At 64.7% G+C, this 55,434-nt stretch carries 55 protein-coding genes and 1 tRNA gene (2 of these 56 running past the window's edge); 18 read left to right on the forward strand and 38 right to left on the reverse strand.

Annotation, left to right across the window (positions count from 1 at the left end; genetic code table 11):
- A protein-coding gene (locus tag NU688_RS26540; protein ID WP_257863861.1) for a hypothetical protein crosses the window boundary here: on the forward strand, nt 1-223 show its 3' portion. Its footprint begins 14 nt before the window's first position; only the last 223 of its 237 coding nucleotides appear in the window; the start codon falls outside the window, past its left edge; it ends in the stop codon at nt 221-223.
- Nucleotides 224-238: 15 nt separating this feature from the next.
- Here NU688_RS26540 and oxlT read toward each other — a convergent pair whose 3' ends face one another.
- Nucleotides 239-1,570 carry an oxalate/formate MFS antiporter gene (oxlT, locus tag NU688_RS26545; protein WP_257863862.1) on the reverse strand — a complete coding sequence of 444 codons (1,332 nt, stop codon included), beginning with the start codon at nt 1,568-1,570 and terminating at the stop codon, nt 239-241.
- A 581-nt stretch (nt 1,571-2,151) separates the two neighbouring features.
- Here oxlT and NU688_RS26550 point away from each other — a divergent pair.
- Entirely contained in the window at nt 2,152-2,328 is a 177-nt protein-coding gene (locus NU688_RS26550; RefSeq protein WP_257863863.1) for a hypothetical protein, read from the forward strand.
- Between the two features lie 53 nt (nt 2,329-2,381).
- Here the strand turns inward: NU688_RS26550 and NU688_RS26555 are convergent, their stop codons facing one another.
- The 11 genes from NU688_RS26555 to oxc all read right to left on the reverse strand — a co-directional run bounded on the left by NU688_RS26555 (nt 2,382) and on the right by oxc (nt 14,232).
- Nucleotides 2,382-3,326, reverse strand: a complete 945-nt coding sequence (locus NU688_RS26555; RefSeq protein ID WP_257863864.1) for a LysR family transcriptional regulator — start codon at nt 3,324-3,326, stop codon at nt 2,382-2,384.
- Nucleotides 3,327-3,394: 68 nt separating this feature from the next.
- Complete coding sequence (pyk, locus tag NU688_RS26560) at nt 3,395-4,816, reverse strand: pyruvate kinase (RefSeq protein ID WP_257863865.1); 1,422 nt, start codon at nt 4,814-4,816, stop codon at nt 3,395-3,397.
- A 19-nt stretch (nt 4,817-4,835) separates the two neighbouring features.
- Entirely contained in the window at nt 4,836-5,846 is a 1,011-nt protein-coding gene (locus tag NU688_RS26565) for a 2-dehydropantoate 2-reductase (RefSeq protein ID WP_257863866.1), read from the reverse strand.
- A 61-nt stretch (nt 5,847-5,907) separates the two neighbouring features.
- The gene (locus tag NU688_RS26570) at nt 5,908-6,678 is read right to left on the reverse strand and encodes a fumarylacetoacetate hydrolase family protein (RefSeq protein WP_257863867.1); all 771 of its coding nucleotides are present in this window, start codon (nt 6,676-6,678) and stop codon (nt 5,908-5,910) included.
- A 54-nt stretch (nt 6,679-6,732) separates the two neighbouring features.
- Nucleotides 6,733-7,632, reverse strand: coding sequence for a succinate--CoA ligase subunit alpha (gene sucD, locus NU688_RS26575; RefSeq protein WP_257863868.1), 900 nt, complete (start codon nt 7,630-7,632; stop codon nt 6,733-6,735).
- 1 nt (nt 7,633) lies between these two features.
- On the reverse strand, nt 7,634-8,806 hold the full coding sequence (gene sucC / locus NU688_RS26580) for an ADP-forming succinate--CoA ligase subunit beta (RefSeq protein WP_257863869.1): 1,173 nt from the start codon (nt 8,804-8,806) through the stop codon (nt 7,634-7,636).
- 5 nt (nt 8,807-8,811) lie between these two features.
- The gene (locus NU688_RS26585) at nt 8,812-9,144 is read right to left on the reverse strand and encodes a hypothetical protein (RefSeq protein WP_308340328.1); all 333 of its coding nucleotides are present in this window, start codon (nt 9,142-9,144) and stop codon (nt 8,812-8,814) included.
- 225 nt (nt 9,145-9,369) lie between these two features.
- The gene (gene frc / locus NU688_RS26590) at nt 9,370-10,617 is read right to left on the reverse strand and encodes a formyl-CoA transferase (RefSeq protein WP_206175485.1); all 1,248 of its coding nucleotides are present in this window, start codon (nt 10,615-10,617) and stop codon (nt 9,370-9,372) included.
- A gap of 24 nt (nt 10,618-10,641) precedes the next feature.
- Nucleotides 10,642-11,076: a PAS domain-containing protein gene (locus NU688_RS26595; protein ID WP_257863870.1), complete on the reverse strand. Its 435-nt coding sequence runs from the start codon at nt 11,074-11,076 to the stop codon at nt 10,642-10,644.
- Between the two features lie 37 nt (nt 11,077-11,113).
- Nucleotides 11,114-12,370, reverse strand: coding sequence for a formyl-CoA transferase (gene frc / locus NU688_RS26600; protein WP_257863871.1), 1,257 nt, complete (start codon nt 12,368-12,370; stop codon nt 11,114-11,116).
- Nucleotides 12,371-12,408: 38 nt separating this feature from the next.
- Nucleotides 12,409-14,232, reverse strand: a complete 1,824-nt coding sequence (oxc, locus tag NU688_RS26605) for an oxalyl-CoA decarboxylase (protein WP_257863872.1) — start codon at nt 14,230-14,232, stop codon at nt 12,409-12,411.
- 152 nt (nt 14,233-14,384) lie between these two features.
- Between oxc and NU688_RS26610 the strand changes: the two genes are divergently transcribed.
- Entirely contained in the window at nt 14,385-14,993 is a 609-nt protein-coding gene (locus NU688_RS26610) for a Crp/Fnr family transcriptional regulator (RefSeq protein ID WP_093442594.1), read from the forward strand.
- A 50-nt stretch (nt 14,994-15,043) separates the two neighbouring features.
- Here NU688_RS26610 and NU688_RS26615 read toward each other — a convergent pair whose 3' ends face one another.
- The 4 genes from NU688_RS26615 to NU688_RS26630 all read right to left on the reverse strand — a co-directional run bounded on the left by NU688_RS26615 (nt 15,044) and on the right by NU688_RS26630 (nt 19,144).
- Nucleotides 15,044-15,880 (reverse strand): cytidylate kinase family protein, encoded by an 837-nt coding sequence (locus NU688_RS26615; RefSeq protein WP_257863873.1) that lies wholly within the window; start codon nt 15,878-15,880, stop codon nt 15,044-15,046.
- Between the two features lie 28 nt (nt 15,881-15,908).
- Nucleotides 15,909-17,441, reverse strand: coding sequence for a tripartite tricarboxylate transporter permease (locus NU688_RS26620; protein ID WP_257863874.1), 1,533 nt, complete (start codon nt 17,439-17,441; stop codon nt 15,909-15,911).
- 19 nt (nt 17,442-17,460) lie between these two features.
- Nucleotides 17,461-17,982, reverse strand: a complete 522-nt coding sequence (locus NU688_RS26625; RefSeq protein ID WP_257863875.1) for a tripartite tricarboxylate transporter TctB family protein — start codon at nt 17,980-17,982, stop codon at nt 17,461-17,463.
- A gap of 130 nt (nt 17,983-18,112) precedes the next feature.
- Nucleotides 18,113-19,144, reverse strand: a complete 1,032-nt coding sequence (locus NU688_RS26630; RefSeq protein WP_374684689.1) for a Bug family tripartite tricarboxylate transporter substrate binding protein — start codon at nt 19,142-19,144, stop codon at nt 18,113-18,115.
- A 254-nt stretch (nt 19,145-19,398) separates the two neighbouring features.
- Here NU688_RS26630 and NU688_RS26635 point away from each other — a divergent pair.
- Nucleotides 19,399-19,473 (forward strand) — tRNA-Arg (locus NU688_RS26635).
- Nucleotides 19,474-19,729: 256 nt separating this feature from the next.
- Here the strand turns inward: NU688_RS26635 and NU688_RS26640 are convergent.
- Entirely contained in the window at nt 19,730-19,945 is a 216-nt protein-coding gene (locus NU688_RS26640) for a hypothetical protein (RefSeq protein ID WP_257863876.1), read from the reverse strand.
- 519 nt (nt 19,946-20,464) lie between these two features.
- Here NU688_RS26640 and NU688_RS26645 point away from each other — a divergent pair.
- The 3 genes from NU688_RS26645 to NU688_RS26655 all read left to right on the forward strand — a co-directional run bounded on the left by NU688_RS26645 (nt 20,465) and on the right by NU688_RS26655 (nt 23,448).
- A complete protein-coding gene (locus tag NU688_RS26645) occupies nt 20,465-21,175 on the forward strand; it encodes a hypothetical protein (protein ID WP_257863877.1) in 711 nt (236 codons plus the stop codon).
- A 391-nt stretch (nt 21,176-21,566) separates the two neighbouring features.
- A complete protein-coding gene (locus tag NU688_RS26650) occupies nt 21,567-22,424 on the forward strand; it encodes a hypothetical protein (protein WP_257863878.1) in 858 nt (285 codons plus the stop codon).
- A 685-nt stretch (nt 22,425-23,109) separates the two neighbouring features.
- Entirely contained in the window at nt 23,110-23,448 is a 339-nt protein-coding gene (locus tag NU688_RS26655) for a hypothetical protein (protein ID WP_257863879.1), read from the forward strand.
- A 93-nt stretch (nt 23,449-23,541) separates the two neighbouring features.
- On the opposite strand, the gene NU688_RS26660 is transcribed toward NU688_RS26655, so the two are convergent.
- The 4 genes from NU688_RS26660 to NU688_RS26675 form a co-directional block, all read right to left on the reverse strand.
- The gene (locus tag NU688_RS26660) at nt 23,542-23,802 is read right to left on the reverse strand and encodes a hypothetical protein (protein ID WP_257863880.1); all 261 of its coding nucleotides are present in this window, start codon (nt 23,800-23,802) and stop codon (nt 23,542-23,544) included.
- 79 nt (nt 23,803-23,881) lie between these two features.
- Nucleotides 23,882-24,085 carry a hypothetical protein gene (locus NU688_RS26665; protein WP_257863881.1) on the reverse strand — a complete coding sequence of 68 codons (204 nt, stop codon included), beginning with the start codon at nt 24,083-24,085 and terminating at the stop codon, nt 23,882-23,884.
- Between the two features lie 132 nt (nt 24,086-24,217).
- The gene (locus NU688_RS26670) at nt 24,218-24,739 is read right to left on the reverse strand and encodes an STM3941 family protein (protein WP_257863882.1); all 522 of its coding nucleotides are present in this window, start codon (nt 24,737-24,739) and stop codon (nt 24,218-24,220) included.
- A gap of 59 nt (nt 24,740-24,798) precedes the next feature.
- Nucleotides 24,799-25,224 (reverse strand): helix-turn-helix domain-containing protein, encoded by a 426-nt coding sequence (locus NU688_RS26675; RefSeq protein WP_257863883.1) that lies wholly within the window; start codon nt 25,222-25,224, stop codon nt 24,799-24,801.
- Between the two features lie 75 nt (nt 25,225-25,299).
- On the opposite strand from NU688_RS26675, the gene NU688_RS26680 reads away from it, so the two are divergent.
- From NU688_RS26680 to NU688_RS26690, 3 genes are all read left to right on the forward strand, one after another.
- Nucleotides 25,300-25,710 carry a nuclear transport factor 2 family protein gene (locus tag NU688_RS26680; RefSeq protein ID WP_257863884.1) on the forward strand — a complete coding sequence of 137 codons (411 nt, stop codon included), beginning with the start codon at nt 25,300-25,302 and terminating at the stop codon, nt 25,708-25,710.
- Between the two features lie 142 nt (nt 25,711-25,852).
- Nucleotides 25,853-26,224, forward strand: a complete 372-nt coding sequence (locus tag NU688_RS26685; protein WP_257863885.1) for a hypothetical protein — start codon at nt 25,853-25,855, stop codon at nt 26,222-26,224.
- A 50-nt stretch (nt 26,225-26,274) separates the two neighbouring features.
- The gene (locus tag NU688_RS26690; protein WP_257863886.1) at nt 26,275-26,967 is read left to right on the forward strand and encodes a site-2 protease family protein; all 693 of its coding nucleotides are present in this window, start codon (nt 26,275-26,277) and stop codon (nt 26,965-26,967) included.
- 262 nt (nt 26,968-27,229) lie between these two features.
- Here the strand turns inward: NU688_RS26690 and NU688_RS26695 are convergent, their stop codons facing one another.
- The 6 genes from NU688_RS26695 to NU688_RS26720 all read right to left on the reverse strand — a co-directional run bounded on the left by NU688_RS26695 (nt 27,230) and on the right by NU688_RS26720 (nt 31,927).
- Nucleotides 27,230-27,976, reverse strand: a complete 747-nt coding sequence (locus tag NU688_RS26695; RefSeq protein WP_257863887.1) for a 1-acyl-sn-glycerol-3-phosphate acyltransferase — start codon at nt 27,974-27,976, stop codon at nt 27,230-27,232.
- Between the two features lie 20 nt (nt 27,977-27,996).
- Entirely contained in the window at nt 27,997-29,280 is a 1,284-nt protein-coding gene (locus NU688_RS26700; RefSeq protein WP_257863888.1) for a dihydroorotase, read from the reverse strand.
- 139 nt (nt 29,281-29,419) lie between these two features.
- The gene (locus NU688_RS26705) at nt 29,420-30,382 is read right to left on the reverse strand and encodes an aspartate carbamoyltransferase catalytic subunit (protein WP_257863889.1); all 963 of its coding nucleotides are present in this window, start codon (nt 30,380-30,382) and stop codon (nt 29,420-29,422) included.
- Nucleotides 30,382-30,879 (reverse strand): bifunctional pyr operon transcriptional regulator/uracil phosphoribosyltransferase PyrR, encoded by a 498-nt coding sequence (pyrR, locus tag NU688_RS26710; RefSeq protein WP_257863890.1) that lies wholly within the window; start codon nt 30,877-30,879, stop codon nt 30,382-30,384. The genes NU688_RS26705 and pyrR overlap by 1 nt, the downstream gene beginning before the upstream one ends.
- Entirely contained in the window at nt 30,876-31,331 is a 456-nt protein-coding gene (gene ruvX / locus NU688_RS26715) for a Holliday junction resolvase RuvX (RefSeq protein WP_374684690.1), read from the reverse strand. Before ruvX ends, pyrR begins: the two co-directional genes overlap by 4 nt.
- The gene (locus tag NU688_RS26720; protein ID WP_257863892.1) at nt 31,328-31,927 is read right to left on the reverse strand and encodes a YqgE/AlgH family protein; all 600 of its coding nucleotides are present in this window, start codon (nt 31,925-31,927) and stop codon (nt 31,328-31,330) included. The genes ruvX and NU688_RS26720 overlap by 4 nt, the downstream gene beginning before the upstream one ends.
- Here NU688_RS26720 and NU688_RS26725 point away from each other — a divergent pair, their 5' ends adjacent.
- On the forward strand, nt 31,928-33,427 hold the full coding sequence (locus NU688_RS26725) for a deoxyribodipyrimidine photo-lyase (protein ID WP_257863893.1): 1,500 nt from the start codon (nt 31,928-31,930) through the stop codon (nt 33,425-33,427). It begins immediately after the preceding gene.
- Nucleotides 33,428-33,471: 44 nt separating this feature from the next.
- Here the strand turns inward: NU688_RS26725 and NU688_RS26730 are convergent, their stop codons facing one another.
- From NU688_RS26730 to NU688_RS26755, 6 genes are all read right to left on the reverse strand, one after another.
- Complete coding sequence (locus NU688_RS26730; protein ID WP_257863894.1) at nt 33,472-39,471, reverse strand: Hpt domain-containing protein; 6,000 nt, start codon at nt 39,469-39,471, stop codon at nt 33,472-33,474.
- A 34-nt stretch (nt 39,472-39,505) separates the two neighbouring features.
- Nucleotides 39,506-41,824: a methyl-accepting chemotaxis protein gene (locus NU688_RS26735; RefSeq protein ID WP_257863895.1), complete on the reverse strand. Its 2,319-nt coding sequence runs from the start codon at nt 41,822-41,824 to the stop codon at nt 39,506-39,508.
- A gap of 42 nt (nt 41,825-41,866) precedes the next feature.
- Entirely contained in the window at nt 41,867-42,400 is a 534-nt protein-coding gene (locus tag NU688_RS26740) for a chemotaxis protein CheW (protein WP_206175595.1), read from the reverse strand.
- Nucleotides 42,401-42,419: 19 nt separating this feature from the next.
- Nucleotides 42,420-42,785 carry a PleD family two-component system response regulator gene (locus tag NU688_RS26745; RefSeq protein ID WP_042581921.1) on the reverse strand — a complete coding sequence of 122 codons (366 nt, stop codon included), beginning with the start codon at nt 42,783-42,785 and terminating at the stop codon, nt 42,420-42,422.
- Complete coding sequence (locus NU688_RS26750; protein WP_093442538.1) at nt 42,785-43,183, reverse strand: PleD family two-component system response regulator; 399 nt, start codon at nt 43,181-43,183, stop codon at nt 42,785-42,787. The genes NU688_RS26745 and NU688_RS26750 overlap by 1 nt, the downstream gene beginning before the upstream one ends.
- Before the next feature lie 80 nt (nt 43,184-43,263).
- Nucleotides 43,264-43,434, reverse strand: a complete 171-nt coding sequence (locus NU688_RS26755) for a rubredoxin (protein ID WP_007838397.1) — start codon at nt 43,432-43,434, stop codon at nt 43,264-43,266.
- A gap of 111 nt (nt 43,435-43,545) precedes the next feature.
- Between NU688_RS26755 and NU688_RS26760 the strand changes: the two genes are divergently transcribed.
- Genes NU688_RS26760 through NU688_RS26770 form a run of 3 tightly spaced genes read left to right on the forward strand, consistent with a single transcriptional unit; the run spans nt 43,546 to nt 46,275 of the window.
- Nucleotides 43,546-44,508: a hydroxymethylpyrimidine/phosphomethylpyrimidine kinase gene (locus NU688_RS26760; protein ID WP_257863896.1), complete on the forward strand. Its 963-nt coding sequence runs from the start codon at nt 43,546-43,548 to the stop codon at nt 44,506-44,508.
- A gap of 3 nt (nt 44,509-44,511) precedes the next feature.
- Nucleotides 44,512-45,792: a glutamate-1-semialdehyde 2,1-aminomutase gene (gene hemL, locus NU688_RS26765; protein WP_257863897.1), complete on the forward strand. Its 1,281-nt coding sequence runs from the start codon at nt 44,512-44,514 to the stop codon at nt 45,790-45,792.
- Between the two features lie 3 nt (nt 45,793-45,795).
- Entirely contained in the window at nt 45,796-46,275 is a 480-nt protein-coding gene (locus NU688_RS26770; RefSeq protein WP_257863898.1) for a hypothetical protein, read from the forward strand.
- Nucleotides 46,276-46,299: 24 nt separating this feature from the next.
- Here NU688_RS26770 and purH read toward each other — a convergent pair whose 3' ends face one another.
- The 3 genes from purH to dusB are packed head-to-tail and all read right to left on the reverse strand — an operon-like array spanning nt 46,300 to nt 49,237.
- Nucleotides 46,300-47,907 carry a bifunctional phosphoribosylaminoimidazolecarboxamide formyltransferase/IMP cyclohydrolase gene (gene purH, locus NU688_RS26775; protein WP_257863899.1) on the reverse strand — a complete coding sequence of 536 codons (1,608 nt, stop codon included), beginning with the start codon at nt 47,905-47,907 and terminating at the stop codon, nt 46,300-46,302.
- A 15-nt stretch (nt 47,908-47,922) separates the two neighbouring features.
- Entirely contained in the window at nt 47,923-48,159 is a 237-nt protein-coding gene (locus tag NU688_RS26780; protein WP_007838304.1) for a Fis family transcriptional regulator, read from the reverse strand.
- A gap of 19 nt (nt 48,160-48,178) precedes the next feature.
- A complete protein-coding gene (gene dusB, locus NU688_RS26785) occupies nt 48,179-49,237 on the reverse strand; it encodes a tRNA dihydrouridine synthase DusB (protein ID WP_257863900.1) in 1,059 nt (352 codons plus the stop codon).
- 174 nt (nt 49,238-49,411) lie between these two features.
- Between dusB and NU688_RS26790 the strand changes: the two genes are divergently transcribed.
- Entirely contained in the window at nt 49,412-49,882 is a 471-nt protein-coding gene (locus NU688_RS26790) for a YqaA family protein (RefSeq protein WP_257863901.1), read from the forward strand.
- 7 nt (nt 49,883-49,889) lie between these two features.
- Here NU688_RS26790 and NU688_RS26795 read toward each other — a convergent pair whose 3' ends face one another.
- Nucleotides 49,890-50,564 carry a glutathione S-transferase gene (locus NU688_RS26795; protein ID WP_257863902.1) on the reverse strand — a complete coding sequence of 225 codons (675 nt, stop codon included), beginning with the start codon at nt 50,562-50,564 and terminating at the stop codon, nt 49,890-49,892.
- Between the two features lie 132 nt (nt 50,565-50,696).
- On the opposite strand from NU688_RS26795, the gene NU688_RS26800 reads away from it, so the two are divergent.
- Nucleotides 50,697-51,680 carry a S1C family serine protease gene (locus NU688_RS26800; RefSeq protein WP_257863903.1) on the forward strand — a complete coding sequence of 328 codons (984 nt, stop codon included), beginning with the start codon at nt 50,697-50,699 and terminating at the stop codon, nt 51,678-51,680.
- Nucleotides 51,681-51,801: 121 nt separating this feature from the next.
- Here NU688_RS26800 and ychF read toward each other — a convergent pair whose 3' ends face one another.
- A complete protein-coding gene (ychF, locus tag NU688_RS26805) occupies nt 51,802-52,893 on the reverse strand; it encodes a redox-regulated ATPase YchF (RefSeq protein ID WP_257863904.1) in 1,092 nt (363 codons plus the stop codon).
- A gap of 260 nt (nt 52,894-53,153) precedes the next feature.
- On the opposite strand from ychF, the gene NU688_RS26810 reads away from it, so the two are divergent.
- Together NU688_RS26810 and NU688_RS26815 are read left to right on the forward strand one after the other, a co-directional pair.
- Nucleotides 53,154-54,107 (forward strand): sugar ABC transporter substrate-binding protein, encoded by a 954-nt coding sequence (locus NU688_RS26810; protein ID WP_257863905.1) that lies wholly within the window; start codon nt 53,154-53,156, stop codon nt 54,105-54,107.
- 19 nt (nt 54,108-54,126) lie between these two features.
- On the forward strand, nt 54,127-55,434 hold the 5' portion of the coding sequence (locus NU688_RS26815; protein ID WP_257863906.1) for a sugar ABC transporter ATP-binding protein. Its footprint extends 324 nt past the window's final position; the window shows 1,308 of its 1,632 coding nt (coding positions 1-1,308); the start codon lies at nt 54,127-54,129; its stop codon lies beyond the right edge, outside the window.

Here is a 55,434-nt window from a genome sequence, read left to right on the forward strand (position 1 = left end):
CCAGTCACTCGGTGCGAACGTATCCGGTCGCTTTGCCGACGCGTTCAAAGTGCTCATCGACGAGGCCTGCATGCTCGCCGAAGCCTTGCTGAGTCCGCGCAGGATCATCGAGGACGTCGAGCAGATGCGCGCCTTGCAGGTCGCGGCGGACACCCTCGAAGCCACCGACCCGTGGCGGGCCGATGTGCTGCGCTCGCGCGCCTCGCGCATCGGCCTTCGCTGATGAAGAGCGATGGGATCAGGACGCCAGACGGCTCTTCTCGATGTGCTTGCGGCGCATCGGGCGCAACACGAACCAGGCCATCAGCGCGGCCGCGGCATTGACCGCGCTCGCGACGATGAACACCGCATGCCAGCTGCCGGTGGATGCGGCAAGCACGCTGGAGAGCGGCACCAGCAGCGAGGCCGTTCCCTTCGCGGTGTAGAGCATGCCGGCGTTCGATGCGGCGTACTTGGAGCCGAAGGTGTCGGCGCAAGTGGATGGGAACAGGCTGTAGATCTCGCCCCAGGCGAAGAACACCATGCCGGTCAGCAGCACGAAGAGGATCGGGTTCTGGCCGTAGTGGTACAGCGCCAGGATGCCGACCGCTTCGAGCGCGAACGCGATGAACATCGTCTGCTCGCGACCGATCTTGTCGGAGACCCAGCCGAAGAAGGGTCGCGTCAGGCCGTTGAGCACGCGGTCGATGGCCAGCGCGAAGGTCAGTGCGGGCAATACCAGTCCCATGATGTTGACCGGCACATCCATGATCTTGAAATCCTGCGCGATGGGCGCGAGCTGCGCGGTGGCCATGAGGCCGCCGGCCGCCACCATCACGAACATCGCGTACATCACCCAGAAGATGGGCGATCGCAGCACCTCCGACGGCGCGTAGTCGCGTTGCGACTGCTGCACGTTGCGGCTGCTCGATGCCGCCTTCACGTGGTCGGGTGCGCGGGTGAGCAACCAGGCCAGGGCGAAGACGATGATGCCCTGACCGATCCCAAAATAGAGAAACGCAGACTCGTAGCCGCTGGTCTTGATCATCACGGAGATCGGGATGATCGTGAGCGCCGAGCCGGCGCCGAAGCCTGCGGCGGTCATGCCCGCTGCGAGGCCCCGGCGATCGGGGAACCACTTGAGCGCATTGCCCACGCAGGTGCCGTACACCGCACCTGCGCCGATACCGCCGACGGCCGCTGCGAAGTAAAGCATCGGCAGCGAAGCGGCGAACGAATTCAGCACCCAGCCGAGGCCGCAGAGCACGCCGCCCACGAGCACCACGGGGCGCGGGCCGAAGCGGTCGACGAGGTAGCCCTCGATTGGCACGAGCCAGGTTTCGGTGAGCACGAAGATCGTGAAGGCCACCTGGATCGCGGCGCGGCTCCAGCCGTGTTTTTCAGCGATGGGGTTGACGAAGAGGGTCCAGCCGTACTGGAGGTTCGCGATCATCGCCATGCAGACGATGCCGATCAGCAACTGTCCCCATCGGTACGCCTCGGATCGTTGGGCGGTGACACCGTGGGTGGAATCCGATGGTGGATATATCGCGGGGTTGGAACCCGCAATCGTGGTTGTTGGCCGAGTCATGGCGTTGTCCTTAATGTTTTGATGAGTCCGACGGTCTCGGGAAAAACGACGCAATCAGTCGAGTGAAAAAGAGAACTGAATCACTTGTTTTTGCGCGTGGATGACTGTCGGACGGCACGACTCAAAAACTCTTGACCGCAGTCAAGTTCACACGAATCGCGAGTTGTTGGGACCCCCGTGATATCCCTAGCAATCGAACATCTGCATGCGCTTGTGTTGCTTGTTTTTTGGCGCCGCTTTTTCGGGGCTGCACTCGCGCCGACGGTGGGCGCTTTCAGAGCAGTGGTTGATCGGCTGTTCGCACAGAGCGCGTCCGAGTGCGCAGGGCATCGGGTGCTCCCCGCAGCGAAATCGAGGAGGAGCCGAAGGCGGGGGGACATTCGCGGAGGGGAGTACCCGGTGGCCTGCGCACCCGCCCCGAACAACGGCGTACTTCGCGTGCTTGCAACCCACATCCATCAGGAGAAAAATTGACCTAGGTCAAGAAACGCGAAATCAGCGTTTGCGATCGTCTAGGGTAAACCCTAAAATTGCGGGTAATCCCTTCAGTCTTTTTGATTCAAATCTTCAGGAGCATTTCCATGAGCAACACCACCCTCGACTCCCGCGCGATCCGCAACGCATCGCCCTCCACCGCCACCAACGACGAAGCCCTGCGCGACCTGGTCGCCGCGATGCCCATCGTGATCATGTACAAGGCAGCCCGCGCCGCACTCGTGCAACACCGCAAGAACGTCCGCAGCGCACTGACCAACTAACTGATCGTGCCCCGCCCCAGAGACAAAGAGCGCTTCATGCGCTCTTTTGTTTTTCAGGGTTGCTGTTGTGATGGCAGCGGTTTGAACGGCACGATCTGCGAGATCAGCGACGCGCCATCGCTCAGCAGAAAGTCCTTGAAGGCCTGCGCCACCGGCGGCAGGCGCTTGGTGCGGCGATGCACCACGTACCAGTTGAGCATCAGCGGAAAACCTTCCACGTCGAGCACGCAGAGGCTCCCGGCCTTCAACTCCTGGCTGATGGTGTGGGCCGAGACAAAACTCACGCCCATGCCCGCGATCACCGCCTGCTTGATCGTCTCGGTGCTGCGGATCTCCATCGCGATGTTGATGTGCTCCAGCTCGCGCCCGAAGCCGTCTTCCATCGAGTGCCAGGTGTCCGATGCCTTCTCGCGCACCACGAACGGCTCGCGCATCAAACGCTTCAGCGGAATGCCCGGCACGCCCACCAGTGGATGCGTCGGCGACGCCACGATCACGTAGGGGTGCGGAGCAAAGGCCTGGTTCGCGGTGTCCAGATCGGTGGGCGGCCGCACCATGATCGCGAGGTCCGTCAGGTTCTCCGCGATGTGGGTCAGCAGGCCCTCGCGGTTGTGCACGGTGAAGTTCAGCGTCACGCCGCGATGGCGGCTCGCGAACTCCACCAGGAGGCGCGGAAAGAAGTAGTCGCCCGCGCTGATGACACCCACGTTGAGCTTGCCGCCCGAGACGCCCTTGAACTGCATCATCGCGTTCTCGGCCGCTTCGAACTGCTGGATGATCGCGCGGCTGATCTGCAACAGCTCGGCGCCCGCGGGCGTGAGGAAGATCTTCTTGCCGAACTGCTCGAACAGCACATTGCCCGCATGCTCCTCGAGCTTGGCGACCTGTGTGGAAACCGCGGGCTGCGTGAGGTGAAGCTCCTCCGCCGCTCTCGAAAAACTCAAGAGCCGCGCGACCGCCTCGAAGACCTTCAACTGGCGCAGGGTCGCATGCTTCATCGGGAGGGAAAGTGGGGCTGCAATCGAAAGGCCATCGTAGCGCGCGAGCCCCTCTCAGCCACCGGGCATCAACCCGGAATTCGTGCGACGTGCAACAGGTTCGTCGTGCCCGACAAACCGAAGGGCAACCCCGCCACCACCACCACGTCGTCGCCCGCTTTCGCGAAGCCTTCGGCCTGCGCGGTGCGGCAGGCGCAGTCGATCATCTCGGCCACGTCGTGCACGTCGTCCACGAGCGCCGCATGCACGCCCCACACCATCGCCATGCGGCGCGCGGCCGCCACGTCGGGCGTGAGACTCAGGATCGGCACCGCGGGCCGCTCGCGCGCGGCGCGCAGGCTGGTGAAGCCCGAGGAGGTGTAGGTCACGGTGGCGGCCGGCGCAAGCAGCGCGGCCACCTGGCGCATCGAGGCGCACACGGCATCGGCCGTGGTCGACAGCGCCGCATCGTGCGTGGCGTCGATGCCGGTGCGGTACGACGGGTCGGCCTCCACGCGCGCGACGATGCGGTCCATCATGCCGACCGCTTCGAGCGGGTACTTTCCCGAGGCCGATTCGGCCGAGAGCATCACCGCATCGACACCGTCGTAGATGGCGGTCGCCACGTCGGACACTTCGGCGCGCGTGGGCACAGGCGCCGCGATCATCGATTCGAGCATCTGCGTGGCCACCACCACCGGCTTGCCGTGTTGGCGGCAGGCACGCACGATGCGGCGCTGCAGCTCGGGCACCTGCTCGGGCGGCAACTCCACGCCGAGATCGCCGCGCGCGACCATGATGCCGTCGGCCAGCGCGACGATGCCGTCCAGGTGCTCGATGGCGGCGGGCTTCTCGAGCTTGGCCATGATCCAGGCGCGCTTGCCGATGATCTCGCGCGCCTCGGTGATGTCTTCAGGTCTTTGCACGAACGAGAGCGCCACCCAGTCCACGCCCATCGAGAGCCCGAAGTCCAGGTCGTCGCGGTCCTTCGGCGTGAGCGGCGAAATCGGCAGCAGCACGCTGGGCACGTTGACGCCCTTGCGGTCCGAGATCGGCCCGCCGACGATGACGGTGGTCTCCGCGAAATCGGCGCCGTGGCTTTCCACGCGCAGGCGCAGCTTGCCGTCGTCCAGCAGCAGATCGGTTCCTGCCTGCAGCGCCGCGAAGATTTCCGGATGCGGCAGCGGCGCGCGGCGATGAGTGCCGTTCGTCTTCGTGTCCATGTCGAGACGGAAGCGCGCGCCCGCTTCGAGCAACGTGCGTCCGCCCTCGAAGGTGCCCAGCCGCAGCTTCGGCCCTTGCAGGTCGAGCAGCACGCCGATGGGCCGGCCGAACTCTTTTTCGAGCCGGCGGATGGCCTCCAGCCGGCGCGCATGGTCGTGCTGTGAGCCGTGGCTGAAGTTCAGCCGGAAGACATCAACGCCACGCTCGAACAGCGCGCGAATGGCTTGCTCGTCGGGCGTAGCCGGGCCGAGCGTGGCGACGATCTTTGCGCTGCGTGTGCGTCTCATGGGGTGTTGTTCTTTCTTGTCATGCGATCTCGCGGAGGCGAACTTGACCGCGCTGGTCCTCCATCGTGCGCGCCAATAGTTTCACCAGCGTGTACACGGTGTCGATGTGCGGCGTCGATGTGTCGGTGAGCCGGGCCAGCTCGACCACCGCGCCCACCAGCGCATCGATCTCGGGTGCACGGCCGGCTTCGACGTCCTGCAGCATCGAGGTCTTGTGCTTGCCGACCTTCTCGGCGCCGGCGATGCGTTTTTCCAGCGTCACGCGGAACTCGATGCCCAGCTTGTGCGCCACGGCCTGGGCCTCGCGCATCATTGCGGCGGCGAGGTCGCGCGACGGCGGGTATTGGCAGATGTCGACCAGCGTCGAATGCGAGAGGCTGCTGATCGGGTTGAAGGTGAGGTTGCCCCACAGCTTGAGCCAGATCTCCGCACGGATGTTGTCCAGCACCGGCGCCTTGAAGCCCGCGCCGGTGAAGCAGGCCGAGACGCGGTTCACGCGCTCGCTAGAAGAACCGTCGAGCTCGCCGACCGGGAAGCGATCGCCCTCGATGTGCTTCACCACGCCCGGCGCGATGAGCTCCGACGCGGGATACACCACGCAGCCGATCACCCGCTCGGCCGGCACCTTCGCGCCCACCAGCCCCGTCGGGTCGACGCTGCGCACCGGCGTGCCCGCGAGTGCACCGCCGTGGTTGTGGAAGTACCAGTACGGAATGCCGTTCTGCATCGTCACGACCATGGTCTCGGGGCCGAAGAGCTTGGGCACGTCGTTCGCCACGGCCTCGACCTGGTGCGCCTTCATCGCGAGGATGACGATGTCCTGCGGGCCGGCCTCGTCGTAGCTGTCGGTGGCCTTCACGTTGCGCGCCACCTGCTCTTCGCCTTCGGCCGAGATCAGCTTGAAGCCGTTCGCCTTGATGGCCGCAAGGTTCGCGCCGCGCACGATGAACGTCACGTCCTCCCCGGCCAGCGCGAGTTTCGCGCCGACCAGGCCGCCGATGGCGCCTGCGCCGATGACTGCTATCTTCATGTCGATCCCCAGTAGTTTTGAATGCGTTGCGCGAGGCCGGAAAGCTGCCTTGTTCGCCGTTTCAACCGAAGCGGTTGGAGAGCTTGCCGATGCCTTCGATGCCGATCTCGACCTGGCTGCCCGGCTTCATCGAGCCGACGCCCACCGAGGTGCCGCACAGGATCACGTCGCCGGGGTTCAGCGTCATGTCCTGCGAGATCAGGCTGACCAGCTGCTGCACGGAAAACCGCATGTCGCTGATCGGATAGTTCTGGCGCTCCTCGCCGTTGAGCACTGTGGTCACGACGAGCGTTGCCGGGTCCAGGCCCGTGGCCACCACGGGGCCCATGGGGCAGAAGGTGTCGAAGCCCTTGGCGCGCACCCACTGGGCGAAAGATGCATCGCGGTTCAGGATGTCGGCCACGGTCACGTCGTTGGCGCAGGTGTAGCCGAACACGTGGTCGAGCGCGTCGGCTTCGGCCACGGCGGTGGCGGTCTTGCCGATGACGATGCCCAGCTCGCCTTCGAACACCACCTTGCCCTCACAAAGCGGTTTGCGGATCGCATCGCCGTGCGCCGCGAAGGAGTTGGGCGCCTTCAGCAGATACAGCGGCTCCGCGGGAACCGGCAGGCTCAGCTTGGCGCCGAGCGCGTGGAAGTTGTTCCACAGCGCGATCACCTTCGTGGGCTCGCTGGGCGTGAGCAGCTTCAGGCCCGCGAGCACGAACACGCGGCCCGTGGGCTCGGAGCGGCCGTACATGTCGCCCTGGTGCTCGTGCACCGCATCGCCCTCGACGGTGCCGAAGGTGGTCTTGCCGGCGTCTTCAAAGCGGACCCATTGCTGCTGTTTCATTTGTTGTGTGCTTTCTTGAAATCTGCGAGGCCGTTCGATGGATCGATGGCTCGATCAGTCGAACGGGAGGTAGTCAGGGATGACAAGCGATGCGAGCAGCTTCCCCATCTCCGCCGGATTGCTCGTCACGTGGATGCCGCACTCCTTCATCACCGCGAGCTTTTCCTGCGCGGTGCCGCGCCCGCCGGAGACGATGGCGCCCGCGTGGCCCATGCGCTTGCCGGGCGGTGCGGTGGCGCCTGCTATGAAGCCGACCACGGGCTTGCGCATGTGGTCCTTGATCCAGCGCGCGCAAATCTCTTCTTCGTTGCCGCCGATCTCGCCGACCATGATCACGGCGTCGGTGCGCGGGTCGTCGTTGAACATCTTGAGCACATCGATGTGCTTGAGTCCGCCGACCGGATCGCCGCCGATGCCCACCACCGTCGACTGCCCGATGCCGAAGCGCGCCAACTGGCTCGCGGCCTCATAGGTCAGCGTGCCCGAGCGCGACACCACGCCGATGCGCCCGCGCTGGTGGATGTGCCCCGGCATGATCCCGATCTTGATTTCGTCGGGCGTGATGAGCCCCGGGCAGTTCGGCCCGAGCAAGAGCGTCTTGCTGCCCTCCATGCGGTGGCGCGTGCGAATCATGTCGCGCACCGGGATGCCCTCGGTGATGCAGATGACCAGCTCCATTCCCGCATCGACCGCCTCGTCGATCGCGGCCGCTGCGAACGGCGGCGGCACGTAGATGACCGACACGGTGGCGCCGGTTTCGGCCTTCGCGTCCTTCACCGTGCCGAAGACCGGAATGCCGTCGAAGGACTTGCCCGCCTTGTTCGGGTTCACGCCCGCGACGAAGCACTTCTGGCCGTTGCCGTAGTCGCGGCACATCGCGGTGTGGAACTGGCCGGTCTTGCCGGTGATGCCTTGCGTGATGACGCGGGTGTGCTTGTTGATGAGGATCGACATTTCAGTGGTTCCTCCGCCGCGCCGCGGCCACGGCCTGTTGGGCGGCATCCGCCATGTCGTCGGCCGTGATGATCGGCAGGCCCGATTGCGCGAGGATGGTCCGACCCAGGCTCTCGTTCGTGCCCTTCATGCGCACGACCAGCGGCACGGACAGCTCGACCTCGCGCGCGGCCGCAATGACGCCCCGCGCAATCACGTCGCACTTCATGATCCCGCCGAAGATGTTGACCAAAATCGCGCGCAGGTTCGGGTTGCGCAGCATCAGCTTGAAGGCCTGCGTCACTTTCTCGGCCGTAGCGCCGCCGCCCACGTCCAGGAAGTTGGCGGGCGAACCGCCGTAGAGCTTGATCACATCCATCGTCGCCATCGCGAGGCCCGCGCCGTTGACGAGGCAGCCGATGTCGCCATCGAGCGCGATGTACGAGAGATCGAAACGCGAAGCCTCGACCTCGGCCGGGTCTTCCTCATCGAAGTCGCGCATCGCCACGATCTCGGGCTGGCGGTAGAGCGCGTTCGAATCGAAGCTGAACTTGGCGTCCAGCGCGATCACGTTGCCGTCGCGCGTCACGACCAGCGGGTTGATCTCCGCGAGCGATGCATCGCAGGCGTCGAAGGCCTGGTAGAGGTTCTGCATCAGCGTGCGCGCCTGCATCACCGACTTGCCGGAGAGACCGATGCTGCGCGCCACGATGTCGGCCTCGGTGCCCTTCAGGCCCGTGGCGGGGTCGATGAACACCTTGTGGATCTTTCCGGGCGTGCGGGCCGCGACGTCCTCGATGTCCACGCCGCCTTCGCTCGATGCCATCAGCACGACGCGGCCGGAGTCCCGGTCGACCACCAGGCCGAGGTAGAGCTCCTTGTCGACCTCGACGCCCTCTTCCACCAGCAGGCGCTTCACCACGCGGCCTTCAGGGCCGGTCTGGTGGGTCTTCAGGGTCATGCCGAGCATCTGGCTCGCGTGCCGGCGCACTTCGTCGACCGACCACGCGAGCTTCACGCCGCCGCCCTTGCCGCGGCCGCCGGCGTGGATCTGCGCCTTCACCACCCAGGCCCTGCCACCCAGGCGGGTGGCGGCGTCGGCGGCTTCGTCGGCCGAGGCGCAGGCGAATCCACGGGGCGTGGTGACGCCGTATTTGCGCAATACGTCCTTGCCCTGGTATTCGTGGATATTCATGGCAATTACGCGCCGATCTCGGCACCGTGGCTTTCGGCCCAATTGAAATAACGCCGGCTTCCGAGGCCTTCGCTCAATTCGCGCTGCTGGTGAATTTCCTTCTTTTGCTCGATCACCTCGGCCAGCGATTTGGCGTCATAGGCACGCAGCAGATGCGCCTGGTGCGTGCTCAGGTAATGGCACACGCGCTCCGGGCCGTCCTGGCTCAGGCGCAGCAATTGGCAATAGGTTTCGCGGTCCCAGTGCCAGCGCAGGCCCAGCTCGTGGAAGGCCGCGTTGTAGGCGTTGCGCTCCGTCTCGGAGCTCCAGTATTGAATGGGCGCATCATCGATCATCATGAAATTTCTCCTGGAAATTGAATGCCGGGCGACAAATGGATGGCGGGTCGGCATGATCAAAATGTAGATTCGATGATCGATAAATAATAGTTAAACTATTTTATTGAATGCATTTGCCATGCGTTATATGTGAATTGGCAAAAAATGGCGCAGTTGTCCATTGCAAATGGCTTTCGCCATTTGCAAAAAACACTTTATTTATCGGTCGGCCGGCGCGCTGTTAATTCAAATCACACGCTCGGTGCGCAGCATGGCAATTTCGTCCACGCCATAGCCCAATTGCCGCAGCACCTCTTCCGTGTGCTCGCCCAGCAGCGGCGCCCGTGTCACCTCGGTCCGGCTGTCGGACATCTTGATGGGGTTGCCCACGGTCAGGTACTTGCCGCGCGTCGGGTGGTCCACCTCGACGATGGTGCCGGTCTCGCGCAGCGATTCGTCGGCGGCGATTTCCTTCATCGAGAGAATCGGGCCGCACGGAATGTCGAACTCGTTGAGGATGTCCATGGCCTCGAACTTGGTCTTGGTCATGGTCCATTGCTCGATGCGCGCGAAGATCGGCTTCAGGTGCAAGAGGCGCGCGGCCGGCGTGGCGTAGGCCTCGTCGGTGATCCAGCTCTCCTCGCCGATCACCTTGCAGACCGCGGGCCACACCGCGCCCTGCGTGATGAAGTAGATGTAGGCATTCGGGTCGGTCTCCCAGCCCTTGCACTTCAGGATGGAGCCCGGCTGTCCGCCGCCCGATGCGTTGCCCGCGCGCGGCACCGCGTCGCCGAACTTGCCGTCGGGGTACTGCGGGTACTCGTGCATGGTGCCGGTGCGCTCCAGCCGCTGCTGGTCGCGCATCTTCACGCGGCAGAGGTTGAGCACGGCGTCCTGCATCGGTGCGAGCACCTGCTGGCCGCGCCCGGTGTTGTTGCGCTGGTAGAGCGCGGCGACGATGCCCAGCGCCAGGTGCAGCCCGGTGCCGCTGTCGCCGATCTGCGCGCCGGTGACGACGGGGGGGCCGTCCTCGAAGCCGGTGGTCGATGCGGCGCCGCCGGCGCATTGCGCGACGTTCTCGTAGACCTTGCAGTGCTCGTACTTGCCGGGGCCGAAGCCCTTGACCGAGGCGACGATCATCCGCGGGTTGAGCTTCTGGATATGCGCCCAGGTGATGCCCATGCGGTCGAGCGCGCCGGGCGCGAAGTTCTCCACCAGCACGTCGCAGGTCTTGATCAGCGTGTCCAGGACCTGCTTGCCCTTGGGGTTCTTGGTGTCCAGCGTGATCGAGCGCTTGTTGTGGTTCAGCATCGTGAAATAGAGGCTGTCCACACCGGGAATGTCGCGCAGCTGGCCGCGCGTCGCGTCGCCTTCGCCGGCGCGCTCGACCTTGATCACGTCGGCGCCGAACCAGGCCAAGAGCTGGGTGCAGGTGGGGCCCGACTGCACATGGGTGAAGTCGAGGATGCGAACGCCTTCGAGTGCCTTGCTCATCGTCTGTCTCCAGTTTTTCCTGTCTTATTTGTTCGTCGCGGTTTCGACTTCTACCAGACGGGCGCGCAATTTGCGCTCCTCGGCGAAGCGGGCGGTTTCGTCACGCACGATGGCGACGATGCCTGAAACCTGTTGATCCTGGGCGAACAGCATGGAGACCGTGAAGGCGATGGAAAGGGTATGCCCGTCCTTGTGGAGCGCGGGCACGCGCAGCACGTCGGCACCGTATTTGGTGACCGCCGTTTCCATCGTCTTGTGATAGCCATCCCAATGCCGCTGGCGTTGTCGCATGGGGATGATGATGTCCAGCGACTGCCCGAGCGCTTCGGCTTCGGTAAAGCCGAAGATGCGCTCGGCAGCCTTGTTCCACAGCGTGATCGCACCCTTGGCATCGCAGACCATGATCGCGTCGCCGGCCCCGGCAACGAGTTGGTTCAGATCGACGGTCGATGACGACAAGGTGTGCTCCCGCTCTCTCTTTTTCGCTGCAACGGCCTCAGACGGCCTTGGCTTCGCGCAGGCTGCTGATCTGGGCCTTCGAGTAGCCCAGCTCGGCCAGCACTTCTTCAGTGTGCTCGCCCAGCAGCGGCGAACCGGTGATCTCGGGCTTCAGGTCCGAGAACTTGATCGGGCTGCCCACGGTGAAGTAGCTGCCGCGCTCCTTGTGCTGCACTTCGACGATCGAGCCGCTGGCACGCAGCGATTCGTCGTTGAGCAGTTCCTTCATCGTCAGCACCGGCGCGCACGGAATGTCGAACTTGCGCAGGATGTCGACCGCCTCGAACTTGGTCTTGTCCTTCAGCCAGACTTCGATGGTCGCGAAGATGTCGGTGATGTGCGGCTGGCGCGCCTTGGCGGTCATGTAGTCGGGGTCGGTCTTCCACTCGGGCTTGCCGATGGCGTCGCAGATCGGCGCCCAGGCGTGGCCCTGTACGGTGAAGTAGATGTAGGCGTTCGGGTCGGTCTCCCAGCCCTTGCACTTGAGCACCCAGCCCGGCTGGCCGCCGCCGCCGGCATTGCCGCCGCGCGGCACCACGTCGCTGAAGGTGCCGTGCGGGTACTGCGGGTATTCCTCGAGGTAGCCGAGGCGGTCAAGACGCTGCTGGTCGCGCATCTTCACGCGGCAGAGGTTGAGCACCGCGTCCTGCATAGAGCAGGCCACGCGCTGGCCCTTGCCGGTCTGCTCGCGGCCGATGATGGCCGTGAGGATGCCGATGGCCAGGTGCATGCCGGTGTTGCTGTCGCCCAGCGCCGCCGAGCTCACGGTGGGCGGGCCGTCCCAGAAGCCGGTGGTCGATGCGGCGCCGCCTGCGCACTGCGCGACGTTTTCATAAACCTTCAGGTCGTCGTAGTGGTGGCCGTCGCTGAAGCCCTTGACCGAGGCGACGATCATCTTCGGGTTCAGTTCCTGGATGCGCTCCCAGCTGAAGCCCATGCGGTCGAGTGCGCCGGGGCCGAAGTTCTCGACCAGCACGTCCGATTCCTTGATCAGCTTCTCGAGCACCAGCTTGCCTTCGGCCTGCTTGGTGTCCAGCGTGAGCGAGCGCTTGTTGCTGTTGAGCATGGTGAAGTAGAGCGCGTCGACATCGGGAATGTCGCGCAGTTGCGAGCGCGTGACGTCGCCGGAGCCCGGGCGCTCGACCTTGATGACGTCGGCGCCGAACCAGGCCAGCATCTGCGTGCAGGCCGGGCCGGCTTGCACGTGCGTGAAGTCGATGATCTTGATGCCGTTGAGGGGTTTGTTGTCGCTCATGTGATATCTCCTGGATGTCTGAATGCTGAAAACTGGAATTACTTCTTCTTCGCCGTGGCGGGGTTCAGGCTCGTGATGCGCCCGCTCTCCGTGCCCGCGGTTTCGTCGATGACGGCGTTGATCAGCGTCGGGCGGCGCGAGGCGACGGCCTCGGTCAGGGCCTTCTGCAGCTCGTCGGCGGTGGTGGCGTTGACGCCCACGCCGCCGAAGGCTTCCATCAGCTTGTCGTAGCGCGCGTTCTTCACGAACACGGTGGGCGCCACGTCGGCGGTGCCGCTCGCGTTCACGTCGGTGCCGCGGTACACGCCGTTGTTGTTGAAGACGATGATGCAGATCGGCAGGTTGTAGCGGCAGATGGTTTCCACCTCCATGCCGCTGAAGCCGAAGGCGCTGTCGCCCTCGATGGCGATCACCGGCTTGTCGGTGACCACGGCGGCAGCGACCGCGAAGCCCATGCCGATACCCATGATCCCCCAGGTGCCCACGTCCAGGCGCTTGCGCGGCTCGTACATGTCCACGATGCTGCGCGCGAAGTCCAGCGTGTTGGCACCTTCGTTCACCACGATGGCGTCGGGCCGGGCCTTGACCTGGTCGCGGATCACGCTGAGCGCGCTGTGGAAGTTCATCGGCGACGGGCGCGCGGCGAGCGTCACGGCCATCTTGGAGAGGTTCTTGTCCTTGCGCTCGGCGATGGCGCCGGTCCACTCGACCGGCGGCTTGGCCCACTTGGCATCGATGCCGCCGAGCAGCGCCGCGACGCAGGAGCCGATGTCGCCGATCACCGGCGCGGCGATGGCCACGTTGCTGTCGATCTCGGTCGGTGCGATGTCGATCTGGATGAACTGCTTGGCGCCCTTGTCCTCGGCCCAGGTCTTGCCCTTGCCGTGCGAGAGCAGCCAGTTCAGGCGCGCGCCGATGAGCAGCACGACGTCGGCTTCCTGCAGCACGTAGGAGCGTGCGGCCGCGGCCGATTGCACGTGCGTGTCGGGCAGGAGGCCCTTGGCCATCGACATCGGGAGGTAGGGAATACCCGTCTTCTCGACCAGTGCGCGGATGTCGGCATCGGCCTGTGCGTAGGCAGCGCCCTTGCCCAGCAGGATGAGCGGCTTCTTCGCGCCCTTGAGCAAATCGAGTGCGCGCTTCACTGCGTCGGGTGCGGGGATCTGGCGCGGTGCCGGATCGACCACCTTGATGAGCGATGCCTTGCCCTTGGCCGCGTCCATGGTCTGCGCGAAGAGCTTGGCTGGCAGGTCCAGGTACACGCCGCCGGGGCGGCCCGAGAGCGCCGAGCGGATGGCACGGGCGATGCCCACGCCGATGTCTTCGGCGTGCAGCACGCGGAAGGCGGCCTTGCACAGCGGCTTGGCGATGGCCAGCTGGTCCATCTCTTCGTAGTCGCCCTGCTGCAGGTCGACGATTTCGCGTTCGCTCGATCCGCTGATCAGGATCATCGGGAAGCAGTTGGTGGTCGCGTTGGCCAGCGCCGTGAGGCCGTTCAGGAAACCGGGGGCCGACACCGTGAGGCAGATGCCGGGCTTTTGCGTCAAGAAGCCTGCGGCGGCCGCGGCGTTGCCGGCGTGCTGTTCGTGGCGGAACGAAATGACCCGCATGCCCTCGGCCTGCGCCATGCGCGTCAGGTCGGTGATCGGGATGCCGGGGAGGCCGAAGATGGTGTCGATGTCGTTCAGCTTCAGCGCATCGATGACCAGGTGGAAGCCATCGGTCGTTTCGGCCTCCGGTGCGTCGTCCGCAACCGGTTTGAGGGCTCGCACGACCGCATCGCCGTCAACGGCCCGGCTCGTGGGCTTGAGGGCGTCGTCCAGGGTCGTGGATGCCTCTTTGTCCGTTCTTACTGAAGACATGTCTCTCCTTCTGCTTTGGTGAATGGCCGAGGCCCGAGCCGGGACTATGATTCGGGGGCATGCTTTCGAACGTTGACCTCGGTCAACTTTCCGGAAAACGGCACCGGCCAGATGAACCAGAAGTTGTTGCGAATTCGAGCAAGACGGGACCCATGACGTTGTTGGAAAACCACCCGGAAAAAAACATCATTCGCGCGCAGCTCCGGCAGAACGTCCTGCTCAAGGACCTGAGCGAGAGCGACCGCGCCGAACTGGAAGCCCACCTCGTGATCGTGGACGGCAACAAGGGCGATTTCCTGTTGCACCAGGGGGTGCGCGAGATGGAGCAGTACTTCATCCTCGACGGCATCCTGAAACGGGTCGTGAGCAACCCGGAAGGCAAGGAAATGATCCTTCGCTTCGCCGACGAGCACGACATGGAAACCAGCTATGCGGCACTGCGGCTGGGCACGCCGACGCCCTACGGCATCGTGTGCGTCACCAAGGCCCGCGTGGCGAGCCTGCCGTTGAAGGAATGGATCACCTTCCTCGACCGGCATGCGCAGACCAAGGAGCTGTTCGAGTACCTGGTGATGAAGGGGATGAGCGAGATCATGGCGCACACGATCACGCTGCATCTGCTGGATGCGCCGGGGCGGGTGCACCGGTTCATGAGGAAGCACCCGGAGCTGGAAGACCGGATTCCTAGCAAGGAGTTGGCTTCGTATCTCAATCTCTCCGCAGAAACCCTTAGTCGGCTTCGCAAGCGCGGAAAAATCTAGGCGCGGGGGTTTACTCCCTCCCCCTCTGGGGGAGGGAGAAAGACCCGAACTCAGGTCTGCTTGGCCGACGCGAAGCGCCTCGAACTCGCCATCAGTCGCAGCTGGTTGTGCACACCGGTCACGCCGATCACAGCCGCCGCCACCGCTTCCGTCTGCGTCCGCTCCTCGGAGTTCAAGACGATCCCGCGCAGGATCACCTCCCCCTGGTTCGCATCGACCGTGACGCGGATGTCGCTCGTCTCCGTCTGCTCCTTCAGCGCCGCTTTCACACGCGCCTGCAGCGCCATGTTCTTGAGCAGCGTGCGCGACTCGGGCGTCTCCGCGAACTCGGGCCGCGCCACCAGTTGGCGGATCTGCTCGACACAGCTGTCGACCGTCATGCGGTCGGTGTTCAGCACCAGGTCGTAGAGCACCGGGTCGCCCCAGGTCACGCCGAACTGCGCATGCATGCGCGACGCATGCGCCTGGTCGCTGCGGCGGATCTCCGCTTCGGCGAACGCGGCGTCGTCGGTTTCGAGGTCGCCCATCAGCCACTCGACGCGCTTCTCCAGCGAACGCGTGATGCGCACGCACACCGCGTGCGGCACCGGCCGCAACAGGCAGGTGGCGCCCCATCCGCGCAGCACCACGTTGCCGCGGTCGGCCAGCGCGAACAGTTCGTCGGCCGTGTAGAGCGCGACGCTGCGCTGGTCGGTCTTCAGGCGCTCCAGCAGGCCGGCCTTGCCGCCGCGCAGCCGGCCGATGAGGCTCTTGGAAACCTGCATCTTCTCGGCCACATGGTCGATGACTTCGTGGCGCATCACGGCGAGCGAAAGCGTTTCCGCGAGCTTGACCGAAACGTCCTTGGCGAGGGAACCCATCTCCTGGGTCAGTGCGATGACTGGCATGTGTGTGCTCCTTGTGCTTTCTTCTCGCTCAATCCACCGGACGCTCGACGGCGAACTCGTCGGGCTTCTTCGGCGGCTTGATGAAGGCGATGGCCTTGGAGATCAGCGGCCAGAACAGCAGCACCAGGGCCAGCGTCGTGATGCCGCCCACCAGCGGGTTCGAGAACATGATCATCACGTCGCCTTGCGAGACCAGCATCGCCTGGCGGAACGAGTCCTCGGCCTTGTCCCCGAGCACCAGCGCAAGCACCAGCGGCGCGAGCGGGAAGTCGAGCTTCTTGAACAGGTAGCCGATGACGCCGAAGCCGAGCATGAACCAGATGTCGAGCATCGCGTTGTGCACGGTGTAGGCACCGATCGCGCAGATCACGATGATCACCGGCGCGATGATCGAGAACGGAATGCGCAGGATCGAAGCGAACAGCGGCACCGTGCTCAGCACCACGATCAGGCCCACGATGTTGCCCAGGTACATGCTGGCGATGAGGCCCCAGACGAAGTCCTTCTGCTCCACGAAGAGCAGCGGCCCGGGCTGCAGGCCCCAGATCAAGAGGCCACCCAGCAGCACCGCAGCGGTCGGAGAACCGGGGATGCCCAGCGCCAGCATCGGCAGCAGCGCGCTGGTGCCCGCGGCGTGCGCCGCGGTCTCGGGGGCGACGACGCCTTCCATCTGACCGGTGCCGAACTTGGAGCCCTTCTTCGACATCTTCTTGGCCAGGCCGTAGGCCATGAACGAAGCCGGTGTGGCACCGCCGGGGGTGATGCCCATCCAGATGCCGATGAGCGAGCTGCGCAGCGACGTCACCCAGTACTGCGGCAGCTGCTTCCAGGTTTGCAGCACGACCTTGGGGTCGATCTTGGCACTCTTGCCGGAGAACTTCAGGCCCTCTTCCATCGACAGCAGGATTTCGCCGATGCCGAAGAGACCGATCACCGCGATCAGGAAGTCGAAGCCGCGCATCAGCTCGGGCTGGCCGAAGGTCAGGCGCAGCTGGCCGGTGACCGTGTCCATGCCGACCGAGGCGAGCGCAAAGCCCAGCGCCATCGACGCGAGGATCTTGAAGGGCGAGCCTTTCCCCATGCCGACGAAGCTGCAGAAGGTCAGTAAATACACCGCAAAGAATTCGGGCGACCCGAACTTGAGCGCGAACTTCGCGACCAACGGCGCGAGAAAAGTGATCATCACCACCGCGATGAAGGCACCCACGAACGACGAGGTGAAAGCCGTGGTGAGCGCGGCGCCCGCGTTGCCCTGCTGGGCCATCGGATAACCGTCGAAGGTGGTGGCCACCGACCAGGGCTCGCCGGGAATGTTGAACAGGATCGAGGTGATGGCCCCGCCGAACAACGCCCCCCAGTAGATGCACGACAACATGATGATGGCCGAGGTCGGCGACATCGTGAACGTGAGGGGCAGCAAGATTGCCACCCCGTTGGCGCCGCCCAGCCCCGGCAGCACGCCGATGAGCACGCCAAGGATGATCCCGACGAACATCAGGCCGATGTTCATGGGTGTCAGGATCACGGAAAAGCCCTGCATCAGGGCGCTGATTTCGTCCATTTCGCTGTGCTCCGTGAGTTCAGTAGCCGAGGAACCGGAGGGGGTCGAGCGCGCCTTTGAAAAGCGGCACCTTGAACCACACCTCGAACATGCAGAAGAAGACCGTGTTGACCGCAAGCGCCGCGATCACGCTCTTCACCCACGAATACTTGCCCAGCACGATCATGAAGAGCGCGATGTAGATCGCCGACGCGACATACAGCCCCACGAAGGTGATGCACAGCACGTACACGGTGGCCGGCACCAGCACCGACAGCACACGCTTGAGCTGTACCGAATCGACGAACACCTCGGTGTTCTTGTTCTTGCCGAGCAGTGCCTGGTACAGGATGCCCGCGCCCGAGATGGTGATGATCACGCCGATGAAGAACGGGAAGTAGCCCGACCCCGGCCCATCGCTCGTCCAGCCCGCGCCCAGCTTGCGGGCCTCGAACACCACAACCAGTCCGATGATCAGCAGCAGCAGCGCCACCACCGCCTCGACCACGTAGGTGGCGACGCCCGAACGCGCCGCCCCATCGGAAATTTCTTCGTGCTCCATGGAGCCCCCATCGATCAAATGTGTGAGTGAAATGAGGCGGTGCGCGCGCTCATGCGTGCATGCGCCCGCCCGCCCGCCGTCCGGTGCGCCAGCAGTGCGCGGCCGGGGCTGGCCATCTATCTGCCTGCGGCTACTTGTTGCTGGCCAGGAAGCCCGCCTCGGACATCAGCGTGCGGTGCGTCGCTTCGGCGGTGGTGAGCCAATCGGCGAAGGGCTTGCCGGTCATGAAGGTCGGGTTGAAGGCGCCCTTCTCCATGTATTCCTTCCACTCCGGCGTGGCGGCCACCTTGGTCAGCAGGTCCACGTAGAACTTCAGCTGGTCGGGCGTGACACCGGCGGGCATGAAGATGCCGCGCAGCATCGTGTACTTGGTGGGCACGCCCGCTTCCTTGCAGGTGGGCACGTCGTTCCACGACTGCGTATCGGTCACCTTCGCCTTGAACGGCATGCGCTCGTCGTCGAACACGCACAGCGCGCGCAGCTTGCCGGCGCGCCATTGCGCGACTGCCTCGATCGGGTTGTTGACGGTGGAATTCACGTGGCCGCCCACCAGCTGCACCGCGACCTCGCCGCCGCCCTTGAAGGGCACGTAGATGAACTTGGTGCCCGTGGCTTTCTCGAGCGCCACGGTGATGATCTGGTCTTCCTGCTTGGAGCCGGTGCCGGCCATCTTGAACTTGTTGGGGCCCGCGGCCTTGGTGGCCGCGATGTATTCACCGGCGGTCTTGTAGGGCTCATCGACGTTGGTCCACAGCACGAACTGGTCGAGCGCCAGCATCGCGACGGGCGTCATGTCCTTCCAGTTGAAGGGCACGCCGGTGGCCATGGGCGTGGTGAACAGGTTCGACAGCGAGATGATGATCTTGTGCGGGTCGCCCTTGGCTTCCTTCACCGCCAGAAAGCCCTCGGCGCCCGCGCCGCCCGACTTGTTGACGACGATGAGCGGCTCTTTCATGAGCTTGTATTTGATGACGATGCCCTGCAGCAGCCGCCCCATCTGGTCGGCGCCGCCGCCGGTGCCGGCGGGGATCACGAACTCCACGGGCTTGGTGGGTTCCCAGGCGAAGGCGGGGGTGGCAACGGCCATCGCCAGGACGGCCGCGCCAATGGCTTTCGCAGGCCAGCTGCGGGCGAACTGCGAAGCGATGTTCTTCATCGTCATGTCTGTCTCCAGTCTGTGTAGGGTTCGCCCTTTTTTATTCTTGGATCTGAGCGGAGATACGAACAGGCCGGATGTTGCGCGCAGGTGTGGGGCGACGACTTGACCGAGGTCAACTTCTCGGAGATTTCGTATGGGGGTTAGCCCGTGCTGGCCGGTTTTTTGCAGTGCAGCGAAGCCGCCGCAGGAACCCTATAAAATCGCGGCGCGCACCGGCAACCCCTCGCCGGCCGGGCACCGAGCCCATCGCGCCAGTCGTCTTCGTAGTTCAATGGATAGAACGGGGTCCTCCTAAGACTCAGATACAGGTTCGATTCCTGTCGAAGGCACCATCAGGCCGTTGATGACAGAGCCAGGAAAAAACGCTCTCAGCATCAAGTGCATAGACGCGCCGACAAGCACAAATCAGCGCAGTTTTCGCCAAGCAAAGTGCTGCTCTTGACGGATGAAATCTTGATCAAGGCGCTTGGATGGCTTCTGATGGAGAGCGCGAAATCAGACCCTTCGCTCCCCAGGAGCCTGCCAATCCGTGCGACAGCAATGCGAAGGAACGCGGACCGAGTGAACTTGGCCGATGGGGACGCTGACTTACCAGTTCGAAACCGCTCTCTGGGGCTTGAGAAGCTGCGGCAAATGACGCAGTTCGACCGTCGCCTTGTCGGCAGTATGTGTCGCGTAGGGACGTTGTTGGAGCGACTTCGACTGCAATGTATTCGCCATCGCGGAAGCAGGTTCACGCGTGCCATTCATGCGAATGCCATGCAGGGCGCGGTCGTTGGTTGGCGCACCTTCGTACGCATTCATCCTGACGCTTGCCCGCCCCTCCCAGCCCAGCGCAATTGCTCATGCGGCCAAGAACATAAGACGACGATTGCAGGGCCCCATCTTCAGACGATGCAGATGGGGCCACGCACTACGCTGCGACAGCACCAACCCCGCGGGCTTCGAGCTCTTCGCTTACTACGGCGATTTGCTTTCGTATCGGCAACGTCTTGCAGACACTGAACCGGACGGTCGTTGCGGACAGCAGATGTAGGAAAACGAAGCGGCCGCGCCGCACATCATGTGCATGTGCATCGCTTGTAGTACTTCAACACTGAAATGGCGGTAGATGCCGATGAAGAAATTACAACAGGTCATCGCGGACATTTCCGCTCGATAAAGTCAAAATAGTACGCGCGGGCGACAGACCCACGTATCGAACTCAATCGCAAAATCCATCAGATTTTTCTTTATTGAACGAAACCAATGCCAATAAATAAACCGTATCGCCGAACCTGTAGACAATTTTTGGACGGGAAATACTCTGAGGGTGGTCGCTGGATGTATCTCCTGCACAAGCGATATGCCACGGATCCGCGCCATTACATTCGCGCCTTCCTACTAATTGAAGAAGAAATTCTTAATTTATTTACCTACGTCGAGCCCAGCGATATAAATTCCAACACATACTCCCATAAAATTCAACAACTCTTAATGCGAACATGCGTTGAAATAGAGGCAAACTTTACAGCCATTCTTCTTGAGAACAACTATGCAGAGGCAAAAAAAGGCAACACAAATATCAAACACTACCGGCTAATTGACAAGTCGCATCGCCTATCAGCATTTGAAGTTCGGGTCCCGACATGGAAAGGCAGTAATAGCGTTAGATCGCCATTTCAAGCCTGGGCCTCGTCATCGCCTCTTTCTTGGTATCAGGCTTACAATAAGTCGAAACATCAAAGGCACGAGAATTTCGAGCGCGCAACTTTTGATGCGTTAATGGACGCATTTTGTGGATTGAACATTCTGCTTTCTGCGCAATTTTGCGACGAAGAATATTCGCCGAGGGCAAAGTCCATCGGTCTTAGTGGCGCTGCCTATCATTACGATGGAGAGGATGGAATGGAACCTTCGATCGGAAGCATCCTTCGTATAAAATTTCCAACAGATTGGCCAGATGAGCAACGGTACGAATTCAAATGGCCTGAAATTTCCTTGCTCGCAGACCCATTTCAAGACTACGATTACGCTCAACATCCGATCACTTAGGCAAGCATGTTTAGCGCTTCGGATTTTAATAATAATTAATATGGAGATTTAAATTGTGCGAACCCTCGAAGATTGCGAACGACTGGGTGGTCAAAGGATGCCACATCCACATAAACAACGTGGAGTTAAGAATTTTCCCGGATAATCAAGGTCAACCAAAATTCAGAACCGTTTTTTCCTCTGCACCGGCACATCAGGTAGAAGCCGCAATTCGAATAGCCCTTCAAGACTGCCTCCCAGATGCGAAAACGCGAGAGCAATGGATCACAAAACTTCGGATGGCGCGAGCTTACTTGGAACAATATCAAGGTGTGCTAAAGGAGCTTGCAAATGGGCGCAAATTTGAATTTCGCATGCTTGAGATTGCAATCGAGAGATGGGATCAATAACAATGGAAACAATTAGAAAATTTCTTCAAACAGGGGCGCTAGGACCTGTGATTTTGGGAGCTTCCTCGTTTGCATTGATGGACGTCCTTGGTGATCCAGAAAGTATTTCAAAGAAATCCAACCCATTGCTTGCGACTTACGGCGCATTGAGCCTGACATTTTGGAAATCCAGAAGCGACAGCTTGCAGACGCTGCGGGAATTTAAGCTCGATATTTCCTCTAGAAAACCGAATTTTCCAAAATCTCTATTCATTTCTGATTGGCCCTTCGAAGTTGCGCCCTCTTTTGACTGGCTGCGCGAGATTTCTGGCATTTTCCCGACCGAAGTTTCCACTGGGAGTGTTCAAAAAGTATTTCTTTTCCCATCAGGCGTCACTGCAAATATCGAGGGCGATTGCGTGAGCTCTCTTAGCATGGCAGAAAGGGAATTGAAGTCGCAGCCAAAATTTAATTTGCAATCAAATCGCGAGCCGAATGATGCGCAAATTTGGGCAATGATTAGAGAAGTAATGCTAGTCGGACGAGCTAAAGCCTATAGGGCAGCTTTGTTGCTTGGATGGGGAATTTTGGAGGCACTTCTCCGGCGCCTCGCTTTCGACAAAAATCTGGTTGACACGATGCCAACGTCGCCGAACTTATTAGTGCAAAAATTGAGAAGCGCGAATTTAATTTCTCCATTGATGTTTGAAAACATCGAAAACCTTCGTCGCGTACGTTCGTCCGTTGCTCACGGGATAAACACTCCCTCCTCCGGAAAGATTGAGTACTTCCTTTTGATGACGACAATACGAGCATTGCTCGTTAAAACTCGGCAAAATTCAAGAACCAAGGATACTGACGCAGCGCGCTCTGGAAATTAAGGTCCAGCGGCAGATCCGCAGCCAAAACAGCGCTATTTCCATTCCCATTACTTCTCTGGCACTTTTGTCAACCCGAAATAGCTCTTTCAACATAAATCGACTTACTTCGGATTTTCACTTCGACTCAAAAAACTATTTCATTGAATCGATTCGAGATTTCCGCATATTCGTTGATGCTCTCGTGTGTTTTGATATGAAGTGTGGCAAAACCTGATCGGTCCCATGGCGGACGGCCTTACTCAACCATAGGCTCGAATTTAAAAATTCGCTTTCAATTCCAACAGAGATTTTCAGCAAAATCTCACACTGAAATTTCATGCGAGCCAACTTCTCGTACTACGCTTATCCGTAGAGAGGAAGATCGGCAATGAAGAGAAATGAGAGCGAAAAATGCCACCGAATTGGCCGTCCCGTACTGCCAGATGAAGAACATGCCGCAAGTGGTTCCATCCGCTTGACCCCGGCTCGCTGGATCAAGTTGAGGCATCTGGGAAGGGTTCGGTTGAGCGAGGCAATCGACCAAGCGAAAGAGCCGACATCGAGGAGGTAAACGCCGCGTCTCAGGGCGTGTCGCAGTCGAATTCAGACCGCGATCTTCTGAGGCAAATTCAGGCGGCTGGAACGATGGTGGAACATCGAACCAGCCTAACCACAACGTGCAACATCTTGGAAGAACCCGCACATCATGGCTAAGAAGAAGTCTATCAATGGCGCTACCAGCGCCTCCGCTACCGCCGAGCCCAACACTCCGGCACAGCAACCACTCCCCCAAGAAAAAGACTTTCTCGACACGGATCGTCGCGAAGTCATCTGCATCGCAGCGTGCGAATCACTCGACTGGCTCGCCATCCTTCAAGCGCTCTCCGGGTCCACCACCTTCGACCCGGAAACTCTCGCCCGCAGGCTCCCCGGCATCCTCAACAAGCTCGCCGAACTGAGCAGCATCGTCCTCTCGGCCATCGACGACCCGCGCCACCAAACCGCCGCTCTGCGTCAGAGCTTGAGTCCAGCCGGCGCGACGTGAGTCAGTGAATCAAGCCGCTGGCATTCAGCGGCTTTTCACCAACTTCATGGGGCTCGTCGGCCGACGTTCTCCTTGATGAAACGAGCGAACGGCTCAGCCCGAAAACCCGAGAAGCCGCGCGAAGTCCTGCACGCGCTCGCGCGGCATCCTTGTCTCGTTCACCTCGGCCTCCGGATCGCCGTACCCCATGGACATGCCGAGGGCAGTCACTTCGTCCGGCGACATGTGCAGATGCGAAGCGATCAGCTCACGGAACTGTGCGAACGCCACCTGCGGGCAGGTGGCGATGCCGCGTGCCTTCGCGGCGATGATCCTGGCGGCGCTGGTGCTGGCGGAGGCGACGCATGCAGTCATCGTGCGCAGGGGAGCCAAGGCGCACGGTGGCCTCTCGGAGTTGCAGGCCTGATGAGCCCCGGCAGAGCTACTCATTCATTCATCGAGGATCGGGCACCGTCCGCTCCTCGATCCAGTGCGTGCCTTCGCCGAAGACCTCGTTGCCCACCTCGACCATGATTTCCAGGTCGCGGCGCAGCGCGGCCGTTTCGCGCTTCCAGCTCGCGGCCGCTTGAATATCGTGTTTGAGGTGACTGACGTCGAGCGCCCAGCCGAGGCGAATCTCTTTCATGACGGTCATCATTCAGCAATGCGCAGCGCGGGGCAAATTCGGGACATGTCCCTGCGAGGAGTACCCGAACTAAGGTTTACCTGCGTGCGATGCCCTGCGGCTGGCGCACAGACTTTCCTGCCTGTGCAGGGCACATCGGCGCCATCAAATGTGGGGCGCGTCTGCGTCTGCCCGCCTGAAGCGATCGATGTGCGCCAGCACTTCTTCGAGCGGCACAGGCAGCGATATCTGCGGGACATTGATGACGAAGCCCACCAGCGAAGAGTTCGCCTTCATCAGCATGCGCTTGAGTGGGGATGCCTTGGCAAGATAGTCCTTCGGATTTCGCAGTGACACCCCGAGAAATTTCTGCTGCTGGAATTTGATGACCTGCGCATCGACCACGTCGGACCACGGGATGAAGCCGGCAGACAGGCCGGATGCGTTGTCCGTGATCCCGGTGCGATCGATCGTGATCGCGGGCTTCCTCGACACAAGCCGGCTCAGTGCAAACACCGCGACTGCGCCGAAGAAGACGATGCTCGCCCAGCCGATCAACCAGCCCATGACCTCATCGCCCCCGATGGGATGCATCAGCAGCCAGATGCCTCCCGCAACGAACAGGGCGGCGCCCAGGAGGAGCAGGCTGACGCGCAGGCGGCTGGGGTAGATGACGACAGGAGTCATGTGAAGTGTGTCCAGAGACGATGTGGCATGAGTGAATGAATGAACGAAGCCGCCGCCGCTCAACGGCTTTTCGCTGACGCCGGGAGACCTTCCCCCGCCGCCGCATCGAACGTCTCCCGATTCCGGAGCACGTCCTCGATGTTCCGCTCCGCCCAGAGGCGCAGTTCTTCCAGCGTGGCCGCGAGCGATTCGCCCAGCGGCGTCAATGAGTACTCCACCTTCGGCGGCACGGTCGCGTAGACCTCGCGCCGCACGATGCCGTCGCGCTCCAGCGAGCGCAGCGTTTGCGTGAGCATCTTCTGCGACACGCCCTGGATCTCGCGGCGCAGTTCGCCGAAGCGCCGGGTGCCGCCCAGCAGCAAGCCCACCACCAGCGCCGCCCACTTGTCGGCGATGCAGTCGAGCACCTGCCGCGTCGGGCAGGTGGCGAGGTACGGATTCCATGCCGGGGGACTGGCTGGTTGCGGGTCTTGTTGTTCGTCCATGGTCACTTCGGGGTGCCTTGGGCACGTTGGGGTGCGTTCTTGCGGGAGGGGATGCGGGTGGCTATTGTCCGCGGCATGAACACGAACACCACCTCACAGCAGAACATCGAACTCGTCCGCAGCTATTTCGACGCCGTCGCCAAGGGCGACTTCGAAACGGTCGGCAGGATCTTCGCGGACGACATCGTCTGGCACCAGCCGGGCAGCGGCAGCCTCTCGGGCACGCACCGGGGGAAGGAGGCCGTCTACGGGCTGCTGGGGCGCTTCATGGAGCGCAGCGGTGGGAGCTTTCGCATCGACAGCGTCGGGCCGTTGATGGCGCAGGGCGACCGGGTCGCGACACCGCTGCATTTCAGCGCGGAGAAACCGGGCGCGTCGATGGCGATGTCGGGAGTGGATGTGCTGCGCATCGATGACGGCGGGCGCATCTGCGAGGTGTGGCTGTTCTCCGAAGACCAGGCGGCGGAGGACGCGTTCTGGGGGTAGAAGATTTCATTCATTCATTCACTCACTCGCAACGGGCGTGACATTTGGGAACGCATCTTCACCTTAGCGATGTGAGCGGCGTTGACCAGTCGGGCGTTGGACACCGCATCAGGGCTGTTTTCGGCCCGCTTCAGGAGATGAAATGTCCATTCCCCGAACCGTTCTCAAGCTGGCTGTTGCTGGTGTTGTCGCAGCAGGCGCCTTGTTCGCCGGCGCATCGGCCAATGCAGAGACGCACTGGTCCATCGGCGTCAACCTGCCCGGCTTGGTCGTCGGCCAACCTGCACCGGTCTACTACGAGCCCGCGCCTGTCTACCCGCGGCCGGCTCCGACGTACTACCAGCCACCGGTGCCGGTGTATTCCACGCCCGCGCCTGTGTACTACGAGCCGGGCTCCCGCTGGGAAGAGCGTCGCGCGGAGCGCTGGGAAGAACGCCGTGCGGAGCGCCGTGAATGGCGTCGCCGGCAGTGGGAGCGGGAGCAGCATCGCCGCTACTACGAAGATCGCGACTGACTGAGACTGACTGATCTTCCGTCGCGAGGGCCCGCTACCATCCGTGGGCCATGCTCATCGCACTGAAGTTCATTGCTGCCATCGCCCTGCTCGCGGCACTCCATGTCTCTGTCATGGCCGCCCTCGGCCGCTTGCTGGGCATTGCAGTGCGGCAGGTTTCGCTGGGCTTCGGGCCGGCGCTGTTTTCTTTCGGCATCTTCCAGCTCCGCGCGTTGCCGTTCGGCGGCTCCGTCATCTTCAAGGACACGCGGTCCGAAGACACGACCGACGAGGCACCCGTCGAGCACGGCCATGTCCATGACGCCTTCGACCACAAGCCGCGGGCGGTGCAGGTGCTCCTGCCGCTGGCAGGCGCCGCCTCGCTCGCGCTGGTTGCGCTGCTCCTGCATCCCGGCTCGGCATTGGCCAGCATCGGCCATGGCTTCGTGCAGATCGTGGCCGGCGGGTTCTCGCCGCTCGGCACTGCGCAGGGGTTGATCGAAGGCGCTCGTGCCTTCGCCACGCAGCAGGGCTTCGTGCCTCTCCTTGGAATGGTCGCCGCCAAGCTCGCCGCGCTGAACCTGCTCCCCCTGCCTGCGATGAACGGCGGCCAGGCGCTTCTCGCGCTGTTGAAGCGCGACTCCCACGAAGAGGACCCTTCGTCGCTGCTGCAGAGGCTCACAGAATGGGGCCTGTGGCTCTGTGTGGCGCTGGCCCTGTCCTGGCTGGTGGCGATCGGCTTCTTCGTCGTGCAGGGCTTGTAGGCACGCGCCCACGCGCAAGGTTTGCCTTCTCCCGCAAGCACCGGCCGAACGCGCGGCCAATGTAGAGGCCTACTCAGCACAAGGAGACCTCGATCATGAAAAGCATCATCCTCTGGCTCTGCGGTGTGCCGCTGATCGTGATCATCGGCCTGAAGGTCTTCGGCATTCTCTGAAGCCGCCGCCAGATTCCCGCTTCCTCCTCACGGCGCATCCGTGCGTCGTTCAAGCGCCCTTCGCGGGGCGCTTTTTTTTGGAGGACGCGTCAGTGCGTCTCGCGGCGCAGCTGCTGCACGTCTTCATGCAGCGCAAGCGCCCAGGCACGGCGCTCGCGGTCGTGCGATTGCTGCGGCTCGCCGAAGCGCACGATGGCCAGCAACGGCGGCGCGCGCAGGGTGTTCCAGAGCGAGACGAGCAGGTTGTCGTCGTCGATGTAGCGCGGGGCCTGGCTGGTCTCGCCGGTGGCGGCATCGGCAAAGCGCAGCGCTGCCGGAACCACCGGTGCACCCGAAGAAATGGCCGCCTGCAGCAGGTTGGCGTGGAACGGCAGCAGCCCGCGGCCGTCGCTCGTGGTGCCTTCGGGGAACACGCCGATCAGGTCGCCGTCGCGCAGCGCCTCGGTCATGTGGTGCACCACGCGCAGTGCATCGCGGCGGCGTTCGCGCTCGATATAAAGCGAGCCGGCGCCGCCGGACAACGTGCCGATCAGCGGCCAGTTGCTGACGATGGACTTCGACACGAAGCGCACGTGGCGCGCCGCGTGAATGGTGGTGATGTCGAGCCACGAGATGTGGTTGCAGATCAGCAGCACCGGCCCTTCCGGTGGCGGCGTGCCCTGCACCTTGAGTGTGATGCCCATGATCTCGAGCATGCGCCCGGACCAGGCCTGCACGCGCGCATTGCGCTCGACCTGCGAGAGATTCGGAAAGGTGGTGCGGATCGTCCACCAGCCGCCGAATGCATGCCCCACCGCGCGCAGCAACCGCCAGCAGGCCTTCAGGGAATGAACCATGGCGCGCGGTGTTCCTTTTTTTAGCCGTGCACGACGCGGCCGGCGACCAGCGTATGGCGCGCACGCCCCTGCACCGGATAGCCGGCGAACGGCGTGTGCTTGCCCTGGCTCTTGAGCGCATCGGGCTCGACCTGCCATTCGATCGTCGGATCGACGACGCAGAGGTCGGCCACGCCGCCTTCGACGAGGCGACCGATGCCGGTGCCCGCGTCGGCCGTGGCCAGCAGACGCGCCGGCGCGGAGGTGATGACCTCGATGGCCCGCGCGATGCCCGCGCCGCTGCGCTCGCCCCACTGCAGCGCGAGCGGCAGCAGCAGTTCGAGGCCGGTCGCGCCGGGTTCGGCTTCGGCAAAGGGCAGCGTCTTGGCGTCGGCCTCGACCGGCGTGTGGTCGGACACCAGCGCATCGATGGTGCCGTCGGCCAGGCCGGCCGAGAGCGCATCGCGGTCGCCCTGCTGGCGCAGCGGCGGGTTCAGGCGCGCGCGGCTGTCGAAGTAGCCGATGTCGGTGTCCGCCAGGTGCAGCGAGTTGATGCTGACGTCGCAAGTGAGCGGCAGCCCCAGCGCCTTGGCCGCGCGCACCAGCGCCACGCCCGCGGCGCTGGAGATGCGGCACAGGTGCACGCGCGCGCCGGTGCTCTTCATGAGCTCGACGATGGTGAAGATGGCAATGGTCTCGGCCGACACGGGCACGCCCGAGAGGCCGAGGCGCGTGGCGAGCGGGCCGCTGGCGGCCACGCCCTTGCCGAGGTCGCGGTCCTGCGGGCGCAGCCACACGGTGTAGCCAAAGGTGCTGGCGTAGAGCAGCGCGCGCTGCAGCACCTGGGTGTCGGCGAGTGGCACGTCGGCCTGGCTGAAACCGATGCAGCCGGCTTCGGTGAGCTCGGCCATCTCGGTGAGCACGCCGCCGGCGAGGTTGCGCGTGAGCGCTCCGAGCGGAAAGAGGCGCGCGCACTGCAGCTTCTCTGCGCGGAACTTGAGCATCTCGACCAGGCCGGGCTCGTCGAGCACGGGGTCGGTGTCGGGCGGGCACACGAGGCTGGTCACGCCACCCGCGATGGCCGCGGCCATTTCGCTTTCGAGCATGCCTTCGTGCTCGTAGCCCGGCTCGCGCAGGCGCGCGGCGAGGTCGACGAGGCCGGGGGCGACGATGCAGCCCGTGGCGTCGATGGTGCGGTCGGCCTTGAAGCCGGCCGGGGTGTTGCCGATGCCGGCGATCTTGCCATCGGCGATGGCGATGTCGGTCTTCTTGTCGGTGCCCGAGGCGGGGTCGATGACGCGGCCGTTGGTGATAAGGATGTTCATGCGTCTGTACTTCCGGTGGCCGTCAGGGCCTTTTCGGGGAACACCGTGGAACCGGCTTCGCCGGGCCACTGGTGTTGCCCCCGGTAGGGGGTTGGCGAAGCGACACGAAGTGCGCGAAGACTGGGGGCGAGCAACATGTCTATGCTTCGTTCCCTGCCACGATGCTCATCACGGCCATGCGGACCGCGATGCCGAAGGTGACCTGCGGGAGGATCACGCTCTGCTTGCCGTCGACCACCGCGGAGTCGATTTCGACACCTCGATTGATGGGCCCCGGGTGCATCACGATCGCGTCCGGCTTGGCCAGTTGCAGCTTCTCCGGCGTGAGCCCGTAGGTCTTGAAGAACTCCTGCGAAGAAGGCAGCAACGCGCCGCTCATGCGTTCGCTCTGCAGGCGCAGCATGATGATCACGTCGCAGTCCTTGATGCCTTCTTCGAGCGTGTGGCACACGCGCACGCCCATGCCGGCCATGTCGTCGGGCACAAGGGTCTTGGGGCCGACCACGCGCACTTCGGCGCAGCCGAGCGTGGTGAGCGCGTGGATGTCGGAGCGCGCCACGCGCGAGTGCAGCACGTCGCCGACGATCGCGACCGTGAGGTTCGAAAAGTCTTTCTTGTAGTGGCGGATCGTGTACATGTCGAGCAGCCCCTGCGTGGGGTGCGCGTGGCGGCCGTCGCCGGCATTCACCACATGCACATGCGGCGCGACGTGCTGCGCGATCAGGTAGGGCGCGCCCGACTCGCTGTGGCGCACCACGAACAGGTCGGCGGCCATGGCGCTCAGGTTGGCGATGGTGTCCAGCAGCGATTCGCCCTTGGTGGCCGAGGAGCGCGCGATGTCCAGGTTGATGACGTCGGCCGACAGGCGCTTGGCCGCGATCTCGAAGGTGGTGCGGGTGCGGGTGCTGTTCTCGAAGAACAGGTTGAACACGCTCTTGCCGCGCAGCAGCGGCACCTTCTTCACCTCGCGGTCGCTCACGCTCGTGAAGTTGGCAGCGGTGTCCAGGATGTGCGTGACGATGTCCTTGGGCAGCCCCTCGATCGACAGCAGATGGATGAGCTCGCCGTTCTTGTTGAGCTGCGGATTTCGCTTGTAGAGCATTACTTGCTTTCCTCCACCTTGAGGCTGAACGAGCCGTCGTCGGCGCGGGCGAGGGCCAGGAGTTGCGTGTTGGGCAGCGTGAGTTTCGCGGCCGCGAAATCGGCGGCCACCGGCAGCTCGCGCCCGCCGCGATCGACCAGCACGGCGAGCCGCACGCAGGCCGGGCGGCCGAAGTCGAACAGCTCGTTGAGCACCGCGCGGATGGTGCGGCCGGTGTAGAGCACGTCGTCCAGCAGCAGCACGTCGGTGCCGTTCACGTCGAAGGGCAGCGAGGTCTGCGCGCTGGCCGAGAGGCCGCGGCGCGCGAAGTCGTCGCGGTGCATGGCCGACGAAATCACGCCGGGCGCGCCGGCCAGGCCCAGGTCTTTCTGCAGCCGCTCGACCAGCCAGGCGCCGCCGGAGGTGATGCCGACCAGTTTGGTTTCGGGGCGCAGCAGCGCCCGCGCGCCGGCGAGCAGCCCTGTGTAGAGCGCTTCGGCATCGGGTATTGAACTCACGGGAGACTCCTCAAAAATTGCTCCAGGATGATGCAGGCGGAGGCTGCGTCGGCGTCTCTGGCGCCGGAAGACAGCGCTTCGGTTGTGCTGTAGCGCTCGTCGACCTCGAACACCTGCAGGTTGAAACGGCCGCGCAGCTGGCGCGCGAACTTCTGCGCGCGGCGGGTGTTCTCGTGCGGGGCGCCGTCGGGGTGGTAAGGCACGCCGATCACCAGCGCGTCGGGCTGCCATTCCTTGATGCGCGCCTCGACCTGCGCGAAGCGGGCATCGCCCTCGGCCTTGATGGTGGCCTGCGGTGTGGCTGTTTGGAGCAGCCGGTTGCCGCTGGCCACGCCGGTGCGCTTCAGGCCGAAATCGAAGGCCAGGAAGGTCTGGAAATGGGACGGGACGGGAACGGGAACAGAAGAATTGGCGGGAGCAGGAGCTGGAGCGTCTGGCATGACGGCGCTCATGCGTGTCCAGCGTCTGGGGAGAGCTTCCAGGCTTCCAGGCCCAGCAGCAGCAGCGCCCTGTCGTAGCGCTGCTCGACCGGGGTGTCGAAGATCACGGCCGGGTCGGCGCTCACGGTGAGCCAGCTGTTCTCGGCCAGTTCGGACTCCAGCTGGCCCTCGCCCCAGGCCGAATAGCCCAGCGAGACCAGCACCTTGCGGGGGCCGGCGCCGGTGGCCAGGGCCTCCAGTACGTCCTTGGAGGTGGTCATCTCCAGCCCGCCGGGGATGGTCATGGTCGAGGCGTAGACCGATTCCTCGGGCTTCTCGGCATGGGCGAAGACCGGCTCGTGCAGCACGAAGCCGCGCTCGGTCTGCACCGGGCCGCCCTGGAAAACGGGGGCTTCGCCCAGCTCGGGGCGGGACAGGTGGAGCTCGATCTTCTCGAACAGCACCTTCAGGTTGATGTCGCTGGGTTTGTTGATCACCAGGCCGAGCGCACCGCGCTCGCTGTGTTCGCAGAGGTACACGACGCTGCGGTTGAAAGTTTTGTCTTCCATCCCGGGCATCGCTATCAAAAAGTGATGCGTGAGGTTCATCGGGGCAGAATCGGCGGCCATATGCCACCCATTTTACTGGCCGTCGACAAGACCTATCCCAAGGGGCTCATGTGGTTCCGCCGAGACCTCCGGGTGGACGACAACGCAGCGCTCTATCGGGCCCTGCGGGCCTGCCGCCAGGTGGTCTGCGTTTTCGTGTTCGACAAGGCGATCCTGGAGGGGCTGCCCACCGCCGACCGGCGGGTCGAATTCATCCGCGAATCGCTGCTGGAGCTCCAGGCGGAACTGGGCGCGCTGAGCGGCGGGCTGATCGTGCGGCACGCCCACGCGGTGCAGGAAATTCCCGCGCTCGCGAGCGACCTTGGCGTGCAGGCCGTGTTCGCCAACCGCGACGACGAACCCGATGCGCTGGAGCGCGATGCCCGGGTGCTCGGCGCGCTGGCCAACGCGGGCATCGCCTTCCACACCTACAAGGACTCGACCGTCTTCGACCGCGACGAGGTGATGACCAAGACCGGCCAGCCCTACACGGTGTTCACGCCCTACAAGCGGGCCTGGCTCGCGAAGGTGGATTCGTTCTTCCTGAAGCCCTACCCGGTGCGCGGCCACGCCGATGCGCTGGTCCCGCCGCCGCAGGCCTACCGGGAGCCGATGCCGTCGCTGGGCGAACTCGGCTTCGAGAAGACCAACCTCGGGACACTGGAGATCCCGACCGGCTCGCTCGGTGCCGGCGTGCTGTTCGAGGATTTCTTCGAGCGCATCGACCGCTACGACGAAGCGCGCAACTTTCCCGCGGTGCGCGGCCCCAGCTACATGGGCGTTCACCTGCGCTTTGGCACGGTGTCGATTCGCCAGGTGGCGAGCGTGGCGCACCAGCTCTCGCTGCAGGGCAATGCGGGCGCGGCGACATGGCTGAGCGAGCTGATCTGGCGCGACTTCTACTTCCAGATCCTCACGCACTTCCCGCACGTCCACAAAGACGGCGAATCGAAGAGCTTTCGCCCCGAGTACGACAAGATCCAGTGGCACCACGGCAAGCATGCCGACCAGCTCTTCGATGCCTGGTGCGAGGGCCGCACCGGCTACCCGCTGGTCGATGCGGCCATGCTGCAGATCAACCAGAGCGGCTACATGCACAACCGCCTGCGCATGGTGGTGGCGAGCTTTCTGTGCAAGGACCTGGGGCTGGACTGGCGCCGGGGCGAGCGCTACTTCGCGCTGCACCTGAACGACTTCGAGCTGGCCTCCAACAACGGCGGCTGGCAGTGGGCGAGCTCCAGCGGCTGCGATGCGCAGCCCTACTTCCGCATCTTCAATCCGGTGACGCAGAGCGAGCGCTTCGACCCCGAGGGCAAGTTCATCCGCCGCTACCTGCCGCAGCTCGCGGGTCTGTCGAACGCGGCGATCCATGCGCCGTGGATGGCGTCGCCGGTGGAGCTGGAGGCCGCGGGCATCCAGCTCGGCGAGACCTATCCGCATCCCGTGGTGGACCATGCCGAGGCGCGCGAGAAGACGCTGCAGCGCTACGGCGTGGCGCGGGCCAAGGCGCTGCAGAAATAGAAAAGGCCCCGAAGGGCCTTTCTTTGGATGAGCGCCGGAGCGCGTCAAGCTGCAGCTGCCAGCGTCGGCTCCGTGGTGTACGCACGCACCAGGCGCAGCAGTTCCTCTTCCGAGTACGGCTTGCCCAGGTAGTGGTTCACGCCCAGCGTGCGCGCGTAGTCGCGGTGCTTCTCGGCGATGCGCGAGGTGATCATGATGATCGGCAGCTCGGCCAGTGCGGCATCGGCGCGGATGTTGCGGGCCAGGTCGAAGCCGTCCATGCGCGGCATCTCGATGTCCGACAGCACCACCGACGGACGCTCCTGCTGCAGCCGTTCGAGCGCCTGCAGGCCGTCGGCCGCGAGCGACACGCGATAGCCTTCGCGCTGCAGCAGGCGCTGCGTGACGCGGCGCACGGTGATGGAGTCGTCCACCACCAGCACCAGCGGCACCTGCGGCGCCACCGGGGCCAGCACCGGCATCAGCACCTGGGGTGCGTCCTGGTCGGCCGTGTCCGAAGCGACATGCGCCGGCACCACGAGCGCGGCGGCCTGGCGCTGGCGCGCCTGTTCGCCGTGCACTGCCGCGAGCGCCACCGGGTTGTAGATCAGCGCCACCGCGCCCGAGGCCAGCACCGAGATGCCGGCCAGACCGGGCAGACGCGCGAGCTGCGGGCCGAGGTTCTTGACCACGACTTCCTGGTTGCCCAGCACTTCGTCCACGTGCAGCGCGACGCGCTGTGCCGCGCTTCGCACGATCACGAGGGTGTTGTTCTTGGCACCGGCATGCCCGCTGCGGGCCGAGGCCTGCAACAGTGCGCCGGCCCAATAGAACGGCACCTGTTCGCTGCCGAACGGATGGCTGTTGTGCAGGTAGGCCGCTTCCAGGTCGGTACCGGCCACGCGTTGCACCAGCTCCACCAGATTCGACGGCACGCCGATCGACACCTCGCCGGCGCGCAGCATCACCACGTGCGTCACGGCGGTGGTCAGCGGCAGCACCAGCTTGAAGGTGGTGCCCTGGCCGGCCGTGCTGTGCGTTTCGATGCGGCCGCCGAGCGCCGAGATCTGCGCGCGCACCACGTCCATGCCGATGCCGCGTCCGGACAGCTCGGAGACTTGTCCGGCCGTCGAGAAGCCGGGCTTGAAGATCAGTTCGGTGGCTTCTTCGGGCGTGAGTTCCTTGTCGTCGGCCAGCAGGCCGAGGGCGCGGGCGCGCTCGGCGATGCGCTTCTGGTCGAGGCCGGCGCCGTCATCGCGGAAGCTCACCGAGACGTCGTTGCCTTCGTGGTGCAGGTCGATGACGATGAGGCCGCTGGCCTCCTTGCCGGCCTTCTCGCGCGCCGCCGAATCCTCGATGCCGTGCGCCACGCAGTTGCGCAGCAGATGCTCGAAGGCGGGCGTCATCCGGTCGAGCACGCCACGGTCCATTTCGATGGAGCCGCCGACGATGTCCAGGCGCACCTGCTTGCCGGTGTCCTTCGACGCCTGGCGCACCACGCGGTAGAGGCGGTCGGAAATGCCTTCGAACTCCACCATGCGCGTGCGCAGCAGGCCGCGCTGCAGTTCTCGGGTCTGGCGGGCCTGGACGCTCAGGTCGTCTTCCGTCGCCTGCACCGTCTTTTGCAGCGTGCGCTGCACGGTGGCCACGTCGTTCACCGACTCGGCCATCATGCGGGTGAGTTCCTGCACGCGGGTGAAGCGGTCGAACTCGAGCGGGTCGAAGCTCTGCTGCGAGTCCTTGGCTTGCGCCAGGCGCGACTGCATCTGGCTTTCGGCCTGCACTTCGATGTCGCGCAGCTGCTGGCGCAGGCGGTCCAGGTTGCCCGTGAGGTCGGAGAGCGATCCGCGCAGCTGGCCGAGTTCGGCTTCGAGGCGCGAGCGCGTGATGATGACCTCGCCGGTCTGCGCGACCAGGCGGTCGAGCAGCTGGGTGCGGATGCGCACGGCCTGGCCCGATGCGGCGCGCAGCGGCGCGAGCAAGGCGGGCGCCGGACGCGGCTGCAGCATCGTGACGGCCGGGCCGGCAGCTTCTTCCGACGCATCGGCGATTGGAGCGGCTTCTTCGTCGTTCGCCGGCACGCCGACGTCGGCTGCCGCAACCTGGGCGACGGAAACCGCCGGCACGGGCGCAGTGACCGCGGCCACGAGCTGGGCCATTTCGACCTGCGTGGCATCGTCGGCCGCGCGCAGCGCGTCGAAGGTGGCTTGCAGGGCGTCCAGGCGGGTCAACAGCTTCTCGATGTCGGCCCGCTCCGCGCCCTGGGAGCCCAGGACTTCGATCTCGGACTCCATGCGGTGCGCGCGTTCGCCCAGGCGCATGGCGCCGGCCAGGCGCGCGCTGCCCTTGAGCGTGTGCAGCGTGCGCAGCACCGAGGCGCGCGGCGCGCTGTCGTCGGGATGGTGCGACCACTGGCGAAGCGCTTCGCCCAGCTGGGGCAGCAGGTCGGCGGCCTCTTCCTCGAAGATCGGGAACAGGTCGGCGTCGACCGCGTCGGCCAGGTCGATGGCGTCTTCGGAATCGTCCAGCGCCACGTCGGCCATGCCGTCGCTGGTGGACACGATCTGCTGGAACGGCCGGACTTCGCTGCGCACGGCGGCTTCGAGCGGCATGGGTGCCGCCGCGATGTCGCGCAGCGCCTGGAGCGTGCCTTCGGCCGGATCGCGCAGGAACCCCACAGCGAACTGGTGCAGCAGGCGGCGCAGCTCGTCGGCCGCGGCGACCAGCACCACGCCCTGTTCACGCGAGCCGCTGCCCTGCATCTGCAGATGCTGCAGCGCCGATTCGAGCAGGCGCGCCATGCCCGAAAGGCTATGGAAGCCCACGGTGGCGGAGCTGCCGGCCAGCGAATGCGCAAGGGCAATGGTCGAGTCGGGCAGGCGTTCGTGCGATTCGAGCGCCCATTCGCCGACGTCGGTGGCCAGTTGCCTGGACCATTCGTCGGCTTCGTTGAGGTACACGTTGTAGAGCGCGATGCCGATGCGCAGCGGACCGATTACCTTGACCTGGTCTTCGGCGCTGGAGGAGGTGGAGAGTTCTTCTTCCACAACTTCCACGGCTTCCACCGCTTCCGTCACTTCGATGACTTCCACCGTCTCGACGGCCTCGTGTGCGGCAACAGGCGCCGGCGTCTCTTCTTCGGCCACGATGGCCGGCAGCTCGACGGGGGCGGCGACCGCGGCCACGGGTTCGGGCTCCGGTTGCGCCTCGAGGGTCAGTTCCAACTCGGGCAGCGCCTCCAGCGGAGGCAGGGCCATGTCGTTGGCCTTGGGCTCGTTCGCCGGCACGGGCAGCGGATTCAGGTCCCAGGCGAAGTCGGGCAGGCTGGTGGCGGTCGGCACGGTCGCCTCGATGCCCGCTTCGGGCTCGATCTGCGCAGCGGCCGGCTCGGCGGGCGCCGGCGTCTTCGTGGGCGCCAGGAAGTCGAAGTCATCTCCGGTGGGCAGCGCCTCCAGCGGTGCGGGCGACGTGGGCTGCTTCGTCTCGAAATCGATGAAGTCGGTGGACGTGAAGTCGTCGTCCACGTCCGCGGAGACGGGCTTCTGCGGCTCCTCGAGCACGGGCAGGTCGAGGAGCGGTTCGGGCGCGACATGCACCGGGAGGTCCGGCAGGAACGACAGGTCGGGCAGCGGCGGCAGCTCGGGCTCGGCGGCAATGTGGCGGGCGGCCACGGCCAGTTGCTCGGCGTCGGCCATGCGCACCGGCGGCGGCACGGGCTCGCCGGCCATCAGCGCATCGGCCACGCGGCTGAACGGGCCTGCTTGCCAGGTGTGCAATTCGCCCGAGGCGATGGCTTCGACCCACTGGCCGAAGTCGCGCAGCGTGCGCTCGGTGGCCGACAGCATCTCCGGCGTGGCGGGACGCTGGTCGGCCAGCCAGGTGTTGAGCACCTGCTCGAGCGACCAGGCGGCATCGCCGAAGTCGGTGAGGCCGACCATGCGCGAGCTGCCTTTGAGCGTGTGGAACGCGCGGCGCAGGATGGTGAGTTCTTCGATGTCGTCCGGGTGGCCGCCCAGTTCGGTGATGGCGGCCAGGCCGTTGTGCACCACCTCGCGGGCTTCGTCCAGGAAGATGTTCTGGAGGTCGTCTTCTTCCAGCTCGGTGACCTCGGTGTCGGGCAGCGCGCCCGGTCCGGTGATCTTGGAGGTCCAGCTCGCGGCCTTGCGGCTGAATTCCTCGAGTGGCGTCGGCTTGGTCTTTTTGGCGGGCGTGGCGAGCGCGGCGAGCTTCGAGGCGATCTGGGCGTCGACTTCCTCGATGCTGAGCACGGGTTCGGCCACGGGCGCCGCGACTTCGCCTTCGTGGCTGTCGGCCGCCTGGCGGCCCATGAGCGGCTTGAGTTCGCCGGCTTCGGCGTCGAACACGAACAGGCGCTTGGCCAGCGCGGGCTGGTAGCCCAGCATGTCGATCAGGAAGCCCAGCGCGCCCAGGTTGTTGCCCAGCGCGTCGAAGCCTGCCATTTCCTCGGCGGGCGAGGTGCTGACCAGCATGGCCTCGACGTCATCGCGCATGCGCTGCACGGTGAGCGCGGCCTGGTCGAGGCCAAGCACGGAGAACACGCCGCGCATCTGCATGAGCTGCGTCGGCACGGTGCGCAGCAGGCCCTTTTCGGCGGGGCGGCGGAAGTACTGGTCGAGCGACTTCTCGAGTTCGCTCAGGTGGCTGCGCAGTTCGTCGACCACGGTGCCCATGGTCTGGCGGTCGCTCACGCGGCGGTACAGGTCTTCCATCCACGGCTCGAGCGGCTCGGAATGGCCGCCCGCGCGCACGCGTTCGATGCGGCCCGCGAGCTGCAGCGTGCGGGAGGTGAGCTGCGGATCGCTCGGATCGAGGTCTTCGAGCGCGGCTTCCAGATACAGCACGGAGGTGGCGACTTCCATCGCCAGTTCGGTGTCGGGCGACTGGCCCGACTTCACGGAAGCCTCGACGGCATGTGACAGCGCCTGGACCATCGGCAGGCTCGGCGGATGCAGCTTCTGCAGCGATTCGCCCAGCTGCGCGAAGGTGTCGGCCACCTGGCGCGTGCGGGTGATGTCGCCGCCCGAGAGCGCCGACCACATTTCCTTGGCGGTCTCGATGCGCTTGCGGGCCTGCGTGAGCACCAGCGGATCGAAGCGGCCGAACTGCTCGACGGTGTAGTCGATGTGCTGCTCGTGGGCCACGCCCCAGGCGCTGCGCACGGTGCGCAGCGTGGCGGCCTCGTCGCGGGCGGTGGGCACGGCCTGCGCACAGAAGAACAGAAGGTCCTGGCCGAGACGGTCGGACACCAGGCTGTCGCCGCGCGCCAGCGTGGCGTACTGCAGCAGCACGCGCGTGGCGGCGCGCTTCACATACGCGTCGGCGGGAATCAGGCCGAGCGACAGGGCTTCGAAGAAGCCCGCGGCCAGCGTCCAGAAACTGGCGACGCGGGGCAGCAGCGCACCGCGCCCGAGCCCCAGGCACAGGCCCTGCAGGCGCTGGGCGGCCTGCATGTCGCCGGCCTTGACCAGTTGCAGCACCTCGCGGTCGAGCCGCGAGCGGACGGACGGGTCATAGGCGATGGCGGCCTGCGTGAGCGCGGGCTTGATCTCGACCCAGCGCCAGGCAGTGCTCCAGAGATCGGCCGGATGGACGCGCTCGTTGCCGACCAGTTCCAGCACATCGCGGTATTGGGGAAAGAGCGCAACCGACGACACGGGCTTGCCGGCCAGCAGCGCGCTGAGGAAATCGGTGACGGCGAAGCCGGCGCGCTCGATCTTGAGCACGGCGCTGTCGGTGCAGCGCTGCGGTTCGGCAATGAAGCCCTGCACCGCGAATTCGATGGCGCCGAGCACCAGCGCAGGCGAGGAATGCCCCACCATCTGCAGCGCGCCGACGGCCTGGTGCAGTTGCTGGCGGGCCATCTGCAGCGGGCCGCTCTCGGGCTCCGTTGCACCGCCCACGTCGCGCACGAAGCGCCGCAACGACTTGCCCACACCGTCGAGGGATTTCTGGATTTCTCCCAGCACCCAGGCCAACGGCCCGAGGTCTTCGGTGGCCGGCAGGTTGCCGGCGATGGGGGCCGTGGCAGGGGTTTGAATCGACACGTGGTTGCTCGCCGTTCTTATCTATCTGTTGTCGTCAGGCAATCTTGAAACGGGCTACCGAGCGGCGCAGTTCTTCCGCCATCTGCGAGAGCTCGCGCACCTGCTGGGCCGTGGTACGCGTACCTTCTCCGGTCTGCTCGGTCACCGCAAAAATGTGCTGGATGTTGGCAGCCACCACGTTGGCCGAATCGGCTTCGCGGGAAGCGGACTGCGAAATCTGCTCGATCAGCTCGGCGAGGCGGCGGGACACCCGGTCAATCTCGGTCAGCGCGGTACCCGCGTTGTCGGACAGCTTGGCCCCTTCGACCACACCCTGCGTGGAGCGCTCCATGGCGCCCACGGCATCCTGGGTGTCGGTCTGAATCGCCTTCACCAGCGCCGAAATCTGGCGCGTGGCATCTGCGGAGCGTTCGGCCAGTCGCTGCACTTCTTCCGCCACCACCGAGAAGCCTCGACCGGCTTCACCGGCCGATGCGGCCTGGATGGCTGCGTTCAGCGCCAGCACGTTCGTCTGCTCGGTAATGTCCGAGATCAGCTCGGTGATTTCGCCAATCTCCTGCGACGACTCGCCCAGGCGCTTGATCCGCTTGGAGGTTTCCTGGATCTGGTCGCGGATGGAGTTCATACCGCCGATGGCGTTCTGCACGGCCTGCAGGCCCGACGATGCGGCTTGCAGCGACTGGCGCGCCACCGTGGCGGACTCTTGCGCCTGCGTGGACACGCCGTTGATTCGCTCGGCCATGGTCAGCACCGACTGGCCGGTTTCGCGAATCTCGCGCAGCTGTTCGGTCGAGGCGGCGAGCAGTTCGGTCGAGGTGTTTTCCACCTGCGACGTCGTCTGCGCCACGCGGGTTGCCGTGTTCTGCACGTTGCCCACCAGCAATCGCAGTTCTTCCACCGTGTAGTTCACCGAGTCGGCGATGGCGCCGGTGATGTCTTCGGTCACGGTCGCTTCCTGCGTCAGGTCGCCTTCGGCCACTGTCTGCAGTTCGTTCATCAGCCGAAGAATGGCGGCCTGGTTGGCGTTGTTGATGCGGCCGGCTTCTTCCGAAGTCTGCTCGGCAGCCAGACGCTCGCGTTCGGCGTTGGCGGCACGTTCGCGGCCTTCGCGCACCTGCACGAAACCGATGGCGCCGGCCAGAGCCAGGGCGGCCAGCGACAGCACGAACAGCAACACGATCGTTCCGGCACCGAGGCCGGTGCGAGCGGAGAGCTTGTCCTGCAGGTCGCCGAGCGACTTACGCAGCGGCTCGCTGTCGGTCAGGATGGACGCCTGCGCTTCGCGCGCTGCCACCAGACCCTGCAGGTTGCCCAGAATGGCGGAAGCCTGCGTGCGCATCTGCTCGTAGGTCTTCAGGATGGCTTCGAGCTGCTGGCGCGTCTGCGGGTCCTTCGAGCCGGGAAAGCGCTGCTGCGCATTGCCGTCCAGCAGGCCGCGGGTGGTTTCCTGGAAGGTGTTCAGGTCCTTGCCCAGCAGGAACACGGCGTCGGGGTTCACACCCTCGACCGTGAAGAATTCGTTGGTCGACTTGCCGATGCGCTGCGTCAGCATCACGAGCTGGCCGGCGGCGGAAATTTCGGGCAGCGTGGCGTTCTGCTGCATCTTCAGCGACGCGACGGTTTCCGTCATTTCGAGGAGCGTGGACGACTGCTGGTTGATGTCGCGCAAGGCGGCACCCACCTGGGTCAGGATCTGGCGCTGGGCCAGCACGGCCTTGGCGCTGGTGTCGGCGCGTGCAACGAGAGGATTGATCTTGTTCATCTCCTCGTCGTACTGGTTGCCCACGCGCTCCAGACGCAAGGAGTCGTCGCCGTTGGTCAGACCCGAGACGCGGCGCGTCAGGTCGTCGGCGCTGTCCTTCACTTCGACGAACGCCGAGGCGCTGCCGACGAGGGCCTGGGAGATCGACTTCGCCAGACGCTGCGACTGCATCAGCGACTGGCCCGTGGCCGCCACCTGCTGGGCGAGGCGTTCCGCGCGAAGAATGGCGGAGCCGGCCACCAGGAGCAGCAGCAACACCGTGACGGCCAGCAGGATGGCCAGGATCCGCTGTTGCCTGGCCTGGCTGGAGCCCGCCCGGCCCGCGGCCGGGACGGCATCGAGCGCTGCCGCGTCGAGCGCGTCGGGGTTCTCGCCGCCGGCCGGGCCGCCGCCATCGGCGAATCCGGTGGGCGCGGGCACAGCGGCGAAGGCGCTTTCGCCCTTCCTCGCGATGCGCACGGTTTTCTCGTCCGGAACCTGAACCGTATCGACATCGTCGAGCGATATCGAACCGGAGCCGTCGACGCGGGCCTTGTCGTTCCCGTTGCTCACGGGCAGTAATTTCTTGAACTTGTCGGCGATCGAGCTCACGGTCGGTCCTTCAGGTGGTTGCCAGTGCTGCGTGCCAAGGCACTACGCACCAATACTCAAAAACTGGGGTTGCTGCGAAAGCGCTTGCAGGTTGACTTCCTGCCAGCGCTCCCCTGCTGCGTCGGTGTACAGATGCCCATGCCACGCAGGTGCTTCTGCGCCCGGAGGTTCGGAGGCCGTGAAGGCCTCCGCGCCCCGCAACCCCGCCAGTCGGTCGACCAGCAATGCGCAGTTGACTTCGAGCAGCTCGTTGAACGCAACGAGCCGCGATTGGATGCGCGCCGCCTCGGTGGCAGCCAGTGCGCCGGACCCGCCGGTGGCGAAGCCCGAAAGCTGGACGACGCCATAGAGGCCGCCGCGCAGGTTGGCGACGCCAAGGAACCACGGCTCCGTGTAGGGCACGGGCTGTGGCGGCGTCCAGGGAAAGATTTCGCCGGCGTGTCCCAGCGGGAAGAGGTACTTGCCCTCGCCCGCCTCGACGGCAAGCCACGTCGCGGCCACGCCTGTCGTGCGCGCAGCCTGCAGACGGCTTGCAAGCCGGGACTGGAAGGCTCTCAGTGCGTCGCGATTCGCCATGGACTCAGCCGACTCCCGCTCAGGCCAACGCGCTGATCTTGGACATCAGATCGGCCGCATTGACCGGCTTCACGATGTAGTCGCGTGCGCCCTGGCGCATGCCCCAGACGCGATCGGTTTCCTGGTTCTTGCTGGTGCACAGGATGATCGGAATGGCCGCGTACTTCGGGTCGCGGGCGATGGCGCGCGTGAGCTGGAAGCCGTTCTGGCCGGGCATGACGACGTCCATGAGGATCAGGTCGGGTTGCTCTTCTTCCAGGCGGCGCATCGCGTCGTCGGCGTTTTCGGCCGTCTTCACGGCGAAGCCGTTCTTCTGGAGAAGGTCGGTCAAGAACACCAATTCAGTCTTGGAGTCGTCGACGACGAGGATTTTTCGAATAGGCATTACTGCGCTTCCTGTTGAACGATGCCAAACTGCTGCACGGCCTGCAGCAGTTGGTCTTTGGTGAAAGGCTTGGTCAGGTAGTCTTGCGACCCGACCATGCGGCCGCGGGCCTTGTCGAATACACCGTCTTTCGAAGACAGCATGACGACCGGAACCTTGGAGAAATGGGCGTTGCGCTTGATGATGGCGCACGTCTGGTAGCCATCGAGACGCGGCATGAGGATGTCGCAGAAAATCAGATGGGGCTTGTGGTCGTTAACCTTGGAGAGCGCATCGAAACCGTCTTCCGCCAGAAGAACCTCGTGCCCACCCTGCTTCAGAAAAATCTCGGCACTGCGCCGGATGGTGTTGCTGTCATCGATGACCAGCACCTTGTAACCTGATCCATTCGGGCCCATTGCAAACGCTCCTGCTCATGAGACTTGGATGCCCGCCGCGCCGTACATCGACGCAGATCGCGTAGCCCTATGCCAATCTTTCAGATTTCAACCATTTCGAAGTCTTCCTTGCGTGCACCGCACTCAGGACAGGTCCAGTTCATCGGAACATCGGCCCAGGCCGTGCCTGCCGCGATCCCGTCTTCCGGTACACCCACCGCTTCGTCATAGATCCACCCACAAATCAGGCACATCCAAGTTTTCGTATTCATCGGAGCTTAAAGTCCTTGTTCATTAAATGCAACGAGTGTATCTATGCGTATCTCACTGGCGAGCTATAAACGTCGCGCCTATGCCACCATCCAGGGGATTCCGCCCGGCGTATGACCATCTACTTACTTCCAGCCGACAACACCCGCAAACCGGGCGATCTTAACGACCCCTCGCAGGACGCCGAAGAGCTCGCCGAACGCGACCTGAATCCGCCCTGCGTGCTGGTCTTCAATGCCAGCGATCCGAGCGGTGCCGGAGGTCTGGCGGCCGACACCCTCGCCATGGCGTCGGTGGGCGCACACATTCTGCCCGTCGTCACCGGCGCCTACGCCCGGGACACGGCCGAGATATTCGACCATTTCGCGTTCGACGAGGAGGCCATCGCCGAGCAGGCGCGCGCCATCCTGGAAGACGTGGAAGTCCAGCTGATCAAGGTGGGTTTCGTCGGAACGCCCGACGCCCTGAGCACGATCGCCGAGACCGCGTCCGACTACCCGGAAGTGCCCGTGGTGGCCTACATGCCTAACCTGTCCTGGTGGGACGAGAACCAGATCGAGGCCTATCTGGACGCTTTTCGCGAGCTCGTTTTGCCCCAGACGACGGTGTTGGTCGGAAACCACAGCACCCTGTGGCGCTGGCTGCTTCCCGACTGGAGCGGCGAGCGGGCGCCCGGTGCGCGCGACATCGCCAAGGCAGCCGGCGAGTTCGGCGTGCCCTACACGCTGGTGACCGGCATGGTGCTGCCCGACCAGTTCATCGACAACGTGCTGGCCTCGCCGCAATCGGTGCTCGCCAACGAGAAGTACGAGCGGCTCGAGGCCGTTTTCGCCGGCGCGGGCGACACGCTCTCGGCCGCGCTGGCCGCCCTGCTCGCGAGCGGCACCGACCTGGTGGCCGCCACGAGCGAAGCCCTCGCCTACATGGACCGGTGCCTCGACGCGGGTTTCCGCCCCGGCATGGGCCACGTGCTGCCCGACCGCCTGTTCTGGGCCGAGCCCGAGGACGACGAAGAAGACGACGACCCGGACGCTCCGCAAGATTTCGCCCTGCCCCCTCACGACACCCGCCACTGATCGATGACCGACAAGAACGACACCCTCTTCGAGCGCGCCCGCGCCGTGATCCCCGGCGGCGTGAACTCGCCCGTGCGCGCCTTCAAGGCCGTCGGCGGCACGCCGCGCTTCATCCAGCGCGCCCAAGGCGCCTATTTCTGGGACGCCAACGGCAAGCGCTACATCGACTACATCGGCTCCTGGGGTCCGATGATCCTGGGCCACGGCCATCCCGCGGTGGTCGAGGCGGTACAGAAGGCCGTGCTCGAAGGTTTTTCCTACGGCGCACCCACCGAACGCGAGATCGAGCTGGCCGAGGCCATCCTCGCACTCGTGCCTTCCATGGAAATGGTGCGGCTCGTGAGCTCTGGCACCGAAGCCGCGATGAGCGCCCTGCGCCTGGCGCGCGGTGCCACCGGCCGCAAGAGCATCATCAAGTTCGAGGGCTGCTACCACGGCCATGCCGACGCGCTGCTCGTGAAGGCCGGCTCCGGCCTTGCCACCTTCGGCAACCCGACTTCGGCCGGCGTACCGCCCGAGGTGGTGCAGCACACCATCGTGCTCGAGTACAACAACCTGCAGCAGCTCGAAGAGGCCTTCTCGCTGCACGGCAACGACATCGCCTGCCTGATGATCGAGGCCATCGCCGGCAACATGAACTTCGTGCGCGCCACGCCCGAATTTGCCCGGCGCTGTCGCGAGCTCTGCACGCAGCACGGCGCGTTGCTGATCTTCGACGAGGTGATGACCGGCTTTCGCGTCGGCCTGCACGGCGCACAGGGCGTGCTGGGCATCAAGCCCGACCTCACCGTGCTCGGCAAGGTCATCGGCGGCGGCATGCCGCTCGCGGCCTTCGGCGGTCCGCGCGCCATCATGGAGCAGCTTGCGCCGCAGGGCCCGGTCTACCAGGCGGGCACGCTCTCGGGCAACCCGGTGGCCACGGCCTGCGGTCTTGCCACGCTCAAGGAGATCGCCAAGCCCGGCTTCTACGAAGCGCTCGGCAAGAAGACGCGCTCGCTGGTCGACGGCCTGAAGGCCGCGGCAGCCGCCGAAGGCCAGCCCTTCAACGCCGACAGCGAAGGCGGCATGTTCGGCTTCTTCCTCATGAAGGACCTGCCGCAAAACTATGCCACCGTGATGACAACCGACAACGCGAAATTCAATGCGCTGTTTCACGGTTTGCTCGATCGCGGCGTGTATATTGCCCCGGCGCTCTACGAAGCAGGCTTCGTGAGCGCAGCGCACGGGGAGGAAGACATCGCGGCCACCATCGAAGCCGCCCGTGAGATTTTCAGAACGCCATAGACCATGAACGCCATGCGCCTGCTGCCGGTATTGAGTGCTCTTCTTCTACCCGGCCTGGCGCTTGCGCAGTCCTCCTTCGAGCCGAAGAACATCTGGGTCAACCCGGGTTTCTATTCGGCGCACTTCGACAGCGGCAAGGGTCTGGAAAATTCCAACTTCGGCCTGGGCTTCGAGTACCCGCTGAACGACACCTACCGCATCACGGCGGGTGCGTTCCACAACAGCGACCGCAGGCAGTCGCACTACATCGGGCTGTACGTGCTGCCCTTCGAGTTCTACGGCGTGAAGTTCGGCGCGGTGGTGGGCGGCTTCGACGGCTACCCCAACTACCGCAACGGCAACTGGTTCCCGGCGATCCTTCCGACGGCCGCCATCGAAGGCAAGAACTGGGGCCTGAACATCGCCTACGTGCCGACGATCAAGAACCGCCTCTACGGCGCAATCACCTTCCAGCTCAAATACCGGTTCGGTACCCACGAATAAGCGGGCACCGAACCGCGCTTCCGTTCAATGACGGAAGTGACGCACGCCCGAGAGCACCATCACGACGCCGCGCTCATCAGCGGCATCGATCACTTCCTGGTCGCGCATCGAGCCGCCCGGCTGGATCACGCAGCTCGCGCCCGCATCCACCACCACGTCCAAGCCGTCGCGGAACGGGAAGAAAGCATCGCTCGCCACGGCCGTGTCTTTCAGCGACAGGCCCGCGTGCTCGGCCTTGATGCTCGCGATGCGCGCGGAATCGAGGCGGCTCATCTGCCCCGCGCCGACGCCCATCGTCATGCCGTCGGCACAGAACACGATCGCGTTGCTCTTCACGTACTTCGCGACCTTCCAGGCGAACAGCAGGTCCTGCAGTTGCTGCGGCGTGGGCTGCTTCTTGCTGACCACCTTGAGGTCGCTCGCGGCGAGCTCGTGGTTGTCGGCGGTCTGCATGAGCAGGCCCGAGCCGACGCGCTTCACGTCCATCAGGTTGCGGCCGTTGTCCCAATCGGTGGCGCCGCCCGGCGGCAGCGCGATCTCGAGCACGCGCACGTTGAGCTTGGCCTTGGTGGCCTGGAACACCTCGAGCGCCTCGGGCGTGTAGCCCGGCGCCATCAGCACTTCGACGAACTGCTTGTTGACGGCCTGCGCGGTGGCAAGGTCGACCGGCCGGTTGAAGGCGATGATGCCGCCGAAGGCCGAGGTCGGGTCGGTCTTGAAGGCCTTGGCGTAGGCCTCGTTCGCATCCTTGCCCACGGCCACGCCGCAGGGGTTGGCGTGCTTGACGATCACGCAGGCCGGCACGTCGAAGCTCTTGACGCATTCCCAGGCCGCATCGGCGTCGGCGATGTTGTTGTAGCTCAGCTCCTTGCCTTGCAATTGCTTGGCCGAGACGAGCGAACCGGGCGCGGGATAGAGGTCGCGGTAGAACGCGGCCTGCTGATGCGGGTTCTCACCATAGCGCAGGTCCTGCACCTTCACGAAGCGGCCGTTGCTTTGCGCGGGGAACAGCGAGCGCGTCGGTGCGGGCTGGCCGATGCTGGCGTCGAAGTCGATGGCCGAGAGGTAGTCGCTGATCGCGCCGTCGTAGTCGGCGATGCGGTTGAACGCGGCCACCGAGAACGCGAACTTGGTCTTGTCGCTGAGCTTGCCGCCGGCCTTGATCTCGGCGAGCGCCACGGGGTACTGCGCCGCATCGGTGAGCACGCCCACGTCCTTCCAGTTCTTGGCCGCGCTGCGAACCATGGCCGGGCCGCCGATGTCGATGTTCTCGATCGCGTCCTCGAGCGTGCAGCCGGGCTTGGCCACGGTCGACTCGAACGGGTAGAGGTTGACGATCAGGAGGTCGATGGTGTCGATGCCGTGCTCCTTGATCGCCGCGACGTGCGCGGGCAGGTCGCGCCGCGCGAGCAGGCCGCCGTGGATCTTGGGATGCAGCGTCTTCACGCGGCCGTCGAGCATTTCGGGAAAGCCGGTGTGGTCGGCGACCTCGGTCACCGGCAGGCCCGCATCGGCCAGCAACTTGGCGGTGCCGCCGGTGGACAGCAGCTTGATGCCCAGCGCATGCAGCGCCTGGGCGAATTCGAGGATACCGGTCTTGTCGGAAACGGAGATGAGTGCGGTCTGAGCCATGGGATATGCCGGTGGTTATTTCAAAAGTTTGTGCTCGACCAGCTTCTTGCGAAGGGTGTTGCGATTCAGGCCCAACCATTGCGCGGCTTTGGATTGATTGCCCTCGGCGCGCGTCATCACGACATCGAGCAAGGGCTTCTCGACCACGCGCACGAGCATCTCGTACATGCCGTCGGGTTCGGTGCCGCGCAGATCGCGAAAGTAGCTGTCCAGACTGGTGCGCACGCAGTCTTCGATGTGTTTCTTGCTCATTGCTTCTTCTCTTCTTCTCTCAATCGACGGCGCAGGCCGCCTCCTCTTCACCGGACAGTTCTTCGGCCGCCTGGTGAGCGGGCATGCGGTCCATGCGGTCCGCAAGCCCGTCGAAATAGTCGCCGACCGCGCGCAGCTGCTCCGCGCAGTCCTCGATGGTGTTCATCCGGCCGCGGAACGCTTCGCCGTCGGGCAACGTGCGCACGTACCAGCCGATGTGCTTGCGCGCGGTGCGCACGCCGCTGAATTCGCCGTAGAGCGCGTAGTGCTCCACCAGATGATCGAGCAGCAGGCGGCGGACTTCAACCACCAGCGGCGGGGCAAGGTAAGTGCCGGTATCCAGGAAATGCGAGATCTCGCGAAAGATCCAAGGCCGGCCCTGCGCCGCGCGGCCGATCATCACCGCGTCGGCGCCGGTGGCCGCGAGCACGTCGCGCGCCTTCTCGGGCGAGGTGATGTCGCCGTTGGCCACCACCGGCACGCGCACCGCGGCCTTCACTGCCGCGATGGTGTCGTACTCGGCGTGACCCTTGTAGCCCTGCTCGCGCGTGCGGCCGTGCACGGTGAGCATCTGCACGCCGGCGGATTCGAAATCGCGCGCGAGCTTCACCGCATTGCGGTTGTCTTCGCTCCAGCCGGTGCGCATCTTGAGCGTGACCGGCACGTTGTACGGCTGCGCCGCATCGACCACGGCCTGCACGATTTCAAGCGCCAGCGGCTCGTCGCGCATCAGCGCCGAACCTGCCCACTTGTTGCAGACCTTCTTGGCCGGGCAGCCCATGTTGATGTCGATGATCTGCGCGCCGCGCTCGATGTTGTAGACCGTGGCCTCGGCCATCATGGCCGCATCGGTGCCGGCGATCTGCACCGCAATGGGGCCCAGCTCGCCGTCGTGGTTCGCGCGGCGCGATGTCTTGAGCGTGCCCCAGAGTTCCTTGCGCGAGGTGACCATCTCGCTGACCGCGTAGCCCGCGCCGAGTTCGCGGCACAGCATGCGGAAGGGCCGGTCCGTCACGCCGGCCATGGGCGCGACGAACAGGCGGTTTTCCAGCGTGTGGGTGCCGATCTGCAAGGTCATGGGAAAGGAGGCGGTGCGCGTTCGGCTGCTGAAAAATGAGGCACGATTGTAGCCACCTGCGATTTCAGCGACTGAAACGATTTGCGCCTGCGGGACAGGCGTAAACACCAATGTTTCGCGGGGCTTTCTCCGACGTGGTTGCGATGGGGACGCTGCCTATACTGCGCCGACCTTATGCAAGCCTGGCTCGACTCCCTCATGGCGCTGCTGGCGCTGCCGCAGTACGGTCTCTCGACCCTCTTCGTTGCCGCCTTCGTTTCCGCCACGCTGCTGCCCGTGGGCTCCGAACCTTTTCTGTTCGGACTGCTGAAACTCAACCCCGACATGTTCTGGCCGGCCATCGCGGTGGCAACGGTCGGTAATACGCTGGGCGGCGCGGTCGACTGGTGGATGGGCTACGGCGCGCACAAGGTCGCCGACAAATACTCGCACTCCAAACACCACGTGCGCGTGCTCGGATGGCTCGAACGACTGGGGCCGAAGGCGTGCCTGCTGAGTTGGCTGCCGCTGGTGGGCGATCCGCTGTGCGCGGTCGCGGGCTGGCTCAAGCTGCCGTTCTGGCCATGTCTTGGCTACATGGCCATCGGGAAATTTCTGCGCTACGTCACGATGACGGTCGCGCTCCTCTACGTCTTCCCGTCCTGACGGAACCTCAGCTCAACAGGCCGTAAGGACCGCCGCGTTCCAGCGCGCGCTTATAGGCGGGGCGCGCATGGATGCGCTCCAGGTACGCCATCAGCTTCGGCCGCTTCGCATCGAGCCCGCCGCGCGCCTGCGCAGCTTCGATCACGAAACTCATCTGGATGTCGGCGCCGCTGAATTCATCGCCCGCGAACCACTCGCTCTTGCCGAGTTCGGCCTCCATGTAGTTCAGATGACTGGCGATGTTCGGGTTGATGAAAGCGCCCTTGGTCTTGGCCGCGATGGCCTTGGCGATGGGCTTCGCGAAGAAGGGCATCTTCGTCGTTTCGATGCGGTCGAAGATCAGCTTGAGCAAGAGCGGCGACATCGCCGTGCCCTCGGCGAAATGCATCCAGTAGCGATAGCGCAACGCTTCCGGCGTGCCGGCTGCGGGCGCGAGGCGGCCGTGGCCGTAGCGCTCGATCACCGTCTCGATGATCGCGCCCGACTCCGCGAGCGTGAGGCCGTCGTCCGTCGTCACCACCGGCGACTTGCCAAGCGGGTGAATGGCTTTGAGCGAAGCGGGCGCCAACATGGTTTGCGCATCGCGCTGGTAGTGAACGATCTCGTACGGCAGTTCGAGCTCCTCAAGCAGCCAGAGCACGCGCTGCGAGCGCGAATTGTTGAGATGGTGAACGGTGAGCATGGCAGCGGACCTTGTGGAGAAATCGGGGCGCGCGCAGTCTAACGAACAACAGGGACTACGGGGCTTTGACACCCGCCGACACAGCGCCCCCGCCTACGGGGAACCGGAGGGCGGCTTCCTACACTCACTCAGATGAAAAACCCTGTCCGGCTCTGGAAGCCTCTTGCAGCCGGCCTCTGGCTCGGCGCCCTGGCCTCCCACGCGTGGGCGCTGCAGCCCGAGGAAGTCTTTCGCAAGGCCTCACCCGCGGTCTGGACCGTGAAGGGCGACCAAGGCAACAACAAGACCAGCGTCGGCAGCGCGGTGGCGGTCACGCCCGCCGCGCTGGCCACAGCCTGCCATGTGGTGAACGGCGCCATGTCGGCCACCGTGACCCAAGGCCAGACCACCATCAAGATCAAGAGCATCCTGCGCGACCCCGACCCGTCGCGCGACCTGTGCGTGCTGATGACGGAAACGCCGCTGCAGTTGCCCGCCGTGCAGATCGCACCGGTCGAAGGCTTGCGCGTCGGCCAGCGCGTGTTCGCCATCGGCAGCCCGCACGGACTCGAGCTCACGTTGAGCGAAGGGCTGATCTCCGCATTGCGGCCCCGCTCGCAAGGCCAGTTGCCGATCATCCAGACCTCCGCGCCGGTGTCCTCGGGTTCGAGCGGCGGCGGGCTGTTCGATGAAGAAGGCCGGCTCGTCGGCGTCACCGACAGCGTGGCGCCCGGCGGCGCGAACCTCGGCTTTGCCTATCCGGCGCAATGGGTGATGGAACTGCCGCAGCGCGTGGTCGCGGAGATGACGAAGTGGCGCGAGTTGCTGAAGAACGTCGGCGTGGCGCTCGACGCCAACGGCGAACCCGCGCCTTCAGGCCATGCCGACCTTGCCGACGAAGCCGGCCTGCCGGTCGTCGGCACCGACCCCGCGCAGATCCGCGCCGGGTACCGTCAGTTCCTGCTGCAGGCGCGACCGCGAGCGTTCCTGATCACGAGCGACAACAAATTCGGCACGGCCACCAACTCGGCTGCGCTGACCGAGCATCTCAGGGGCTGCGCGGAGCGCAAGGTGGTGTGTGCTGCCTATGCGGTGGACAACACGGTGGTATGGGGCAAGCAGCAGCCCGCGAAGTAGCCGAGGCTCAGGGGCATCTTCGCGAGACACCGCGGAACCGGCTTCGCCGGGCCGCTGGTGTCGCCCCCGGTAGGGGGTTGGAGAAGCGACACGAAGTGCGCGCAGCCTGGGGGCGAGCCGTTTACGAGCTGAACAGGAAGTTCATCACGTCGCCATCCTTCACGACGTATTCCTTGCCTTCCGACCGCATCTTTCCCGCGTCCTTCGCGCCCTGCTCACCCTTGAAGGCGATGTAGTCGTCGAACGCGATGGTCTGGGCGCGGATGTAGCCCTTCTCGAAATCACCGTGGATCACGCCGGCCGCCTGCGGGCCGGTGTCGCCGATGTGGATGGTCCAGGCGCGCACTTCCTTCACGCCGGCGGTGAAGTAGGTCTGCAGGCCGAGCAGCTTGAAGGCCGCGCGAATCAGGCGGTTCAGGCCGGGCTCGTCCTGGCCGATTTCGGCGAGGAACATCTTCTTGTCCTCATCGTCCATCTCGGCCAGGTCGGCTTCGATCTTGGCGCAGATGGCGACCACGGGCGCGCCCTGCTTCGCTGCGTACTCGCGCAGGCGGTCGAGGTAGGGGTTGTTCTCGAAGCCGTCTTCGGCCACGTTGCCCACGAACATCGCGGGCTTGGCGGTGATCAGCGTGAAGCTCTTGACCAGCGGCTGCTCTTCCTTGGTGAACTCGAGCGCGCGCACCGGCGTGTTCTCGTTCAGCGCGGCCTGGCAGCGTTCGAGCAGGCCGACAAGCTTTTGTGCTTCCTTGTCGCCCGAGCGCGCCACCTTGGTATGGCGGTGCAGCGCCTTCTCGACCGTGGCGAGGTCGGCCAGGCAGAGTTCGGTCTGGATCACTTCGATGTCGGAGATCGGGTCGACCTTGCCGGCCACGTGGATCACGTTTTCGTCGTCGAAGCAGCGCACCACGTTCACGGTGGCGTCGGTTTCGCGGATGTGCGCGAGGAACTTGTTGCCCAGGCCTTCGCCGGTGCTGGCGCCGGCCACGAGGCCGGCGATGTCGACGAACTCGACGATGGCGGGCACCACGCGCTCGGGATTCACGATCGCGCTCAGCTGGGCGAGCCGCGGATCGGGCACTTCCACCACGCCCACGTTGGGCTCGATGGTGCAGAACGGATAGTTTTCCGCTGCGATGCCGGCCTTGGTCAACGCATTGAAAAGGGTGGATTTACCGACGTTGGGCAGGCCGACGATGCCGCATTGCAAACTCATGGGAGGTCCTCTTGGGTAACCCGCGATTTTAGGCTGTCCAGGTTCTCCCCCAGGCTTCGCGCACTTCGTGTCGCTTCTCCTACCCCCTTCCGGGGGCGGGGCGGCCGCTTCGGGCGGCCGTGCGCGGCGCCCCTCCCGAAAAGGCAAGCGAAGTCAGGGTTAAACCCGATTAGCAAACGTTTGCGCAAACGTTTTCGTTGGGTAATATCGGAGCCCCGGCAGAGACCGGCGTACCGCTCAACCACCTCAGGAGACACACCATGAAGTTCACCCGCCGCACCCTGCAAAGCGCCGCCGCGCTCACGCTGCTGGGCGCCATCGCCGCCACGCCCGCCTTCGCCCAGGACAAGCCCAAGGTCGCGCTGGTCATGAAGTCGCTGGCCAATGAGTTCTTCCGCACCATGGAAGACGGCGCCAAGGCGCACAACAAGGCCAACGCCGCGAAGTACACGCTGGTGGCCAACGGCATCAAGGACGAGACCGACACCTCCGCCCAGATCAAGATGGTCGAGCAGATGGTGGCCCAGAAGATCAATGCGCTGGTCATCGCGCCGGCCGATTCGAAGGCCCTCGTGCCGGTGATCAAGGCCGCGATCGACAAGGGCATCCTGGTGGTCAACATCGACAACCAACTCGACGCCGCCGCGCTGAAGGAAAAGGGCATCCAGGTGCCCTTCGTCGGCCCCGACAACCGCGCCGGCGCCAAGCTCGTCGGCGACGCGCTCGCCAAGGAGCTGAAGGCGGGCGACAAGGTCGGCATCATCGAAGGCGTCTCGACCACCTTCAATGCGCAGCAGCGCACCCTCGGCTACCAGGACGCCATGAAGGCCGCCAACGTGACGGTGGTGGGCGTGCAGTCGGGCCAGTGGGAAATCGACAAGGGCAACACGGTGGCCGCCGGCATGCTGCGCGAGCACCCCGACCTGAAGGCCCTGCTCGCCGGCAACGACAGCATGGCGCTCGGCGCGGTGGCTGCCGTCAAGGCCGCGGGCAAGACCGGCAAGGTGCTGGTGGTGGGCTACGACAACATCGGCGCCATCAAGCCGATGCTGGCCGATGGCCGCGTGCTCGCCACGGCCGACCAGTTCGCCGCCAAGCAGGCCGTGTTCGGCATCGAGACCGCGCTGAAGGCCATCGCCGACAAGAAAAAGCAGTCGGAGATGCCCGCCGAGGTGAAGACCGACGTGGTGCTCGTCACCAAGGCCTCAAAGTAAGTAACCCGAGAGAAGAACGTTGAACGCAGCACCCGCCGCCCTGAACTCCGGTCCGCCCGTTCCCGTGCTCTCGCTGAGTGCGCTCGGCAAGGACTACGCGGCGCCGGTGCTGGACGACGTCTCGATCGTCCTGAACGCCGGCGAAGTGCTCGCCCTCACGGGGGAGAACGGCGCCGGAAAGAGCACGCTTTCCAAGATCGTCTGCGGCCTGGTGCAGCCCACGCGCGGCCAGATGCTGCTGGACGGCAAGCCCTTCCAGCCCGGCTCGCGCCGCGATGCCGAGCGCATGGGCGTGCGCATGGTGATGCAGGAGCTGGGACTGGTCACCACGCTGTCGGTGGCCGAGAACCTGCTGCTCGACCGCCTGCCGAACAAGACCGGCTGGATCCGCAAGGCGAAGCTCCACGAGCTGGCCTCGCGCCAGCTCGCCAAGATCGGCATGGAGAACATCGACCCGGCCACGCCCGTCGCGCGGCTTGGCATCGGCCAGCAGCAGATGGTGGAGATCGCGCGCAACCTGCTGGACGACACGCGCGTGCTGGTGCTCGACGAGCCCACCGCGATGCTCACGCCACGCGAGACCTCGCACCTCTTCGAGCAGATCGAACTGCTGAAGGCGCGCGGCGTGGCGATCGTCTACGTATCGCACCGCCTCGAGGAGCTGCAGCGCATCGCCGACCGCGTGGCGGTGCTGCGCGACGGCAAGCTGGTGGACGTGCGCGCCATGGCCGGCGTGCGCGAATCCGAACTGGTGCAGCGCATGGTCGGCCACGCGGTACATGAGCACGAAGGCCGCGCGCGCCGCGTCGCCGGGCCGGTGCTGTTGAGTGCGCGCGGCCTTGGCCGGGCGCAGATGGTGCGCGATGTCGATCTCGATCTGCACGCCGGCGAAATCATGGGCCTCGCCGGCCTGGTCGGCTCGGGCCGGACCGAGCTGGTGCGCCTGCTGTTCGGCGCCGACCGCGCGGACCGCGGCGAAATTTCGCTCTACGACGCCAAGACGGGCGCGCAGCCGGTGCAGCGCGTGCGCAAGGGCTGGCGCTCGCCGATGCAGGCGATTCGCGCCGGCATCGGGCTGGTCACCGAAGACCGCAAGTCGCAGGGCTTGCTGCTCACGCAATCGATCCGCGTCAACGCGACGCTGAGCGACCTGGGCGCGATCTCGCACGCCGGCTGGCTGCAGCGCGCCAAGGAACGCAGCATCGCGCGGCAACTGGTGGAGCTGTTGCGCATCCGCTCGCGCAGCATCGAACAACCGGTGGCCACGCTCAGCGGCGGCAATCAGCAGAAGGTGGTGTTCGCGCGCTGGCTGCATCGCGAATGCAAG

This window comes from Variovorax sp. ZS18.2.2 (assembly GCF_024701975.1).
GTDB lineage: Bacteria > Pseudomonadota > Gammaproteobacteria > Burkholderiales > Burkholderiaceae_C > Variovorax.

Excerpts from the sequence above, each read along its gene's own strand:
- oxlT (WP_257863862.1), bottom strand. The coding sequence starts at position 1,570 with ATGACTCGGCCAACAACCACGATTGCGGGTTCCAACCCCGCGATATAT.
- NU688_RS26550 (WP_257863863.1), top strand. The coding sequence starts at position 2,152 with ATGAGCAACACCACCCTCGACTCCCGCGCGATCCGCAACGCATCGCCC.
- NU688_RS26555 (WP_257863864.1), bottom strand. The coding sequence starts at position 3,326 with ATGAAGCATGCGACCCTGCGCCAGTTGAAGGTCTTCGAGGCGGTCGCG.
- pyk (WP_257863865.1), bottom strand. The coding sequence starts at position 4,816 with ATGAGACGCACACGCAGCGCAAAGATCGTCGCCACGCTCGGCCCGGCT.
- NU688_RS26565 (WP_257863866.1), bottom strand. The coding sequence starts at position 5,846 with ATGAAGATAGCAGTCATCGGCGCAGGCGCCATCGGCGGCCTGGTCGGC.
- NU688_RS26570 (WP_257863867.1), bottom strand. The coding sequence starts at position 6,678 with ATGAAACAGCAGCAATGGGTCCGCTTTGAAGACGCCGGCAAGACCACC.
- sucD (WP_257863868.1), bottom strand. The coding sequence starts at position 7,632 with ATGTCGATCCTCATCAACAAGCACACCCGCGTCATCACGCAAGGCATC.
- sucC (WP_257863869.1), bottom strand. The coding sequence starts at position 8,806 with ATGAATATCCACGAATACCAGGGCAAGGACGTATTGCGCAAATACGGC.
- NU688_RS26585 (WP_308340328.1), bottom strand. The coding sequence starts at position 9,144 with ATGATGATCGATGATGCGCCCATTCAATACTGGAGCTCCGAGACGGAG.
- frc (WP_206175485.1), bottom strand. The coding sequence starts at position 10,617 with ATGAGCAAGGCACTCGAAGGCGTTCGCATCCTCGACTTCACCCATGTG.
- frc (WP_257863871.1), bottom strand. The coding sequence starts at position 12,370 with ATGAGCGACAACAAACCCCTCAACGGCATCAAGATCATCGACTTCACG.
- oxc (WP_257863872.1), bottom strand. The coding sequence starts at position 14,232 with ATGTCTTCAGTAAGAACGGACAAAGAGGCATCCACGACCCTGGACGAC.
- NU688_RS26610 (WP_093442594.1), top strand. The coding sequence starts at position 14,385 with ATGACGTTGTTGGAAAACCACCCGGAAAAAAACATCATTCGCGCGCAG.
- NU688_RS26615 (WP_257863873.1), bottom strand. The coding sequence starts at position 15,880 with ATGCCAGTCATCGCACTGACCCAGGAGATGGGTTCCCTCGCCAAGGAC.
- NU688_RS26620 (WP_257863874.1), bottom strand. The coding sequence starts at position 17,441 with ATGGACGAAATCAGCGCCCTGATGCAGGGCTTTTCCGTGATCCTGACA.
- NU688_RS26625 (WP_257863875.1), bottom strand. The coding sequence starts at position 17,982 with ATGGAGCACGAAGAAATTTCCGATGGGGCGGCGCGTTCGGGCGTCGCC.
- NU688_RS26630 (WP_374684689.1), bottom strand. The coding sequence starts at position 19,144 with ATGACGATGAAGAACATCGCTTCGCAGTTCGCCCGCAGCTGGCCTGCG.
- NU688_RS26640 (WP_257863876.1), bottom strand. The coding sequence starts at position 19,945 with ATGAATGCGTACGAAGGTGCGCCAACCAACGACCGCGCCCTGCATGGC.
- NU688_RS26645 (WP_257863877.1), top strand. The coding sequence starts at position 20,465 with ATGTATCTCCTGCACAAGCGATATGCCACGGATCCGCGCCATTACATT.
- NU688_RS26650 (WP_257863878.1), top strand. The coding sequence starts at position 21,567 with ATGGAAACAATTAGAAAATTTCTTCAAACAGGGGCGCTAGGACCTGTG.
- NU688_RS26655 (WP_257863879.1), top strand. The coding sequence starts at position 23,110 with ATGGCTAAGAAGAAGTCTATCAATGGCGCTACCAGCGCCTCCGCTACC.
- NU688_RS26660 (WP_257863880.1), bottom strand. The coding sequence starts at position 23,802 with ATGACTGCATGCGTCGCCTCCGCCAGCACCAGCGCCGCCAGGATCATC.
- NU688_RS26665 (WP_257863881.1), bottom strand. The coding sequence starts at position 24,085 with ATGATGACCGTCATGAAAGAGATTCGCCTCGGCTGGGCGCTCGACGTC.
- NU688_RS26670 (WP_257863882.1), bottom strand. The coding sequence starts at position 24,739 with ATGACTCCTGTCGTCATCTACCCCAGCCGCCTGCGCGTCAGCCTGCTC.
- NU688_RS26675 (WP_257863883.1), bottom strand. The coding sequence starts at position 25,224 with ATGGACGAACAACAAGACCCGCAACCAGCCAGTCCCCCGGCATGGAAT.
- NU688_RS26680 (WP_257863884.1), top strand. The coding sequence starts at position 25,300 with ATGAACACGAACACCACCTCACAGCAGAACATCGAACTCGTCCGCAGC.
- NU688_RS26685 (WP_257863885.1), top strand. The coding sequence starts at position 25,853 with ATGTCCATTCCCCGAACCGTTCTCAAGCTGGCTGTTGCTGGTGTTGTC.
- NU688_RS26690 (WP_257863886.1), top strand. The coding sequence starts at position 26,275 with ATGCTCATCGCACTGAAGTTCATTGCTGCCATCGCCCTGCTCGCGGCA.
- NU688_RS26695 (WP_257863887.1), bottom strand. The coding sequence starts at position 27,976 with ATGGTTCATTCCCTGAAGGCCTGCTGGCGGTTGCTGCGCGCGGTGGGG.
- NU688_RS26700 (WP_257863888.1), bottom strand. The coding sequence starts at position 29,280 with ATGAACATCCTTATCACCAACGGCCGCGTCATCGACCCCGCCTCGGGC.
- NU688_RS26705 (WP_257863889.1), bottom strand. The coding sequence starts at position 30,382 with ATGCTCTACAAGCGAAATCCGCAGCTCAACAAGAACGGCGAGCTCATC.
- ruvX (WP_374684690.1), bottom strand. The coding sequence starts at position 31,331 with ATGAGCGCCGTCATGCCAGACGCTCCAGCTCCTGCTCCCGCCAATTCT.
- NU688_RS26720 (WP_257863892.1), bottom strand. The coding sequence starts at position 31,927 with ATGGCCGCCGATTCTGCCCCGATGAACCTCACGCATCACTTTTTGATA.
- NU688_RS26725 (WP_257863893.1), top strand. The coding sequence starts at position 31,928 with ATGCCACCCATTTTACTGGCCGTCGACAAGACCTATCCCAAGGGGCTC.
- NU688_RS26740 (WP_206175595.1), bottom strand. The coding sequence starts at position 42,400 with ATGGCGAATCGCGACGCACTGAGAGCCTTCCAGTCCCGGCTTGCAAGC.
- NU688_RS26745 (WP_042581921.1), bottom strand. The coding sequence starts at position 42,785 with ATGCCTATTCGAAAAATCCTCGTCGTCGACGACTCCAAGACTGAATTG.
- NU688_RS26750 (WP_093442538.1), bottom strand. The coding sequence starts at position 43,183 with ATGGGCCCGAATGGATCAGGTTACAAGGTGCTGGTCATCGATGACAGC.
- NU688_RS26755 (WP_007838397.1), bottom strand. The coding sequence starts at position 43,434 with ATGAATACGAAAACTTGGATGTGCCTGATTTGTGGGTGGATCTATGAC.
- NU688_RS26760 (WP_257863896.1), top strand. The coding sequence starts at position 43,546 with ATGACCATCTACTTACTTCCAGCCGACAACACCCGCAAACCGGGCGAT.
- hemL (WP_257863897.1), top strand. The coding sequence starts at position 44,512 with ATGACCGACAAGAACGACACCCTCTTCGAGCGCGCCCGCGCCGTGATC.
- NU688_RS26770 (WP_257863898.1), top strand. The coding sequence starts at position 45,796 with ATGAACGCCATGCGCCTGCTGCCGGTATTGAGTGCTCTTCTTCTACCC.
- purH (WP_257863899.1), bottom strand. The coding sequence starts at position 47,907 with ATGGCTCAGACCGCACTCATCTCCGTTTCCGACAAGACCGGTATCCTC.
- NU688_RS26780 (WP_007838304.1), bottom strand. The coding sequence starts at position 48,159 with ATGAGCAAGAAACACATCGAAGACTGCGTGCGCACCAGTCTGGACAGC.
- dusB (WP_257863900.1), bottom strand. The coding sequence starts at position 49,237 with ATGACCTTGCAGATCGGCACCCACACGCTGGAAAACCGCCTGTTCGTC.
- NU688_RS26790 (WP_257863901.1), top strand. The coding sequence starts at position 49,412 with ATGCAAGCCTGGCTCGACTCCCTCATGGCGCTGCTGGCGCTGCCGCAG.
- NU688_RS26795 (WP_257863902.1), bottom strand. The coding sequence starts at position 50,564 with ATGCTCACCGTTCACCATCTCAACAATTCGCGCTCGCAGCGCGTGCTC.
- NU688_RS26800 (WP_257863903.1), top strand. The coding sequence starts at position 50,697 with ATGAAAAACCCTGTCCGGCTCTGGAAGCCTCTTGCAGCCGGCCTCTGG.
- ychF (WP_257863904.1), bottom strand. The coding sequence starts at position 52,893 with ATGAGTTTGCAATGCGGCATCGTCGGCCTGCCCAACGTCGGTAAATCC.
- NU688_RS26810 (WP_257863905.1), top strand. The coding sequence starts at position 53,154 with ATGAAGTTCACCCGCCGCACCCTGCAAAGCGCCGCCGCGCTCACGCTG.